At 41.8% G+C, this 57,671-nt stretch carries 53 protein-coding genes and 2 pseudogenes (2 of these 55 cut by a window edge); 35 read left to right on the top strand and 20 right to left on the bottom strand.

Features of this window, described 5'->3' with window-relative positions; translation table 11 throughout:
- The 4 genes from V7K35_RS09065 to hflX form a co-directional block, all read left to right on the top strand.
- The coding region annotated (locus tag V7K35_RS09065; RefSeq protein ID WP_335078161.1) for a tetratricopeptide repeat protein crosses the window boundary (this coding region is incomplete at its 5' end): on the top strand, positions 1 to 614 show 614 of its 764 nt. The annotated region extends 150 nt beyond the left edge of the window.
- 130 nt (positions 615 to 744) lie between these two features.
- Complete coding sequence (locus V7K35_RS09060) at positions 745 to 1,083, top strand: DUF2281 domain-containing protein (RefSeq protein ID WP_335078159.1); 339 nt, start codon at positions 745 to 747, stop codon at positions 1,081 to 1,083.
- Positions 1,076 to 1,441, top strand: coding sequence for a type II toxin-antitoxin system PemK/MazF family toxin (locus tag V7K35_RS09055; RefSeq protein WP_335078157.1), 366 nt, complete (start codon positions 1,076 to 1,078; stop codon positions 1,439 to 1,441). Before V7K35_RS09060 ends, V7K35_RS09055 begins: the two co-directional genes overlap by 8 nt.
- A gap of 236 nt (positions 1,442 to 1,677) precedes the next feature.
- Positions 1,678 to 3,423, top strand: a complete 1,746-nt coding sequence (gene hflX, locus V7K35_RS09050; RefSeq protein ID WP_335078171.1) for a GTPase HflX — start codon at positions 1,678 to 1,680, stop codon at positions 3,421 to 3,423.
- A 215-nt stretch (positions 3,424 to 3,638) separates the two neighbouring features.
- On the opposite strand, the gene V7K35_RS09045 is transcribed toward hflX, so the two are convergent.
- On the bottom strand, positions 3,639 to 3,779 hold the full coding sequence (locus V7K35_RS09045) for a hypothetical protein (protein WP_335078173.1): 141 nt from the start codon (positions 3,777 to 3,779) through the stop codon (positions 3,639 to 3,641).
- Positions 3,780 to 4,163: 384 nt separating this feature from the next.
- Between V7K35_RS09045 and V7K35_RS29645 the strand changes: the two genes are divergently transcribed.
- The 3 genes from V7K35_RS29645 to gshB all read left to right on the top strand — a co-directional run bounded on the left by V7K35_RS29645 (position 4,164) and on the right by gshB (position 6,505).
- Positions 4,164 to 4,400 carry a hypothetical protein gene (locus V7K35_RS29645; protein WP_442939707.1) on the top strand — a complete coding sequence of 79 codons (237 nt, stop codon included), beginning with the start codon at positions 4,164 to 4,166 and terminating at the stop codon, positions 4,398 to 4,400.
- Positions 4,401 to 5,014: 614 nt separating this feature from the next.
- Positions 5,015 to 5,287: a glutaredoxin 3 gene (gene grxC, locus V7K35_RS09035; RefSeq protein WP_298910682.1), complete on the top strand. Its 273-nt coding sequence runs from the start codon at positions 5,015 to 5,017 to the stop codon at positions 5,285 to 5,287.
- A gap of 243 nt (positions 5,288 to 5,530) precedes the next feature.
- A complete protein-coding gene (gene gshB, locus V7K35_RS09030) occupies positions 5,531 to 6,505 on the top strand; it encodes a glutathione synthase (RefSeq protein WP_335078155.1) in 975 nt (324 codons plus the stop codon).
- A gap of 535 nt (positions 6,506 to 7,040) precedes the next feature.
- On the opposite strand, the gene ftsZ is transcribed toward gshB, so the two are convergent.
- The 3 genes from ftsZ to V7K35_RS09015 form a co-directional block, all read right to left on the bottom strand.
- On the bottom strand, positions 7,041 to 8,357 hold the full coding sequence (gene ftsZ, locus V7K35_RS09025; RefSeq protein ID WP_335078153.1) for a cell division protein FtsZ: 1,317 nt from the start codon (positions 8,355 to 8,357) through the stop codon (positions 7,041 to 7,043).
- 54 nt (positions 8,358 to 8,411) lie between these two features.
- A complete protein-coding gene (locus V7K35_RS09020; RefSeq protein ID WP_335027039.1) occupies positions 8,412 to 8,702 on the bottom strand; it encodes a hypothetical protein in 291 nt (96 codons plus the stop codon).
- Positions 8,703 to 9,432: 730 nt separating this feature from the next.
- The gene (locus V7K35_RS09015; RefSeq protein ID WP_335078151.1) at positions 9,433 to 10,287 is read right to left on the bottom strand and encodes a cell division protein FtsQ/DivIB; all 855 of its coding nucleotides are present in this window, start codon (positions 10,285 to 10,287) and stop codon (positions 9,433 to 9,435) included.
- 701 nt (positions 10,288 to 10,988) lie between these two features.
- On the opposite strand from V7K35_RS09015, the gene V7K35_RS09010 reads away from it, so the two are divergent.
- Both V7K35_RS09010 and V7K35_RS09005 read left to right on the top strand, forming a co-directional pair.
- Positions 10,989 to 12,320: a P-loop NTPase fold protein gene (locus V7K35_RS09010; RefSeq protein WP_335078149.1), complete on the top strand. Its 1,332-nt coding sequence runs from the start codon at positions 10,989 to 10,991 to the stop codon at positions 12,318 to 12,320.
- A gap of 109 nt (positions 12,321 to 12,429) precedes the next feature.
- Entirely contained in the window at positions 12,430 to 17,457 is a 5,028-nt protein-coding gene (locus V7K35_RS09005; RefSeq protein ID WP_335078147.1) for an nSTAND1 domain-containing NTPase, read from the top strand.
- Between the two features lie 129 nt (positions 17,458 to 17,586).
- Here the strand turns inward: V7K35_RS09005 and V7K35_RS09000 are convergent, their stop codons facing one another.
- Positions 17,587 to 17,934: a hypothetical protein gene (locus tag V7K35_RS09000; RefSeq protein WP_335078145.1), complete on the bottom strand. Its 348-nt coding sequence runs from the start codon at positions 17,932 to 17,934 to the stop codon at positions 17,587 to 17,589.
- 1,140 nt (positions 17,935 to 19,074) lie between these two features.
- Between V7K35_RS09000 and V7K35_RS08995 the strand changes: the two genes are divergently transcribed.
- The 5 genes and pseudogenes from V7K35_RS08995 to V7K35_RS08975 form a co-directional block, all read left to right on the top strand.
- On the top strand, positions 19,075 to 19,908 hold the full coding sequence (locus V7K35_RS08995; RefSeq protein ID WP_334792904.1) for a photosystem II manganese-stabilizing polypeptide: 834 nt from the start codon (positions 19,075 to 19,077) through the stop codon (positions 19,906 to 19,908).
- An 894-nt stretch (positions 19,909 to 20,802) separates the two neighbouring features.
- Entirely contained in the window at positions 20,803 to 21,579 is a 777-nt protein-coding gene (locus V7K35_RS08990; RefSeq protein ID WP_335078143.1) for an RNA polymerase sigma factor SigF, read from the top strand.
- A 166-nt stretch (positions 21,580 to 21,745) separates the two neighbouring features.
- Positions 21,746 to 22,606, top strand: a complete 861-nt coding sequence (locus V7K35_RS08985) for a hypothetical protein (RefSeq protein ID WP_335078141.1) — start codon at positions 21,746 to 21,748, stop codon at positions 22,604 to 22,606.
- A 5-nt stretch (positions 22,607 to 22,611) separates the two neighbouring features.
- Positions 22,612 to 22,848, top strand: coding sequence for a hypothetical protein (locus tag V7K35_RS08980; RefSeq protein ID WP_298910653.1), 237 nt, complete (start codon positions 22,612 to 22,614; stop codon positions 22,846 to 22,848).
- Between the two features lie 406 nt (positions 22,849 to 23,254).
- Positions 23,255 to 23,464: pseudogene (locus tag V7K35_RS08975) on the top strand (ABC transporter ATP-binding protein); the annotation flags it as partial.
- 2 nt (positions 23,465 to 23,466) lie between these two features.
- Here V7K35_RS08975 and V7K35_RS08970 read toward each other — a convergent pair.
- Positions 23,467 to 24,147, bottom strand: coding sequence for a tetratricopeptide repeat protein (locus V7K35_RS08970; RefSeq protein ID WP_335078139.1), 681 nt, complete (start codon positions 24,145 to 24,147; stop codon positions 23,467 to 23,469).
- 693 nt (positions 24,148 to 24,840) lie between these two features.
- Between V7K35_RS08970 and V7K35_RS08965 the strand changes: the two genes are divergently transcribed.
- Both V7K35_RS08965 and V7K35_RS08960 read left to right on the top strand, forming a co-directional pair.
- Complete coding sequence (locus V7K35_RS08965; RefSeq protein ID WP_109009512.1) at positions 24,841 to 25,167, top strand: YbjQ family protein; 327 nt, start codon at positions 24,841 to 24,843, stop codon at positions 25,165 to 25,167.
- Between the two features lie 365 nt (positions 25,168 to 25,532).
- Positions 25,533 to 26,165 carry a hypothetical protein gene (locus V7K35_RS08960; protein ID WP_335078136.1) on the top strand — a complete coding sequence of 211 codons (633 nt, stop codon included), beginning with the start codon at positions 25,533 to 25,535 and terminating at the stop codon, positions 26,163 to 26,165.
- A gap of 379 nt (positions 26,166 to 26,544) precedes the next feature.
- Here V7K35_RS08960 and V7K35_RS08955 read toward each other — a convergent pair whose 3' ends face one another.
- Together V7K35_RS08955 and sufR are read right to left on the bottom strand one after the other, a co-directional pair.
- Positions 26,545 to 26,805, bottom strand: a complete 261-nt coding sequence (locus V7K35_RS08955) for a hypothetical protein (protein ID WP_334724529.1) — start codon at positions 26,803 to 26,805, stop codon at positions 26,545 to 26,547.
- Positions 26,806 to 26,962: 157 nt separating this feature from the next.
- Positions 26,963 to 27,646: an iron-sulfur cluster biosynthesis transcriptional regulator SufR gene (gene sufR, locus V7K35_RS08950; protein ID WP_335078134.1), complete on the bottom strand. Its 684-nt coding sequence runs from the start codon at positions 27,644 to 27,646 to the stop codon at positions 26,963 to 26,965.
- Between the two features lie 241 nt (positions 27,647 to 27,887).
- Between sufR and sufB the strand changes: the two genes are divergently transcribed.
- The 6 genes and pseudogenes from sufB to V7K35_RS08920 all read left to right on the top strand — a co-directional run bounded on the left by sufB (position 27,888) and on the right by V7K35_RS08920 (position 34,246).
- Positions 27,888 to 29,327, top strand: a complete 1,440-nt coding sequence (sufB, locus tag V7K35_RS08945) for a Fe-S cluster assembly protein SufB (RefSeq protein WP_335078132.1) — start codon at positions 27,888 to 27,890, stop codon at positions 29,325 to 29,327.
- 104 nt (positions 29,328 to 29,431) lie between these two features.
- Positions 29,432 to 30,223 carry a Fe-S cluster assembly ATPase SufC gene (gene sufC / locus V7K35_RS08940; protein WP_335078130.1) on the top strand — a complete coding sequence of 264 codons (792 nt, stop codon included), beginning with the start codon at positions 29,432 to 29,434 and terminating at the stop codon, positions 30,221 to 30,223.
- The gene (gene sufD / locus V7K35_RS08935) at positions 30,223 to 31,629 is read left to right on the top strand and encodes a Fe-S cluster assembly protein SufD (protein ID WP_335078128.1); all 1,407 of its coding nucleotides are present in this window, start codon (positions 30,223 to 30,225) and stop codon (positions 31,627 to 31,629) included. The genes sufC and sufD overlap by 1 nt, the downstream gene beginning before the upstream one ends.
- 8 nt (positions 31,630 to 31,637) lie before the next feature.
- Positions 31,638 to 32,900 carry a cysteine desulfurase gene (locus tag V7K35_RS08930; RefSeq protein ID WP_335078126.1) on the top strand — a complete coding sequence of 421 codons (1,263 nt, stop codon included), beginning with the start codon at positions 31,638 to 31,640 and terminating at the stop codon, positions 32,898 to 32,900.
- 103 nt (positions 32,901 to 33,003) lie between these two features.
- Positions 33,004 to 33,612: pseudogene (locus tag V7K35_RS08925) on the top strand (hypothetical protein).
- A 1-nt stretch (position 33,613) separates the two neighbouring features.
- Positions 33,614 to 34,246, top strand: coding sequence for a Uma2 family endonuclease (locus tag V7K35_RS08920; protein ID WP_335078124.1), 633 nt, complete (start codon positions 33,614 to 33,616; stop codon positions 34,244 to 34,246).
- Between the two features lie 107 nt (positions 34,247 to 34,353).
- Here the strand turns inward: V7K35_RS08920 and V7K35_RS08915 are convergent, their stop codons facing one another.
- The gene (locus V7K35_RS08915) at positions 34,354 to 35,307 is read right to left on the bottom strand and encodes a pentapeptide repeat-containing protein (protein ID WP_335078122.1); all 954 of its coding nucleotides are present in this window, start codon (positions 35,305 to 35,307) and stop codon (positions 34,354 to 34,356) included.
- 344 nt (positions 35,308 to 35,651) lie between these two features.
- Between V7K35_RS08915 and V7K35_RS08910 the strand changes: the two genes are divergently transcribed.
- Both V7K35_RS08910 and V7K35_RS08905 read left to right on the top strand, forming a co-directional pair.
- A complete protein-coding gene (locus V7K35_RS08910) occupies positions 35,652 to 35,873 on the top strand; it encodes an addiction module protein (protein WP_335078120.1) in 222 nt (73 codons plus the stop codon).
- Entirely contained in the window at positions 35,870 to 36,169 is a 300-nt protein-coding gene (locus V7K35_RS08905; protein WP_335078118.1) for a type II toxin-antitoxin system RelE/ParE family toxin, read from the top strand. Before V7K35_RS08910 ends, V7K35_RS08905 begins: the two co-directional genes overlap by 4 nt.
- 103 nt (positions 36,170 to 36,272) lie before the next feature.
- Here V7K35_RS08905 and V7K35_RS08900 read toward each other — a convergent pair whose 3' ends face one another.
- Positions 36,273 to 36,971, bottom strand: coding sequence for a Uma2 family endonuclease (locus V7K35_RS08900; RefSeq protein WP_335078116.1), 699 nt, complete (start codon positions 36,969 to 36,971; stop codon positions 36,273 to 36,275).
- A 112-nt stretch (positions 36,972 to 37,083) separates the two neighbouring features.
- Here V7K35_RS08900 and V7K35_RS08895 point away from each other — a divergent pair, with 112 nt between their 5' ends.
- The 5 genes from V7K35_RS08895 (at position 37,084) to V7K35_RS08875 (ending at position 43,323) form a co-directional block, all read left to right on the top strand.
- Positions 37,084 to 38,658, top strand: coding sequence for a CPBP family intramembrane glutamic endopeptidase (locus tag V7K35_RS08895; protein WP_335078114.1), 1,575 nt, complete (start codon positions 37,084 to 37,086; stop codon positions 38,656 to 38,658).
- A gap of 622 nt (positions 38,659 to 39,280) precedes the next feature.
- A complete protein-coding gene (locus tag V7K35_RS08890; protein WP_273768245.1) occupies positions 39,281 to 39,556 on the top strand; it encodes a TM2 domain-containing protein in 276 nt (91 codons plus the stop codon).
- A gap of 292 nt (positions 39,557 to 39,848) precedes the next feature.
- Positions 39,849 to 40,028: a hypothetical protein gene (locus V7K35_RS08885; protein ID WP_334961257.1), complete on the top strand. Its 180-nt coding sequence runs from the start codon at positions 39,849 to 39,851 to the stop codon at positions 40,026 to 40,028.
- Between the two features lie 135 nt (positions 40,029 to 40,163).
- On the top strand, positions 40,164 to 42,599 hold the full coding sequence (locus tag V7K35_RS08880; RefSeq protein ID WP_335078112.1) for a heavy metal translocating P-type ATPase: 2,436 nt from the start codon (positions 40,164 to 40,166) through the stop codon (positions 42,597 to 42,599).
- Between the two features lie 226 nt (positions 42,600 to 42,825).
- Complete coding sequence (locus V7K35_RS08875) at positions 42,826 to 43,323, top strand: FHA domain-containing protein (protein WP_335078169.1); 498 nt, start codon at positions 42,826 to 42,828, stop codon at positions 43,321 to 43,323.
- A gap of 77 nt (positions 43,324 to 43,400) precedes the next feature.
- On the opposite strand, the gene V7K35_RS08870 is transcribed toward V7K35_RS08875, so the two are convergent.
- Positions 43,401 to 43,748 carry a hypothetical protein gene (locus V7K35_RS08870; protein WP_335078110.1) on the bottom strand — a complete coding sequence of 116 codons (348 nt, stop codon included), beginning with the start codon at positions 43,746 to 43,748 and terminating at the stop codon, positions 43,401 to 43,403.
- A gap of 195 nt (positions 43,749 to 43,943) precedes the next feature.
- Between V7K35_RS08870 and thyD the strand changes: the two genes are divergently transcribed.
- Positions 43,944 to 44,864, top strand: a complete 921-nt coding sequence (gene thyD / locus V7K35_RS08865; protein WP_335078108.1) for a thylakoid membrane protein ThyD — start codon at positions 43,944 to 43,946, stop codon at positions 44,862 to 44,864.
- Between the two features lie 233 nt (positions 44,865 to 45,097).
- On the opposite strand, the gene V7K35_RS08860 is transcribed toward thyD, so the two are convergent.
- From V7K35_RS08860 to V7K35_RS08850, 3 genes are all read right to left on the bottom strand, one after another.
- Positions 45,098 to 45,343, bottom strand: a complete 246-nt coding sequence (locus V7K35_RS08860) for a hypothetical protein (protein ID WP_335078106.1) — start codon at positions 45,341 to 45,343, stop codon at positions 45,098 to 45,100.
- 145 nt (positions 45,344 to 45,488) lie between these two features.
- Positions 45,489 to 45,911, bottom strand: coding sequence for a tetratricopeptide repeat protein (locus V7K35_RS08855; RefSeq protein ID WP_298921319.1), 423 nt, complete (start codon positions 45,909 to 45,911; stop codon positions 45,489 to 45,491).
- A gap of 130 nt (positions 45,912 to 46,041) precedes the next feature.
- Positions 46,042 to 46,398, bottom strand: coding sequence for an iron-sulfur cluster assembly accessory protein (locus tag V7K35_RS08850; RefSeq protein WP_335078104.1), 357 nt, complete (start codon positions 46,396 to 46,398; stop codon positions 46,042 to 46,044).
- A 327-nt stretch (positions 46,399 to 46,725) separates the two neighbouring features.
- Here V7K35_RS08850 and V7K35_RS08845 point away from each other — a divergent pair, with 327 nt between their 5' ends.
- The 4 genes from V7K35_RS08845 (at position 46,726) to V7K35_RS08830 (ending at position 52,659) form a co-directional block, all read left to right on the top strand.
- Entirely contained in the window at positions 46,726 to 48,372 is a 1,647-nt protein-coding gene (locus tag V7K35_RS08845; protein WP_335078102.1) for a DUF6930 domain-containing protein, read from the top strand.
- Between the two features lie 1,888 nt (positions 48,373 to 50,260).
- Positions 50,261 to 50,437: a CopG family transcriptional regulator gene (locus V7K35_RS08840; RefSeq protein ID WP_334792926.1), complete on the top strand. Its 177-nt coding sequence runs from the start codon at positions 50,261 to 50,263 to the stop codon at positions 50,435 to 50,437.
- A gap of 275 nt (positions 50,438 to 50,712) precedes the next feature.
- On the top strand, positions 50,713 to 52,149 hold the full coding sequence (gene zds, locus V7K35_RS08835; protein WP_335078100.1) for a 9,9'-di-cis-zeta-carotene desaturase: 1,437 nt from the start codon (positions 50,713 to 50,715) through the stop codon (positions 52,147 to 52,149).
- 66 nt (positions 52,150 to 52,215) lie between these two features.
- On the top strand, positions 52,216 to 52,659 hold the full coding sequence (locus tag V7K35_RS08830) for an SRPBCC family protein (protein ID WP_334792928.1): 444 nt from the start codon (positions 52,216 to 52,218) through the stop codon (positions 52,657 to 52,659).
- A gap of 54 nt (positions 52,660 to 52,713) precedes the next feature.
- Here V7K35_RS08830 and V7K35_RS08825 read toward each other — a convergent pair whose 3' ends face one another.
- The 3 genes from V7K35_RS08825 to V7K35_RS08815 all read right to left on the bottom strand — a co-directional run bounded on the left by V7K35_RS08825 (position 52,714) and on the right by V7K35_RS08815 (position 55,371).
- On the bottom strand, positions 52,714 to 52,950 hold the full coding sequence (locus tag V7K35_RS08825; protein ID WP_190938970.1) for a 2Fe-2S iron-sulfur cluster-binding protein: 237 nt from the start codon (positions 52,948 to 52,950) through the stop codon (positions 52,714 to 52,716).
- A gap of 130 nt (positions 52,951 to 53,080) precedes the next feature.
- Positions 53,081 to 54,559: a cobyric acid synthase CobQ gene (gene cobQ, locus V7K35_RS08820; RefSeq protein WP_335078097.1), complete on the bottom strand. Its 1,479-nt coding sequence runs from the start codon at positions 54,557 to 54,559 to the stop codon at positions 53,081 to 53,083.
- 407 nt (positions 54,560 to 54,966) lie between these two features.
- The gene (locus V7K35_RS08815; protein WP_335078095.1) at positions 54,967 to 55,371 is read right to left on the bottom strand and encodes an Npun_F0494 family protein; all 405 of its coding nucleotides are present in this window, start codon (positions 55,369 to 55,371) and stop codon (positions 54,967 to 54,969) included.
- A 194-nt stretch (positions 55,372 to 55,565) separates the two neighbouring features.
- On the opposite strand from V7K35_RS08815, the gene V7K35_RS08810 reads away from it, so the two are divergent.
- Positions 55,566 to 56,003, top strand: a complete 438-nt coding sequence (locus V7K35_RS08810) for a peroxiredoxin (protein WP_334792932.1) — start codon at positions 55,566 to 55,568, stop codon at positions 56,001 to 56,003.
- A 77-nt stretch (positions 56,004 to 56,080) separates the two neighbouring features.
- Here the strand turns inward: V7K35_RS08810 and V7K35_RS08805 are convergent, their stop codons facing one another.
- The 3 genes from V7K35_RS08805 to V7K35_RS08795 form a co-directional block, all read right to left on the bottom strand.
- Complete coding sequence (locus tag V7K35_RS08805) at positions 56,081 to 56,479, bottom strand: hypothetical protein (RefSeq protein ID WP_334792933.1); 399 nt, start codon at positions 56,477 to 56,479, stop codon at positions 56,081 to 56,083.
- Positions 56,480 to 56,512: 33 nt separating this feature from the next.
- Positions 56,513 to 57,400 (bottom strand): ABC transporter permease, encoded by an 888-nt coding sequence (locus tag V7K35_RS08800; protein WP_335078093.1) that lies wholly within the window; start codon positions 57,398 to 57,400, stop codon positions 56,513 to 56,515.
- A 126-nt stretch (positions 57,401 to 57,526) separates the two neighbouring features.
- Positions 57,527 to 57,671: the 3' end of an ABC transporter ATP-binding protein gene (locus V7K35_RS08795; protein WP_335078091.1), read on the bottom strand. 875 nt of this gene lie beyond the right edge of the window; the window shows 145 of its 1,020 coding nt (coding positions 876-1,020); its start codon lies off the right edge, out of view; its stop codon occupies positions 57,527 to 57,529.

Here is a 57,671-nt window from a genome sequence, read left to right as displayed (position 1 = left end):
AATTTAAACCAGATGACCACGAAGCTTGGTACAATCGCGGCATTGCGCTAAGAAATTTAGGACGCACTGAAGAAGCGATCGCATCCTACGACCAAGCACTGAAATTTAAACCAGATTACCACCAAGCTTGGTACAATCGCGGCATTGCGCTAAGAAATTTAGGACGCACTGAAGAAGCGATCGCATCCTACGACCAAGCAGTGAAAATTAAACCAGATAAACACGAAGCTTGGTACAATCGCGGCTATGCGCTAGATGATTTAGGACGCACTGAAGAAGCGATCGCATCCTACGACCAAGCACTGAAATTTAAACCAGATGACCACGAAGCTTGGTACAATCGCGGCATTGCGCTAAGAAATTTAGGACGCACTGAAGAAGCGATCGCATCCTACGACCAAGCACTGAAATTTAAACCAGATTACCACGATGCTTGGTACAGCAAAGCTTGCTGTTATGCCGTTCAAGGTAATATTGAGCAGGCGCTAGAAAATCTACAACAAGCAATTAATCTGAATCCTGATACATATCGAGAGATGGCAAAAAGTGACTCAGATTTTGATAGTATCCGCGAAGATGAGCGCTTTCAAGCTTTAATTCAATTACCACTATAAACACTAAACTAATGTAGCGATTAATTTAGCGATCGCTTTCACACTTCTACTGAAAATACTAACTGAAATTAAAAGCGATACCTATGAATGAAAAATTAAAAATTTCAACTATATTAAAAAAGGCAAATCAATGTCAGAAATAATCAATATTGAACAAGCAGTATTAGACAATTTGCGAATTCTCTCAAATGACAAGCAACAAGAAGTCCTAGATTTTGTTGAGTTTCTTGTAAAAAAAACAGTCAATCACCAGCAGTTAAACACTGAAGATTCAGATTCTAGTATCTCATTAAATCTCCAACAGCAAAAACGGCTATCTCTCCGAGAAATTGCCCGACTACCTGTAGCAGAACGTCACAAAATACTAGAACCTTTTATCGCCGCCATAGCCGAAGATTTTTTGAATGACCCAGAATTAACAGAGTTTGCCGTTCTGGATGGTGAAGACTGGGAAACCGAGAATGACTAATCCTAAAAAAGGTAAGATTTGGTTAGTGCAACTTGATCCAACCAGAGGACAAGAAATTCAGAAGACTCGCCCTGCTGTTGTGATTAGTTCTGATATCTTTATTTCTATACCAATGCGAATTATTATTCCTGTGGCAACATGGCAAGCTAAATTCCAAAATCGCCTTTTCATGATTCCTATCCAGCAGACTAATGAAAATGGCTTAGACTCCAACTCAGCAGGTAATGTTTTGCAAGTTCGTAGTGTAACAACTGAGCGATTTGTCCGGTGTTTAGGAAAAGTTTCAACAGCCGTTATGCAAGAATTACTAGATGGTTTAATTATCTGTATTGATTATGATCCTGAAAACAACGACTGAAAAAGAGTATCTTTGAAAAAAATACAAGTCAGATGTAGCGAGTACAATCTCATTTCTACTGAAAATAAAGGCAATTGCCGAGTTACAGACAAGCATCACCAAAATAGCCTCAAATAAATACTCACGGTGAACTAATTCCTAACGCATCCCTCAAAGGAGAGAGATAGGAGCCGAAACCCTGTTGTAAAATAGACTTATAAGAATTCGGGGGGCCATTTAACTGGTCAAAAACGCCTATAGAAACTATTTTTGGAAATCTCCAAGGTTTGAAGTCCAGCCAGCTGAAACAACTACAGCGGCTGTATCACCAGCGCATACCAGGCGATCGCATCACCACGCCTGAGTTTTCCCAGCGTATGGCAGCAATTAGCACAGAAGTCAATCAGCCTGTGTGCGCCTACATCAATCGTCGCGGACAAGTGATCCGCGTCGGGGTAGGCACACCGCGTCAAACGCAAATACCACCGCTAGAATTGCCGCGTTACGGTGCAGAACGACTCAGTGGTATTCGTTGTATTGCCACCCATCTGAAGCCAGAACCGCCAAATGAGGCGGCGCTCACGGCTATGGCACTGCAACGCTTAGATGCCTTAGTTGTCCTAAATATTACCGGAACGGGATTTACACGGCGGGGAGGCGGTTCGACTGGGTACGTCAAAGAAGCTTATTTAGCTCATCTGACACCCCAAGAGTCTCGCACCTTGATTACTAGTCCTGCTGCTCCCAAGGCAGGGGAAAGCCAAATCCAATCTCCAAGTTGGAATATATCGCCACCTCTGGACTTGGACGATCTGGCAGACCAGGATTTAGTAGACTTGGTAGAAAATCTGGAAGCGGAATTCCAGCGCGAATTTATCGCCCAGGAAGTAGATGCTGACCACGATCGCGTGCTGATTGTGGGGCTGATGACCAGTGAGATGACTCCTCTACAATTCCAAGACACCCTACTGGAATTGGCACGTTTAGTTGATACTGCTGGGGGAGATGTATTACAGACAATACAACAAAAGCGATCGCGCGTTCATCCCCAAACAGTAGTTGGCGAAGGTAAAGTGCAAGAAATTGCCCTAACTGCCCAAACACTAGGAGTCAATCTCGTTGTCTTCGACCGCGACCTTTCACCCTCCCAAGTCCGCAACTTAGAAATGCAAATTGGTATCCGGGTGGTTGACCGTACCGAAGTAATTTTGGATATCTTTGCCCAACGCGCTCAATCTCGTGCGGGTAAATTGCAAGTAGAACTAGCACAGTTAGAATACATGCAACCGCGACTCGCTGGTAGAGGTCGCACTATGTCCCGATTAGGTGGTGGTATTGGGACTCGTGGCCCTGGTGAAACCAAACTGGAAACTGAACGCCGTGCCATTGGGCAGCGCATTTCTCGACTGCAAAAAGAAGTGGATCAGTTGCAAGCCCATCGTTCGCGGTTACGGCAGCGACGGCAGCATCAAGAAGTTCCTTCGGTGGCTTTGGTTGGGTATACCAACGCTGGTAAGTCCACTTTGCTGAATGCTCTCACAAATGCAGAAGTTTATACAGCCGACCAGCTATTTGCCACTCTCGATCCCACGACGCGCCGCCTAGTAATTCCTCATGGCGAAACAGATGAACATCAGGAAATTCTGATTACAGATACGGTAGGGTTTATACACGAACTACCTGCATCATTAATGGATGCCTTCCGCGCCACCTTGGAGGAAGTCACAGAAGCCGACGCTCTACTACATTTGGTGGATTTGTCTCACCCGGCTTGGTTGCGTCATATTCGCTCAGTTAGGGAAATCTTGGCGCAAATGCCAATAACTCCAGGCCCGGCGCTGGTTGTTTTTAACAAGATTGATGAAGCCGATAGTGAGACACTGGCTCTAGCTAGGGAAGAATTTCCCTTAGCAGTATTTATTTCCGCGAGTCAGCGCTTGGGATTAGAAACCCTACGTCAGCGCCTTGCCAAGCTGATTGAATATGCCGTTGACTGTGGGTAAATACTGAATATTCCATCATATTTAATGTTAAGAAAACCCAGTAGTAATACTGGGTTTTTTATTGTATGAAGCCAAAAATAAAGTCTTTTTGAACTAAAGCTTGTATTATAGACAACTTCTAATTCAATCTCTAAAGTAGTAAAAGACTTATCACTAGGTGCATCAAATTTTACATAGATAGCAAACGGCAGATTCCCATCATTAGCAACTGAGTCTTACCATTTTGTTTTCCAAGCATTGATTAATATGAAACATCTATTTTCGACTTCAGCAGTACCCTGCTTTTTGGCTGCTACTGCCGTTGTGATGTCATCTTCCGCTTTTGCCCCAGCTAATGCTGCTTCGATGAATTTCACTATCAATGACTTCACCGGCGCGGATACTCAGGTGAAGTTTACCTTAGATGACGCAATGGGTCTGGCAAAGTTCAGTTTAAAGTAGATTATTTATCCACTGGCAGCAACACAATTGCTGACATCCGCGGTGTTTTCTTCAACGTTTTGGATGACTCACTCCTTAGTGGTCTCTAAGTAGTAGGTACAGATGTAACAGCTAGCAAATTTGGCCCTGCTGGAACAGTTGACTCTGTTGGCAGCAGTAACAACAATCTTAACGGCAACGGTAACCAGCAGAACTTCTTTGATGCTGGGGTAGAAATTGGTCAAGAAGGTATAGGTGGAGGAAAAGGTGACATTCAATCTACCATCTTTACCCTATCCCATAGTTCCAAAGCTTTAACGTTGGCTCAGTTTTCTCAGCAAAACTTTGGAGTGCGGTTAATGAGTGTCGGTTCTGGAACCAAGCGTGAAGGAAGTAGTAAACTCAAAGGACAAGCCCCTTACTACACTCCCCCGCCACCACCACCTCAAAAGGTACCTGAGTCTACTACAGTAGCTGCCCTTGGTCTATTTGCTCTGGGTGCGCTGAGAATACTAAAGAAAAAGGCTCTAGTGCCAGCTTCAATGACAGTTTCGTAGATAGATAGCTGCATTGGGACACACCAGATGCACCCCTTAAGAGAATATACGGTTAGCTTATATGTTCTCTATTGACATCAGGTGTGTCTCCATTAATCCTATAAAATCTGCTTATAGCGATTATCATTTGAATGGATACTCGTAGGGACACGGCATTGCCGTGTCCCTACGAGTATCTGTGGTTAATTATTTTTTTCTGTACCTTACCCATGCGGGAACCGCTCTATCAACCAGAAATTAAAACATAATATAGCAATCCTATTTGAGTTGTAAAAATTATCGTAGACGCGTAGCGGCTTGCCGCAGGCTACCGCCAACTCTCGGAGAGGCTTTGCCAACGTGCAGCGTCTCCAAGAGTTGCCGCCAAGAGCGCTAAGAGAAGAAGGAAAGAAGTTTACAAATCATTTGGGATGGCTATACATAACTGATTTATTGAGAAACTTGGTGTAAAGATAATCTGAGTCAAAAGTTTAGATTTAATATTTTGTTACCTAACCTTTATTTATGCAAACCTAGTTATGCATTTCTGAAGATAAAGTCAAAACGGTATAAGGCGGTTAGAATCAGTGGCAAAGTTCTAAAATTAAGAAGTATTAAATCAATTTGAGGACGTTATGGCTGCAAACGTAGAAATTTACACTTGGAGGACTTGCCCTTTTTGCATCCGTGCCAAAAGTTTGCTAAACAACAAGGGGGTTGAATTTATCGAATATAGTATTGACGGAGATGAGGTAGCCAGAAATAAAATGGCTCAAAGAGCAAATGGACGCCGTTCTTTGCCGCAAATTTTCATCAATGATGAACATATTGGTGGTTGTGATGATATCCACGCTTTAGACCGTCAAGGCAAGCTCGATGAGCTACTAACTTCTAGCAATAGCGTGTAGATTCAGAAGGTTTTGCGATCGCTAGCGACAAGCCCCTGCAAATTACGCGGCAGTCGCAACAACTCTGGGAGGGAGAGCAATGCTGCCTTGTTTACAGACTTTTTTATTACAAAAGTCATATCTGTCCATAAGACTTTACCCTCCAGGTTCTACTCAGCAGTACACATGTACGTCAATTGGTGAGAGCATCAAGAGATAATAATTGAATAACCATTTAATTTCTTGGTGATTGAGGTATAAAGGGTGAAACTGGCTTTTATCATTGATCCCATCCATCAGCTTGACCCATGTCATGATACCAGTGTTGCCCTGATTGAAGCAGCGCAAATCTTGGGACACGAAGTCTGGGTAACTCAGGGAAACCTGCTGAGTGTGGTGGATAGCAAAGCTTGGGCTGTACTACAGCGAGTTGAAGTTGTACCAGTGCAGTTGGTAGAGGGACGCTGGATAGCGGCAAATCCTTGGTATAAGTTGAGCGACTCCTCCTTTACTTCTTTAGAGACAATGGACGCCGTATTTATACGGACAGATCCACCAGTCAATGATTCCTACCTTTATGCCACCTACATTCTGGATTACATTGACCAAAATAAAACCCTGGTGATTAACAGTCCCGGTGGCATCCGAGGGGCAAATGAAAAAATGTACGCCCTCCAGTTTATCAAAGCGATTCCAGAAACAATTGTCAGTGCTGATAAGCAGTTTATCCGGCAATTTGTGGAAGCAAAAGGAGCTGCGGTTCTCAAACCACTGGGTAACAAAGCTGGGGAAGGAATTTTATTTTTGCAATCAGGCGATCGCAATTTTAACTCCATTGTCGAACTTAGTACCTTCCAAGGTCGAGTGCCAGTAATGGTGCAAACCTATCTACCGGAGGCAAAAGAGGGAGATAAGCGAATTATCCTGCTCAATGGTGAACCAATTGGTGCGCTCAATCGCCTCTCTAGTGGAACTGATTTTCGCAATAATATGGCAACTGGTGGTACAGTCGCTCAAACCGAAATTACCCCAAGAGAGGATGAAATTTGTAACCAAGTAGCTGATCGCTTACGCCAAGACGGCTTAATTTTTGTGGGTATTGACGTTATCGGTGGCTATCTAACTGAAGTTAACGTCACTAGTCCTACCGGAATTCGTGAGATTGATCGCCTAGATGGTACTCACCTTGGTCATCAGGTTATTCAATGGATTGAACAGACAATAAAAAGCAAAAAATAATTTACATTTATTTTTTTGCTTCGTGTCTAATTTATCGAACCGCCATCTCTACGAGATGCTACGCAAACGTGTAGCCTCTCACAGAGCGTGCGTAAGTCCTAAAGTAAATATATTCACTTGTACCGAATATAAGTTTAATGGATCGCGGGGGTAGATGTAGCGATGTCTACACGGGCTGTTCAGCGTCGCATCTGTAGTATAGCAAGGGACTGGGGACTAGGGACTGGGGACTGGGTGAAAAGCCTTTTTGTGTCTAAGTTTTATCATCTGTTAATGTCCTAACCACCTTGGCTGTTGCTATAAGACCCTGCTTTTTTATTCCAAAAGTACATCTGGACATTTGAGCCAGCAGACTCCTGCCCAAGTTCATTCTATAAGTAGCGTTAACGAGTTTTTTACCAATTAACAAAATTGGGGATGGCAACGAATTGCTTACCCCTGCTTTTGGTAAAACCCTGGAACTAGCAGATTTAATACAGCACTCAGCCTAACCTGAGACTGTTAATTTAACCTAAAATCTCAAATCCAAAATCTTTTAATTCCGTGGTGTTCGTCGGTTTCTCAAGAAGTCAGGTATATCTAATCCAGGTTTTTCTTTTGGTTCTGGAGTTGGAGTTGGAGTTGGGGTTGGAGTTGGAGTTGAGGTTGGGGGATTAACTGGGGGTTGCTGTGTTGTTGGTCGCTTCGAGGTATTAGGTGCGACTCGAACGTTAGCCACGCTTTGTTGTGGTACAGCTTGCACTTCACCTGTAAATCCAGTAGCAATTACAGTAATTCTTACCTCACCTTGGAGTCTGTCATCAATTACGGCCCCAAAAATAATATTGGCGTTGGGATCAACTACTTCATAGATTGCTTCTGCGGCTGCATTCACTTCATGCAAAGTCAAGTCAGTACCACCTGTAATATTAAAGACAACTCCTCTAGCGCCTTCAATAGAACATTCTAGTAACGGCGAAGAAATAGCTGCGATCGCAGCTTCTCTGGCTCTAGATTTACCAGAGCTAACACCAATTCCCATCAATGCTGATCCCGCATCTGCCATCACAGCTCGGACATCAGCAAAGTCAACGTTTACCAAGCCGGGGATCGTAATGATATCAGAAATACCTTGCACCCCTTGACGCAGCACATCATCTGCATAGCGAAAAGCTTCTTGTACAGGCGTTTGTTCGGGGATCACTTCCAGCAGTTTGTTGTTGGGGATAATGATCAGTGTATCTACTCTACTTTTTAGTCCTTCGATACCTTGTTCCGCTTGGCTGGTGCGGCGGCGTCCCTCAAAGACAAATGGACGTGTGACTACACCAACGGTGAGAGCGCCCATTTCTTTTGCTACTTCTGCCACAATCGGGGCTGCACCTGTCCCAGTGCCACCCCCCATACCAGCGGTGATAAATACTAGGTCTGCTCCCTCTAAAGCTGTAGCAATTTCGTCTCGTGATTCCTCAGCTGCCTTTTGACCAATCGCAGGATTACCACCTGCTCCTAAACCCCGCGTTAGCTTCTGTCCAATTTGCAATCTACTGGGAGCGCCTGCCAAAGTTAATGCTTGGGCATCAGTATTAATTGACCAAAACTCTACCCCAGAGACATCAGATTCGATCATGCGGTTAACGGCATTACCACCGCCACCACCTACACCAATTACTTTGATGTTGGCAACCCGACCAGGAACAATCTCGCCAATTCGGCTATTTTCCGCAAAAATCTTCTTATTTTCGTGATTTGGTCCAAAGTTCACCCCAGAGTTATTAAAGGGATTGGTCGAGTTAACTGCCAGAGAGAACCCCTGCTGTCCCGTAGATTGGGAATTTTTATAGGTAAGTCCTTGGTTATTATCAAGTGTCATTGGATTTGTGAAAGGGTAGATAAACGACTTTTTCAGGTGTTATTCACTTAAGAGTCAACTATAGTTTGACACTGCCACAATACTATGGCACTGTTCTTTATTGTTTTCACTACTCCCAAGCCTAACAGAATTGGCTGTGCGAAAATTTGCTATGGGATAAGCTTTTAAGGCAGCCGATCGCACAGCCAATTCTAGAGAAGTATACTGACATTTATCTAAAAGTGTTCTGTATAACTTCAACCAGACATTAATCTCTTCATTTTTCTCAACAGAAGACATAGCTTGTAAAGACACGCCACAACGCATCTTATCTGCCTCAATAATATTGTTAATAGGTTTCACCATTGGGAATGATTGCAACTTTAAACACAAAATTTACCTTATACTTACTTATCTTTAAGATTAAAGTAAGTAAAAATTTACTTGTCAGACTATACCTGATTAATTTGTTGTTTGGGGGGTCTTAATGGACACTTTGTTGGAACCAGAGTCTATCTTAGAGAACCCCCACTAGTATGGTCAACAAATCAATATTTTCCTAGAGGTTTGGTAACACAATAAGAATTACGGTAGAGAATAGTCTAAACTGATTGCCCAGAAGCAATGCTTACGCAACTTTGGGTGGCATTTTCCGTTACAGATTGAAACTTCGGTAAACTGTCTTTGGAAGTGTCCTGAACAGACCAAAGCTAGAGCGTTTTTGGCTCTGCACTTGGATGGCGGCATAAACCGCTCTCATCAGTGCCCTCCCAAAAGTGAGTCTGAATCTTAATGAAAAACTCAAGCATTTTTCTCTTTTCCGCACTGGGTTTAGTCAAAGAATGTATGGGCAGAAGGCATTTTGCACGCCATAGACCATCATCAGATTGTCCGACATCTTGCACCCCACCATTAGATGTTAGGGTCACAATTGAGAGTGTTTTACTCGCAATGGAGACTTTATGATTGATCTTCTCATTTTAATTAGAAGTTAATGCCGATTTTCGTGCGGTTTGCTGGAAAACTGAAAGTAATAAATATATTTATCAGCATAAAGCTTCTTAATTTACTAAGAGCGTTCAATACATTAAACATGCTAGTTGTTTTTAGGGATTTTAGGAGTTAATTTTTGGTCTTTTTGGTTCATCTGTACTAATGGTAATTCCGGATTTTTCAGATCAATATACTCTATTTGACCAGAATTGAGTTTTGCTGTTAAATGCCGCATTTGGGCAAGTACTTTAATTTGTTCAGACAACTGGGGGCCTGGAACACCAAGATGCACATCTCCTAGTTCTGTTTTCAAAATTAAATTCGTTGGATTTTGGCAATCAATTTCCATCACTTTCACAGGACTTTGGCTGACAGCTTGATGAAGCTGAGTCCAGTAGAGACAGTATTGTTTTGGTAATCCAATTACTCTGAGATTGGGTAATTTCCGTGTGGGATTCAGTGATGTGTATTTTTCTAAAGGCATCCAGACCCCACTTGCATCTAGTAAGCCGATTATGACTTTTTTGTTGCTAGTACCCTGATTTTGCACATTTGGTGTTTGAGTCACCGCTACAGGGACTCGTTCTTGGATTTCGATAATTAATCCAGGAGGAAAGAGGCGGCGTCTAACGATCGCTTGGGCAATAATTGGTTGTTTTTTCAAAGAGTTAGCGATCGCTCCCGGTTCAATCCGCCACAAAGACTGGGGGTAAGATAGCACCAACAGTGACTGAGTTGTCTCATCCGACAATAATTGATTGCCTGATTTCATCACTATTTGTTTGGGAGTTTTTAGCACCCACACTGGTTGGACTGCTACCCACAGCAATCCACCCGCCAAACCGGTAATGGCAAAGGTTCGCCAAATAGCCTGAATAATTCTCATCTGCCGTTGCCGACGTAATTTCTGACGACGCTGGGCTAGATCCGTGCGGGAAAGTGATATTATGCCAGCCATTCAAACCCCTTTCTGGTTGCAGTCCAAATTCCTTTATGCGCTTGTATCATTATTAATTTCAGTAAACACTGTTGGCATCTATTAACCACTCTCCTCCAGACTTTTTTTATTTTTAGTAACACTTTACAGTAACAACACAAAGATCGTGGCGCTAGTCATCATTCCAATTAAAGTTTCCGGTGTCTAGTCTTAACCGACTGTTGTCTTTTTGACAAGTGATCATCAAATATTTTTTCTCTAAAGGTTACAAAATATTAATTTAGATATTTATAATTTTCTTACCTTGACAAATAGAATGTTAAATGATATACAAGTATTTCACGATCTCTGTATAGCTTGCTATAATTAATACCAGTTCTACTTGATCAGCTATACAAACTGAGAACTATCTAGTCTAGTAGCTTTTTTACTGATTTACTCAACCATAAAGGTTTGTGCCAGGTCAAACAAAAGCTAGAGATTGTCAAAACCTCAATAGCAGGTGTAAAAAGGACAGATATGCTTAAGGTTATTAGGGTCAATTAAATCTCTACCATACTACTGGCAGCTACCGACAGTGATCCAGCACTAAGTACTGTCACTTGCAAGACACTACCAACTTGCGAGCTAATCGTGTGCCTACATGCCGGCTAGAGATTTTTTGTATAAAAAATACGAATTAAACTGCATCTACACACACATCTACATACACATCTAGATACATGAAAACGACATTAAATTTGTCACGTTTTTATAAAGCATGTAATCCCAGCTACACGCTCAATATAAGTAACGTGCTAGATCGCCAGTATTACATAGATTTTGCTGATGTCCGTGGTTGCAAAATTGTCGAAGAATTGCAGCGGACTATCTGCCGGATTTCTCCTGATGAGCCAACCTGCCAGTTATTTACGGGTCACATTGGCTGTGGTAAGTCAACGGAATTGCAGCGCCTGAAGACAGAACTAGAATTGGCAGGATTTCATGTGGTTTATTTTGAGTCCAGTCAAGACTTAGATATGGCAGATATTGATGTCAGCGATATTTTGCTGAGTGTAGCTCGTCAAGTCAGTGCCAGTTTAGAAGGGATTAACATCAAATTCAAACCTGGTTATTTTACCAATTTGTTTAAAGAAGTAGGCGATTTTTTGCAAACCCCCATAGAGCTTTCTGGACAAGCAGAATTGTCCTTGGGTATTGCCAAAATTACCGCCAAAACCAAAGACAGCACCCAGATGCGGAATCAACTCAGGCAATATCTGGAACCACGTACCAGTAGTATTTTGCAAGCGATTAACGAAGAAATTTTAGAAAAGGCTATTGAACAGCTAAAGCTACGGGGTCAAAAAGGACTGGTAGTGATTGTAGATAATTTGGATCGAGTGGATATGCGTCCTTTAGCATCGGGGCGATCGCAACCCGAATATCTCTTCATCGACCGAGGTGAACAGTTACGCCGACTCAAATGCCACCTAGTTTACACCATTCCCTTGACATTAATTTTCTCCAATGAATACGAGACACTAAAAAATCGCCTGGGAGGAGGGATTGCGCCAAAAGTACTGCCGATGGTATTAGTGCGACAAAGAGATGGCAGTGATTACGAACCAGGGATGTCACTAGTGCGCCAGTTAGTCTTAGCAAGAGCTTTTCCAGAAGTTCCTTTAAATGCAAGGCTTTTATTAATTACAGAATTATTCGATCACTCTCAAACCTTAGATCGTCTATGTCGCGTTAGCGGTGGCCATATTCGTAATTTATTGGGTTTACTTTATAGCTGCCTGCAACGACAAGATCCACCTTTTTCTAGGGACTGCTTAGAAGCCGTCATTAAAGACTACCGCGACGATCTGCTATTAGCTATTGATGAATCCCAGTGGGAATTATTGTTTGAAGTAGTGCAGCAGCAGAGAGTTAAAGGTGAGTCTGACTACCAGAGCTTACTACGAAGCATGTATTTGTTTGAATATCGTGATCCTCTGGGGCGCTGGTTTGGCATCAGTCCAGCTTTAGCAGAAACACAAAAAGTCCTTGCTTGGCAACAAAATAAGTAATAGTGCTGGGTGAGTCAATTATCATTAGTCCTTTGTCGTTTGCCATTGGACTAATAACTAATAACTAATGCCCAATGCCGAATAACCAATGCCCAATGTCTAGTAACCAATGATTAATGATAAGCAGCTACACGTTTACACCAAAGAAAATCAGCATACTTTGCAGAGACTGATTAGAGCGATCGCGTTTTCCGAAGGTCAATTTGCCCTGATTTTAGTTCGGTGTAACTATGAGCAATTACGTGAGCAAATATTAGAAAATATTCGCTCCATCACTAAAGACATCAATATCAGAGAAATCGTTCTCAATCCACCAACTACTTCCTTACACAGCACAATAGTCTCAGAACTATTTCTAGATAATCCTGCCGTCGTTACAGACTCTTTGCCATCTGCTGTTATGGTTTTCGGTATTGAATCAGCTATTGACCTGGAAAACTTACTTACAGGTATCAACCAAGCACGAGATATCTATGCCGCAACTTTTCCATTTCCAGTGGTATTGTGGTTACAAGATGAAGTGGCATCATTACTGTCCAGATTAGCGCCTGATTTCAAAAGTTGGGCTGCAACCACTATTAAATTTGAAATGGCAAAAGCAGATTTAATTGATTTGATCCAGCAAGAGGAAGAATCTTTATTTGCCAAAGTTTTAGAAGCAGGTGCTGAAACATTTTTATCTAATGCCTCCCTAAATCTAGATCCTAAGTCCCAACACCGCCACGAAATAGAAGCAGCCCGTAATGATTTGCTACGCCTCTATAGCTTTCAATTAACACCAGGATTAGAAGCTAGTTTAGAATTTGTATTGGGGCGAGATAAATATGCCAACGATCAAATTAATGGTGCTTTAGGCAATTATCAAAGAAGCCTAGCATTATGGCAGCAGGAAATCAGGATAATAGCAGAGTGGGAGAGTAATTCTTCTTTACCCACCTCATCTTTACTCAAGCAAGCAATAGTATTATTCCATCTGGGGCTGTGTTATCACCGAATGGCAGACTTACACCAGAATAATAATAGTAGCTATTGCGAACATGCTCTCTTGTGGTTTAAACAATGCTTGGAAGTATTGGAGGAAGTACAAAGAGAAGACTTAGTGGCTAAATTTATTTTGCCTGCTTGTGAAATGCTGCAACGTTTACAAGCTTGGGATGACTTAAAAAAATTAGCTCAAAAGTCATTACTTTTACATAAAACTTATGGAAGTCCTGCACAAGTTGCTCAAAATTATGGCTTTTTGGCAAATGTGGCAGCTTCTGAGTCGAATTGGGTACTGGCTCATGAATTAGCGAATACAGCGCTTTCTATCTCCGAAGAAGCAACAGAAGTTTCTCTGCGAGATGCTTTGCAAACACGAGGACAAGAAAGTTGGTATCTTCTCTTACTAGCACGTACACAGCGGCATTTAGGTAAGTCGGAGGAAGCTATCAATAATTTGGAATGGGCGAAAGTAGTTTGTGAGTTACAACATCAACCATCACTTTATCTAGAGATTTTAGAGGAATTGCGATCGCTTTACTTTTTTGAGCGTCATGACTATACAGAAGCCTTTAAGCTGAAGCAAGAAAAAATTCAAATAGAACATCAGTATGGCTTTCGTGCCTTCATTGGGGCAAGTCAGTTGCAGCCGCAACGCTCTAAAATTAACCCAGCATTAGATCCTCAAAAAATACCGTTTATTCCTGAGGGGGTTGCCCAAGAAATATCTGCTTCTGGACGACAGCAAGATATCAATCGTTTGATTGAAAGAATTACTCGTGCTGACTACAAACTCACAGTAATTTATGGACCATCGGGTGTAGGTAAAAGTTCAATTCTCAAAGCTGGTTTAGTACCAGCTTTGAAAGGAAAAGTTATCGGTGAACGCATTCCTATACCTATTGTTTTGTCTGTTTACACTGATTGGATTACAGTCTTAGCAAGCAGTATAAACCAAGCCTTGGCACATACAGAAATATCGGTTAATCTGAACTCTACACCTACTATACTGCTTGAGAAAATTCGGTTAGCAGTTGAGCGCAATTATACGATAATTCTTGTATTAGACCAGTTTGAAGAATTTTTCTTTGTTAGTAATCCTCGCACACAAAGAATAGAATTTTACAAATTTTTTAGTGAATGTTTAAATGTCTCATTTGTAAAAATTATTCTTTCCTTAAGAGAAGATTATTTACATCATTTATTAGAATTGGAACGGTTGAGCCAAAAAAATAGTATTGGACTATATGATTTAGGCATAATTAATAAAAATATTCTCGATAAGGACATTCGCTACTATTTAGGGAAATTCTCTAGCCAAGATGCTAAAGCCATAATTCACAGTCTTACTCAACGTTCCCATTATGAACTGAGTGATGAATTAATTAACCGATTAGTCCAGGATTTGACAGGAGAACTAGACGAAGTACATCCGATTGAATTACAAATAGTAGGTGCTCAACTACAAATAGAAAACATTACCACACTCGGAGAATACAAGCTTTGCGGTGGCTCGGCAAAATTGGTGGAACGCTGGCTTGGGGAAGTTATCAAAGACTGCGGTCAAGAGAACGAAGAATTAAGCTGGAAATTATTATTTGAATTAACTGATGAAAAGGGGACGCGACCGTTAAAAACTAAAGCTGATTTAGCGGCTGCATTACTTAATAATCAGGATATAGATACAATATCAAGCTTTGACACAGTTGGGGAACTGATTTTAGAAATATTGGTGGGTTCTGGGTTGGTGTTGCTAATCAGAGATGAATTAGGCGATCGCTACCAGCTAGTTCACGATTATTTAGTTGAACCAATTCGCCAAAAAAACAACTATGGTATGGTCGCCGAATTAGAAAAAGTCAAATTAGAAAAAACTAGAGCTGAAGTAGCCCAAAAACTTAGTCAAAAGCAACTCAATTTGGTATTGCAACGGCGACTGCGGGAAGCACGGATAGCAGGCGCAGTGCTGGCAATTATGGGGGGAATAATAGCAGCATTATGGTGGCAAGCCGACTTGCAAAAAAGAGTAGCAATCCGCCAAACTGTACGAGCTGAACGCAGTGAAACCAACTTGAGGATTAGTGGAATTACTGCTGCTAGCGAAGCTCTTTTTGCCTCTAATAAAGAGTTTGATGCTTTATTAGAAAGTTTGCGGGCTTGGAGAGGACTTAAACAAGCAGATGGAGTGCAGCCAGATACCCGAATGCGGGTGGTGACAGCCCTGCAACAGGCAGTTTATGGGGTAACGGAGGCTAATCGCCTGGAAGGGCACACTGATATTGTCTGGGGAGTAACTTTTAGCCCCGATGGTCAAACCCTAGCGTCAGGTAGCCGAGATCAGACGGTGAAAATTTGGCGTCCTAACGGTGCCTTACTCCAAACCCTCAAAGGGCACACTGATGCTGTCACCTGTGTAAGTTTCAGCCCAGATGGTCAAACCCTAGCCTCCGCCAGCCTTGACAAAACAGTGCAAATCTGGCACAAAAACCCGATTACGGGTGAATTTGACCCCAAGCCATATAAAACCCTGAAAGGACACAAAAATTGGGTTTACAGCGTTAATTTCAGTCCTGATGGTGAGTTGTTAGCTACTGGCAGTAAGGATACAACCGTAAAACTCTGGCGCAAAAACGGTAGCTTAGTAAAAATACTGAGAGGACATCAAGGGTGGGTTAACTGGGTAAACTTCAGTCCTGATAGTCAATTCATCGCCTCAGCCAGCGACGACAAGACAGTGAAAATCTGGCGACGGGACGGTAGCCTCGTCACAACTTTACAGGGACATCAGCAGGGTGTGACTGTAGCTGTTTTCAGCCCCGACGGCAAACTGTTGGCGTCAACAGGTCGAGATAAGACAGTGAAACTTTGGCTGCGGAAGAATAACAGCACTAAAGACGGTTTTGATTTTATTCTTTACAAAACTTTACGGCAGCATAGCAGTACAGTGTGGAGTTTAAGCTTTAGTTCCGATAGTAAAAAGTTAGCTTCCGCAGGTGAAGACAATACCATAAACCTCTGGAGTATCACTGGCAGCTTACTCAAAACCTTCAAAGGACACAGTGATGCTGTTGTCAGTTTAGCTTTCAGTCCAAATAACAAATTACTGGCTTCAGGAAGTTATGACAAAAGCATAAAACTATGGAGTTTAGATGCTCCAACACCATCTATTCTTCAAGGGCATCAGAAGCGAGTTTTGAGCGTTGCTTGGAGTCCTGATGGTCAGATGCTAGCTTCTGGTAGTAGCGATCGCACTGTCAAACTTTGGCGACGATACACCAGTAGTGGCGAGGTCAAAACCCGACTTTACAAAACTTTGGTGGGGCACACAGATAAAGTTCCTAGTGTCAGTTTTGACCCCAAAGGTGAAATGCTGGCTTCAGGAAGTTATGACAAAACTGTGAAACTTTGGCGGCTTGACGGTACTTTAATTATGACTCTCCACGGGCATAGCGATAGTGTGATGAGCGTGAATTTCAGCCCTGATGGTCAGTTTTTGGCATCAGCTAGCAAAGATAAAACGGTGAAACTTTGGAACCGTGAGGGCAAGTTGCTCAAAACCTTAGTGGGGCATCAGGGTTGGGTAAATAGCGTGAATTTTAGTCCTGATAGTCAGGTTCTAGCCTCTGCCAGTGATGACCAAACTGTGAAACTCTGGGGGCGAGATGGTACTTTGCTCAAAACTTTCTCGCCCCATGACAGCTGGGTGTTAAGTGTCAGCTTTAGTCCCACTGACGAGTTGCTGGCTTCTGCCAGTTGGGACAACACCGTGAAACTATGGCGACGGGATGGTACGTTGTTAAAAACCTTATTAAAAGGGTACAGCGATAGCGTCAATGCTGTAACTTTCAGTCCCAATGGTGAATTCCTCGCCGCCGCCAGTTGGGACAGTACAGTGAAGCTCTGGAGTCGTGAAGGCAAATTAATTAAAAGTCTCAATGGGCATCGCGCCCCAGTGTTAAGTGTCAGTTTTAGTCCAGATGGTCAAACACTAGCATCAGCTAGTGATGACAACACGATAATTCTGTGGAATTTACATCTTGATGATCTGCTTGTTCGTGGTTGCGATTGGGTGGGTGATTACCTCAAGCACAACCGCAATCTTGAAGAGCGCGATCGCCTTCTTTGTGATGGCATAACCAGTACAAACCCTTTTTAATTTATGAATAATTATTAATTTATAATTCTGAATTAAGTTGAAGCCTCAATCAGCAACCGCTCTTGGTTTAGCGGTTGATGAGGCGATCAGAGTTGTTAATTCAAAGCAAGAAAATAATTTTCGAGATGATCAGCCAAAGGAGCGATCGCTCTCCAAAACTTCATGGCTATTTTCTGCGGGAGCTTCTTGGGGCAAATTTGCCAAAAAGGCTTGTAGTCTCATGCGCTCAATATAAGGCCAACCTCCCTCAGACTCAATATCTTTCAGCAGTGAGTAGAGTTGCTGACGGTTAACAGGCAAACTCTCTTGAAAAACCCCATCCCGGATCTCTCTATGTAACTGCTCCAATTGCCTAAGCATTGCCAAAAGAGCTACAGTATTCTCTTCACAACCCTGAACTGCATCATACACCACAGTTGCGATCGCTTGCAGTTTACAGGACAACTCCCCTGATTCAAGATTTTTCTGCTCGTTCATTCCACCCTTTCCGTATAAATGAGGTCAACTCAAATTTACCGGAGATTTTTAATTTTCCCTAGTTTGCCACTGTTGATTAACTGTTACTCTACACCAGAAACTCTGCGGCAGGGTAGCTACTACCCATTTTGAGTAGCTGTAATAGCCTCAGAATCAGAAAAAGAAAATAATCTTAATATTCTGCTAAAATTTTTAGAGATTAAAGCCGCCGTCAATCGGATGGTAAGCAGTACTTTATCTATTTGCTAGCCAAGACAACTTCCACAAGTTGAATTACTGAGCGAAGCCGAAGTGTTAAGAAGTAATTCCCAATGTTTTTAAGGGAATAGCGGAGCCAGCGCTGTGCAAGGGTTCCAAGAGTTAAGGTGACTGGCATGGATTGCCGTTTATCCCCGTAGTTTTAGGCATTTGGACTAAAATTACCAACGTGGAAGTCTCAGCAATGGGTACTTTTAGCTAGCTTTGTGCAGATTTCTCCGAGCGGTGAATATAACTAGATTTGTATCTTTATTAAAGACAATTGCGATCGCTCCTAAAAGGGAGCGGTAAAGTTTAACATAGCCTCCACGGCAGCTAGATGTGATCAGGACGAGACTTTCTTGGATTTTGAGTACTTTGATTTTGAGTTAAAAAAAATCGTATGATCTGGCTGATTTCCCCATCAAACAATGGGTTGTATGTAGTAGCGTCACATACATAATACAAAAAGACTTGGGCGACGCCGCTTTTGCCACAGGCAAGGGCAAAGTGCGAAGTAGACTCCTCTCTTCGTGCTATTTTAGGCAAGCACTTATACCACTCTGTGTAGGGCTTACTCATCCACGCGTCCAACCCTAACAAATGCCACCAACAGTCAAACTGCTGGTTTTTTGCTTCCCTAGTTACACACATCCAAAATGGATGCAGTGTGCTACTTAGTCTGGGGCTTCTTACACCCCAAGCTCAAGAGAGTGAAACGTTTAAGTACGTTTAGCAGAGAAAAGTTTGAGTGGCGACTTCCAACCTATACGCCCGGACACTTGTTTCAACTCTTGCAATCAGAGCAACGCAGTGTCCGAACGAGGATGGCTTCTCGTCAGAGATCAAAGCTTCGATGCAGTTTTACAACTTAGATATTAATTTTTGAGATTGAGGTTAACCATGAGGTATCGCGCTTTAATTGTTGCATTCTTGGCTTTGTGCCTGGGGCTAATAACTGCTTGTAGTGATGCTCCTGCTACTAGTAGTAGAGATGTACTCACTTACGATCAAATTCGTGGCACTGGCTTGGCGAACAAATGCCCCCAACTAGCAGAAACAAGGCGTGGCTCCATTCCCATTGATTCTAGCCAGTCTTATGCCATCAAAGAACTTTGCTTAGAACCAACAAGCTTCTTCATCAAAGAAGAACCTGCTAATAAACGGCAAGAAGCAGAATTTGTTGCTGGCAAATTGTTGACCAGATACACTTCTACCATTGACCAGGTGCAAGGCAACCTAAAAATCAACTCAGATAAGAGCCTGACCTTTGTGGAAACTGATGGTCTTGACTTCCAAGCCATCACTGTGCAACTTCCTGGTGGTGAGCGAGTACCTTTCCTCTTCACCATCAAAAACTTGGTTGCTCAAACCCAACCTGGTTTGACTACTATTAACACCTCCACGGACTTTGAAGGCACCTTCAAAGTTCCTTCCTATCGTGGTGCTGCCTTCCTAGATCCCAAGGGTCGCGGTGTCGTCAGTGGCTACGATAATGCCGTGGCTCTCCCCGCCCAAGCCGATGATGAAGAACTTACCCGCACTAACGTTAAGCGTGCTGAAAATCTGAATGGCAAGATTTCTTTGCAAATCGCTAAAATAGATGGCTCTAGTGGTGAAATTGCTGGTACTTTCGAGAGCGAACAGCCATCTGATACAGATTTAGGTGCTGGCGAACCGAAAGAAGTCAAGATTCGCGGTCTATTTTTTGGACGGATTGAACCGACTCGTGGCTAAATTCTTTGGAGTTAGGTAACTGAGTAGCATTCAGAACTACAATTCTGTAAGCATCAGGTTTGATCATCAAAGTTAACTTCTTTGCCCCCATTTTCAGGGCTGTTTCATTTCTATAGAAGCCTTACAGAGACGAAAAGAGACAAAGTTTCAAGGGGAGACAAGAGAAAAATTTTTCCTTCCCTTGTCCCAACTTTTCAAGAGGCTTTGAAAGAATGAAACAGCCCTGCCTTTTTTGAAGGGAAAAGGTTAAAGCCGAACAAAATTGTGAATGAAATAATCATTGCAATTGGGAAAAGGTTGATACCTCGTTCTTATGGGTGACTCGATTCATCCCTTTACCCCGTACCCTTTCATTAAAAGACTATAAACTTAAATGAAACAAAGGGCATGTTGCCCTTTGTTTCATTTAATTCCGTAAATATACATACTATTTCTAAATATTATTAGTAATTTTAAATTATTGGATGAGTTTCAGTTGAAAAGACACGTAATTATACTGTGAAAAAAATTATTGCTTATCCACAAACATCGTGACCAATGTTGTTTTGTTTCTATAAACTTAGCTTGAGCATTAATTAATTAAAGTTAAGTAAAATCTCGGTTTGATATCTAGTAATTAATTTTATATTTTATTTCTATGTAGTTCTAAAAACAGCTACAGAGCGGATCAAAGATAAATAACGATTTCGCCCATTTAAATTTTGCTCGATTGTCAAGCAACTATATGGAATTTTTTCTAGGAAAACTTTGTTGTTTTCCATAGAATTTTGCGATGACATATAGTCCGATATTCTCTTTGATATCGTGCGATCGCCTACGGCGGGCGGCTACGCCATCGCAGCTAAGTTTAAAAGTGAGTAATTGGTTGTTAATTTACTTAATAAACACGGTGCTATGCCTACCACAGTCACCAATGAACTAAAACATGAAATTTGGCAGTTGTTGCGAGAATATCAGCAATCTCGGTCAGAAAATGTTCGCAATCAACTGGTAAAACTCAACTTTGGACTTGTGAGAAAAGAAGCTCACTACTGGACGAATCAATGTCATGAAACCTACGATGATTTGCTTCAGGTTGGGTGTTTGGGTTTAATCAGAGCTATTGAAAAATTTGAACTTTCCAAAGGACATGCCTTTAGTTCCTACGCTCTTCCCTATATTCGGGGTGAAATTCAACACTATCTCCGAGATAAAGGTGTCACGGTGCGAATTCCTCGGAAGTGGTTAGCACTACAACAGCAAGCAATAGGAGTGTCACGTTCTTGGCGTGAAAAGCATAATCGCCAACCAACAGACTCCGAACTAGCAACTGCACTGGAAATTTCTCCAAACGAATGGCAAGAAATTAAATTAGCATGGGTAAATCGTGCTCCCTTGAGCCTTGATGTGCCAATCCAAGATGGAGAAGAAGGCTCTACCTGTTTGGGAGAATTGGTTCCAGATCCTCACTATCGCAGCTTTCAATTGGCACAAGAAGACCAACTTCGCTTGCAACAAGCATTAGTTCAGCTCGAACAACGCACCCGCGATGTGTTGGAATGTGTGTTTTTACAAGATTTGACACAAAAACAAGTTGCAGAACATCTGGGAATCAGTGTCGTAACGGTTTCCCGTAGAGTCAAGAAAGGTCTGGATTTGATGAAAGAGCTTATGGGTGTAGGAGACGATTAACTGCAAATCAAAACCAAGCCGCAGTTATGCTGAGTAGGCAGTGCTAAAAAGAACCCTTGAAATGTCAAAAATTAGGTTATAAAGAGAACAGACTTTGCCTTTGATCCAAATTTCAGGCATGTTGATTTGCACTTTTCAATTTTCCAATGGCTTTTGAGAACAGCTCATGGGCAGAAATTCAAAAATTACAATTGTAGCTATTTTAACTTTGGCGATCGCTGGATGTGCTTCTGAAGATACACAACAAGCCATCAATCCTGCGCCGATTCCCAAAATAGCAGCAAAGTCGCCCCCAGCGGCTCAATCCTTTAACAATCCAGTGATACCTGCCAAACAGGTTTCACTAGTTACTCCTACATCTGTTAACTTGATTCAATCTACTAATGCTACAGAGCGGACACGGCTAGTTGTGCTATCAAAAGACCGAAGTGACCCGTTTGCACAAATTTTTGGGCAGGCGGTTGCCGGAATGCCTAAAACATCTGGAAGACCTGTTCCTGTGTTGCCTAAGCTACCTACTGCATCACTAGCAAGACGAAAACTTCCAACACCCACCGTAGTACGTAGCATACCTTTAAATACAAAGAAAAATAACATTGCTTTTGTACCAAAAAAAGTCAATCATACCTTGACTTCAGTCTTGCCTAAAGTTTTACCTCAAGTTATCCCCAATCCCACTTTAGTATCTGTATTGCCACCACCAGCACAACCTGACTTAGCAAGGGCAGTTCTTGTGACTGGTGTAGTTCTAATTAGTAAGGAACCGCAAGCAATTATCAAAGTACCGGATGAGCCGACAAGTCGCTACGTGCAGGCGGGACAGCGATTAGCAAATGGCGTACTGGTTAAACGGATTGAAATGAATCAGGGCTACAACCCCATTGTGATTTTGGAACAATATGGTATTGAAGTTGCCAAAATGGTAGGGGAAGGGGCTGTCAATTCAACACCGTCAGCTGCATCTGCTACCGGCAATCCTACTTCAGTGACAACGCCCCCCTTAAATTCTTTTAATGTTGGAGCTTAATAAAGATGGAGATTAAGGAAAAAATTGAGTTTCCTGGTTTGCCTTTAGCTGTCTATAGAGAGATAGCAGCTCATTTACGTCAAGTCGAAGGGGTAGAAGTGGATTTAATTCCCCAGTCATCCCAACAGTTTGATTACAATCAAAGTCAAATTGGTGGCTTGTCCATCTCGTGGACAGCAAACTCTGGTTTAGAAAGTCGGCAACGAGTTAACCAAATTTTGGCTTACTATCAAAATCGCTAGATGAATCCTATTTGATTTCGTTCAAATCGAAGCCTCAGATTCCCAATTTTTTACAGAAGTTGGGAATCTTGTTGTTCACGAATAATTAAGTACGTCTATAGTGGATGACGACTTTATACCAATTTTTTGTAAAACTGCATAAAATCAACCTTCGTTAGACTTGGGGCTTAAGCCCCAAGTTTTGGAACAACCTCACAGGTAATCGGTATCAATTAATATCAAATTATTGAATTTAGCTGAAAACTTGCGTACTTAAAAACTTAAAAACTAAATACCTGAGTATCCGTACTGCAAAATCTTAATTTCGTCAGGGATTAGACTGACAACGACATCATCTGAGTTGAAAATATGGAACTGTACGGGAGGCTACATCATATTAGCAACCCGCAGGACAACTACTGATTAATCAATTCACAGTGAAGGTTTGATGATGAAGGAATTGGGTGTGTCTGAAGTGAAAAGTCATGGCGCTCGTCGCTGGAAATATTTGTTTTTCCCATCCCTGAAAGCAGCAAATGTCTATTTGAATGAACAGCCCGATAAAACCAAAATGATCGTGCGTCCCTCTAACCTGGAATATATTTTTGTGGAATTAAGGAGACGCCAGTTAGATTAACCTCATCCTCCTAACTGTCGCAGCATGGCTTCTACCCTGTTGACGCCTTCTGAATCATTGCGCCGCTTGTACAAGTCACGGGCTTTCTGAAGCAAGCTGTTCGCTTGTTTGGTTTGTCGTCGCTGTTTATACATCGAACCCATCAACTCATAAGTCTGGGCATTGTTCTTATCCAAGCCGATTGCTTGCTCGTATGCCCAGGTAGCAGCACTATAGTCTCCCATACGAGATTGCGTCACAGCCAATCCTAAATAGGCGTTAACATTGTTACGGTTCAGCTGTATGGCCCGACGGTAGCCTTCCTTTGCCCCAGGCGTATCGCCCAAATTCGCTTTGATGTAACCCACAGCGTAGTAAAAATCACTATTGTTAGGGTTGATGGCGATCGCCCGACGATAAGCTGTTAATGCCGCCTGATAATTTCCCTGTTGAGCGTACAAGTAGCCAATACCTGAATGAATTTTAGCATTCTTGGGATCTAGGCTAGCTGCTTGCTGATAAACAGCGATCGCCCCACCATAATCGCCGGCATCCACTAACCTCCGTCCGTCTTCTAGTAGTTGCTTTAATTGTGGGTTTTTGCCTTGTGCCACTAATACCTGAGCCTGAGCCACTGAAGGTATGCTGAAAGCAAAACATCCTAATAACACCACACTAAACACAAATGATGTTGGCTTGTACACAGTAAAATTCCTGAAATTTTAGATGACTTTTTTTCTTGTACATTAAAACAAAAATATGGACTTTTGAAAACTGTATTTATTCGTATGAATTAAGATATTCATAGTTCATTCATTATAATCAGTGCTATATCACAGAGTCTTTAGTTAAAGATGAAATGCGAAGTATAAATGCTGAAATGATGTTACTTTACATATAAATTCAGAACAGCACCAAAATTACACTCTTTCTTATCAGTAGTTATACGTGTAAATCCTCAAAAACGAATAGGTGATACGCCAATCCGATAAATTATTGAATATTAATTCCTCTTAAGGATTTTACTTAATAACTTGCTAACTGTGTATCCAATTTTTCTTTCTTTATACTACCTTTAGCAAAACCACACACTTTGCGAGCAGTCGTTCTCTATCGATTGTCTACATCCTTTTTTGATCATTACACGATAAGATAAATTCAAAAAGCAAAATGGTCCTTCAAATCCTGATTCATTTTTAGGACAATACTACAAGTGAAAGCGCAGTTGCAATGGTACTTCGTACCTGATGAAAGCGATCGCAGTCTAAAATTGTGTGAGAGTATATTTATTAAACCTATCTCAACGCAGGCTAATTAGGGATGTGTAAATAAATTTACACTGATTAGAGGATTTTAATAATAAATATTAACCTATATGCTATCTGGGAGGCTAATTTATGATTATAACTACCACTGATGTGATTCAAGGAGCCGTTATTGAGTCATATTTAGGCATTGTGACAGCAGAAGTAGTTTACGGCAGCAATTTCTTGCGGGATTTTTTGGCTGGAATTCGAGATATTATTGGTGGACGCACTGGTAGCTATGAGCGTTTATTTGAGCAGGGTCAACGCAAGGCATTAGAAGAATTAGAACAACGAGCACAACGTTTAGGAGCAAATGCTGTGATTGGGATTGAAATTGATACTGGCACAATTAATATTGACCAGTCAGGAGTTCTATTACTGATTACTGCTACAGGCACCGCAGTCAAGATGCGTTAATATTTTAATGGTTGTCTAATTAGTTTTTTTAGTATCTTTTGATCATGTTTATAAACTTTTGTATGAAGTTGAATTTCATATAGAATAAAAGCTGGGTGACGATAGCAGCTAATAACTGTATTGTAAATTAAAATTTTTTATTTATTTTATGTGGGGAATCTTTAAAAAACTATTAATATAAAAAATAAATCCTAAATTTTATTAAAGTTTATTAAGAAAGTCTATTTTTTATCACCAAAGATAGATTTATTAAATATTTCTATTGATAGATATAAAAACAGATCATTTAGCTATTTAATTTTAAGCATAAACATGAATATACCTGAGCAGCAATTTTGCTGAAACAGGATTGGAGAACATAAGCTATGTCATACGTAAATCGGACAGGTGATGACACAATTCCTACTGGGTCTGTGGTAACAGGCCGAGTAAGTGAATATCATGATCTTGTTCGCTGGGGGCCGATTATTTCTGGTTTGTTGGTTTCCTTAGCTACCCAATTAATTTTGAGCGCTATAATTGGTGCGTTTGCGGCAGGCACAGTTGAAGATTCAGGTGCACCGAGATCAATTGCCTCTAACGCTGCGGGTAATGCGGGGCTTTGGTCAACTATCGCTTTACTAATTTCTTTATTTACTGGTGGTTGGGTTACAGCCCGTGCTTGTGGACCGATGAACCGCAATACAGCTCTTCTTAACGGCGCAATTCTTTGGGCAACGACTTTGGCTGTTAGCTCATGGCTGTTAGCAAGTGGAGTATCTGGTGCTTTTGGTGTTGCTGCTTCCAACGCTGGCGCAGTCATAAACCAGGTACAACAGCAAGGTGGTGTTAATGTACCACAAGCAAACATAAGTGCCCAACAAGCTCGTGAAGCGGCAGGTAATTTACGTTCAGGATTGTGGTGGTTTGTATTTGGTTCTTTGTTGGGTTTAATAGCCTCAATGATTGGAGCCGTAACTGGATCTCGTAGTCCTCGGGCTAACAATTACAATCCTTAAAGAATTGTTTGACAAACAAAATGTTATCAACTTTAAAAGCACCTTTTTCAAGGTGCTTTTTGTTTATTATTTAAGGCTGACATTTGTAGTGTCCAATTAATTCTGCCGTTGCTAAAACATGACTATCAATTGCTGCCAAAATATCTATTTATAAGACTGCGGGCTTTAATTCATATATTTTTTATACATAATGCATGAACTTCATCATTTTTTAGATAGCGAAATTAGTAGTACATAGTAACTAAAAATAAGCAAAATTACCAATACATCTTATCTGTTAATATCCCGCTTATAAGCAACAGAAATGCTTTTTATAAGCGGGATATTTTGCATGATTATTTTTTCAAAGTAAATGAAACGAAAACTTCACTACTACAGTTCACCATTTCAAATATGAAGCTTCAATTCCCTGTTCACGTCGAATTTTGCCATCTTTTTCAAACCAGGAAATTAGTTGCTGTGCTGTCAAATCTTCAATAGCAACGCCGTACTCTTGAGCGATATACTTCAAAAGCTTAAGTGATGAAATGGTCAATCTTGTTAAAAACTTTTCTGGGGAAGACAACAAAGCTGCGTCTACTTTTGCTGACTCTTCCAGGGTTAAAAATTGTGCTGATGGTTGCTGCGGTAATACGTCCATAAACGCTATCTCAAACTTACTTGATTATTGGGGAGTGGGGAGTAGTTTTCACTATAGGACTTACGCAAAAATTGCCAACTTCGCTTAATTTATCGAACCGCCAAGACGCCAAGAGCGCCGAGAATTCGTAGAGTGTGCGTAAGTCCTACACTAATGACTAATGACGAATTTGTACCAAATAGCCACAACGATGTTCGCCGTTGATAATCCAGTGGGTGCGTTCTACGGTACAATCAGGTAAGACGGCTGCAAACATTTCTAATTCGTGACCGCAGATGCTGGGGAAAGACTCGGCAACGTTAGAAATAGCGCAGTTATGCTCCATTAAGATAAAGCGATCGCTCTCAAAGCAGTCATTCACATCAACAGGGTGATACTCCGCCATGAAGCCTTCCGCTTTTCTGAACTCTACTAAGTTAGCTACCCGTTCGCGCAGTGAACCGCTACCCACGCGATCGCGGTATTCTAGTGCTTTGCGCTCCCACTGTTTCTGTAAAATCGATTTAAATTGGTCGTGTCCTACCGTTTCGGCTAAGGTGTCTAGCAGCGAAACCGCAAAATGACCGTGGCCATCACCAAAGCGATCGCTCATTGTTCGATGCAAGCGATCGCGTCCTTGACGACTCAGTTGATAAAGGTGCTGCGGCCGCCCCATCCCCGCCGCCTGCACTGATGTCGAATACAAAACTAGCTCCTCCGTCTCCAAATCTTTGAGATGCCGACGAATCGCTTGAGGGGTAACGTCTAAAACTTCAGCTAGCTCCAAAGCCGTTGCTTTTTCATGTTTGTGCAGATACTCAAGGATATCTTGCTTGGTTGAGGACTGGTGGATAGTCGCCATCTTATAGTTGGTGCGAGACGTTTAGCGAACGTCCCAAAAATTTCTTTGAAAATTTGACTTTGACAACAATGTTGTTGTTAATTTAGCGTAAAATGAAGATACATTAAACAACATAGCTGTTGTCTTAGTCTCTACAACTATTCTAGCAGCCGTGTAACCATTCCGTAACGTGATATGGGCGACTAAAGATAAAGTCCGTCTCCCATCTTAAAAGAGTTCTGAACACGAGAGATTATTACTGATGAGTGCCACTGTCAAAACCTTAGTCAACCAACCCTACAAGTACGGCTTTGTCACCGATATTGAAGCCGACACAATTGAGCGTGGACTAGACGAGGACGTTATCCGCTTGATTTCTTCTAAGAAGAACGAGCCGCAGTTCATGCTGGACTTTCGCCTCCGGGCTTATCGCCAGTGGCAAAAAATGACGGAACCAACTTGGCCGAATGTCAAGTATCCGCCAATCAATTATCAGGATATCATTTATTACTCAGCGCCAAAACGCAAGAAAGAAAAACTAAATAGTTTGGATGAAGTTGATCCAACCCTTTTAGAAACCTTTGAAAAGTTAGGTATTTCTCTATCCGAACAGAAGCGACTGGCAAATGTCGCCGTCGATGCAATTTTTGATAGCGTTTCTGTCGCCACCACATTTAAAGAAAAGCTAGCGGAAGACGGCGTTATTTTCTGCTCGTTTTCGGAAGCATTGCAAGAACATCCAGAATTAATCAAAAAATACCTGGGTAGTGTTGTTCCTATCGCTGACAACTATTTTGCTGCCTTGAACGCCGCCGTATTTAGCGATGGTTCTTTTGTCTATATTCCTAAAGGGGTGAAATGCCCAATGGAACTGTCTACCTACTTCCGCATCAACTCTGGTGATACGGGACAATTTGAGCGGACTTTGATTGTCGCAGAAGTTGGTAGTTATGTTTCTTACCTCGAAGGTTGCACTGCACCGATGTATGACAGCAACCAATTACACGCCGCCGTTGTGGAACTTGTCGCCCTCGACAATGCCGAAATTAAATACTCCACTGTGCAAAACTGGTACGCTGGAGATGCCAACGGTAAAGGCGGTATTTACAACTTTGTCACCAAGCGCGGTTTGTGTCAGGGCGTAAATTCCAAGATTTCCTGGACTCAAGTAGAAACAGGTTCGGCAATTACTTGGAAATATCCTAGCTGTGTGTTGGTGGGTGATAACTCTGTGGGTGAATTCTACTCGGTAGCGCTGACAAATAATATGCAGCAAGCTGATACTGGCAGTAAGATGATTCACGTAGGTAAGAATACCCGCAGTACAATTATTTCTAAAGGAATCTCCGCAGGTAATTCTAGTAATAGCTATCGGGGTTTGGTGAAAGTTAATCCGACGGCAAAAGGGGCGAGAAATTATTCCCAGTGTGACTCGATGCTGATTGGGGATAATGCTCATGCGAACACTTTCCCTTATATTCAGGTACAAAATAACACTGGGAAGGTGGAGCATGAAGCTTCTACTTCTAAGATTGGGGAAGATCAGTTATTTTACTTTGCTCAACGGGGTATTTCTTCAGAAGATGCAATTTCGATGATGATTAGCGGCTTCTGTAAGGATGTTTTCAATCAGCTACCAATGGAGTTTGCTGTGGAAGCTGATAAGTTGTTGAGTTTGAAGTTGGAAGGCAGTGTTGGATAAATGGAAGCAAGGATAAACACAGAGACATCGGTGTTCTGTGTTTATCTGGAAGAACGACGAACCGCCAAGACGCCAAGAGCGCAGAGAAGGAGAAGGGAGAAAAGATGATTTTTGAAAATAGTGAAGTTGTGCTGTCGGTACGGAATCTGACGGCTAATGTTGATGGGACACCGATTTTGAAGGGTGTGAATTTGGAGGTGCGATCGGGTGAAATCCATGCGATTATGGGGCCGAATGGTTCTGGTAAGAGTACCTTTTCTAAGGTGTTGGCTGGACATCCGGCGTATGAGGTGACTGGCGGTGAGGTAATTTTTCAGGGGCAAAATTTACTGGAGTTGGAACCGGAGGAACGGGCCAGAAGTGGTGTGTTTTTGGCGTTTCAGTATCCGTTAGAAATTCCGGGTGTGAGCAATTTAGATTTTTTGCGGGTGGCGTACAACTCCCGTCGCAAGGCGCAAGGTTTAGAGGAAATAGACGCTTTTGATTTTGACGATTTGATTGAGGAAAAGCTGGATGTGGTGAAGATGAATTCCAGTTTTCTCAGTCGGAGTTTGAATGAAGGGTTTTCTGGTGGTGAGAAGAAGCGGAATGAAATTCTGCAAATGGCGTTGCTAGAACCAAAGTTGGGAATTTTGGATGAGACTGATTCCGGTTTGGATATTGACGCGCTCAGAATTGTGGCTAATGGGGTAAATCAACTGGCAAGTCCAGAAAATGCCACAATTTTGATTACTCACTATCAGCGATTACTTGATTATATTGTGCCTGATTTTGTGCATGTGATGGCACAGGGGCAGATTATCACCAGTGGTGGTAAGGAACTGGCATTAAAATTAGAGTCTGGCGGTTATGATTGGGTGTTAGCAGAATTTGCAACTGCTGAGGTGGGTGTGTAATGAGTATTCAAGTATCTCAAAGTCAGGCTTCCAACACCTTGGTAAATGGAGATCCTTACCTGAGTGAGTTGTTAAATCAATTTCAGGGATTGATTTTCGAGGAAGTTCCTCAGCCGGAAACATTTGCTTGGTTACAACAAGTGCGCGATCGCGCTGCTAATTTTGTCCGTCACTCAACTATCCCCACTACCCGTGAGGAAGAATGGCGATTTACTGATCTGTCGTCTCTACAGCAAGTAAAATTCAATGTAGAGACACGAGAATTTTGGTCTATAAAATTTGATATCACACAACTGACTTTACCCGAAGCTGTTGATAGTAGGTTGGTGTTTGTCAACGGAATTTTTTCGCCGGATCTGTCATCTGTTGCAGATTTGCCAGAAGGTATATGGGTGGAAGATTTAGCTGGATTTCCTTTAGAATATCGCTCTCGCCTACAGAATTATTTAGCCCAAGAACAGGGTACGCAAGAAGTCTTTACTGCGTTGAATACTGCTACTTTCACAAATGCATCTGTAGTATGGGTGGGAAAAAATGTTGTCGTAGAAACGCCAATTCATTTACTATTCTTGTCTATTCCTGGTAATTCACCGATACTATCACAACCTCGTTCTTTAGTAGTAGCTGAATCTGGTAGTAGTGTTACGCTCATTGAAGATTATCTGTATCAACCAACAAACATAGAAGATCCAGATCAAATAGAACTTGGGGAAGTAGTTCACTTTACTAACGCAGTTACACAAATCTGGATTGAGGAAAATGCCCAGGTTAACCATACTCGAATCCAACGTGATAGTGCAGAGGCTTTTCATATTGGTAAAACATCTGTCTGGCAAGCTCGTGATAGTCGATATATAAGTCATGCCATAAATTTAGGCGCGAAGTTGTCACGGCACAATTTAGAAATTTTGCAAACTGGTGAGCAGACAGAAACTACTCTCAATGGGTTGACGATGATTTCTGGTAAGCAGTTAGGGGATACTCACAGTGCGCTCGCACTAAATTATCCTCACGGTACAAGCGATCAATTGCATAAATGTATTGTAGGCGATCGCGCTCATGCGGTATTCAATGGTAAAGTTTTTGTACCCAAACCAGCACAGTTGACAAATGCAGCCCAGTTGAATCGGAATTTGCTGCTATCATCGAAAGCCAGGGTTGATACTAAACCCCAATTGGAAATTACTGCTGATAATGTCAAATGCGCTCACGGTGCTACCGTTAGCCAATTAGAAGATGACGAAATATTCTATCTGCAAAGTCGGGGAATTGATGAAAACGATGCTCGGAAGTTATTAGTTAACGCCTTCGCTGCTGAAGTCATCAATAAAATACCGATTCCCTCTCTGCGAGAAATCCTTTTAAACATAGTTAATAATCTAAAGTCCATATCGCCTGATTCTTGAATCTACCAATGACTTTCACTCCTACCAAAACCCTAGCTGATCAAGTTCGTGCTGACTTTCCAATATTGCATCAGGAAGTCAACGAGAAACCTTTAATTTATCTCGATAATGCTGCGACATCGCAAAAGCCTTTGTTCGTATTAAATACCCTACGGGATTATTACGAGCAATATAATGCTAACGTGCATCGTGGTGCCCATTCCCTGAGTGCTAAAGCTACCGATGCTTATGAAGGGGCGCGAGACAAAGTTGCTAAATTCATTAATGCTGCATCACGTCAAGAAATCGTTTATACCCGCAATGCAAGTGAGGCGATTAACTTAGTAGCCTACAGCTGGGGAATGAACAATTTGCAGCCGGGAGATGAGATTATTCTCTCGGTGATGGAACACCATAGTAATATTGTGCCTTGGCAATTGGTGGCGCAAAAAACGGGTGCAATACTTAAATTTGTAGAACTAACACCAGAAGAAACCTTTGATTTGGAACAGTTTAAAAAGCTGATTTCTGAAAAAACAAAATTGGTGTCGGTTGTACATATTTCCAATGCTTTGGGTTGTATTAACCCAATAAAAGAAATTGGTGCGATCGCTCACAAATCTGGTACTAAATTCTTAGTTGATGCTTGCCAAAGTGTCCCTCACTTCCCCGTTGATGTGCAGCAGATAGATTGTGATTGGTTGGTAGCATCCGGTCATAAAATGTGCGCCCCAACTGGGATAGGATTTCTGTATGGGAAGTTGGAATTGTTAGAATCAATGCCACCATTTTTTGGTGGTGGTGAGATGATTGCAGAGGTATATTTAGACCATTCCACCTATGCAGAATTACCGCATAAATTTGAAGCCGGTACACCTGCAATTGGCGAAGCGATCGCACTTGGGGCTGCGATAGATTATCTTAGCAATATCGGCATGGATAAAATTCACGCCTACGAAGCAGAATTAACAGCTTATTTGTTCCAACAATTAGAGCAATTTCCCCAAATTAGAATTTACGGCCCCAAACCAAATGCAAAAGGAGAAGGTAGAGCCGCTCTTGCGTCATTCACTGCTGGGGAAGTCCACGCTAACGACTTATCTACATTATTAGATCAAGAAGGCGTTGCCATTCGTTCTGGACACCACTGCACTCAACCATTACACCGTTACTTAGGTCTTGCTGCAACTGCACGAGCAAGTTTATCTTTCTACAACACCCGCGAGGAAATTGATGTTTTCATCAAAGCACTGAAAGAAACTCTCGACTTTTTTGCGGGTTTCCTTGCTTAAAGTTACAAAATATTCAGACACTAATTGTGCCAAATATCAGCAACATATCTTGCTAATAATTGGCACAATTTAATTATCTGGATTCTTTACAGGAGCAACTAAAGTGTCATACAGTGACTTTACTTTAGACAGAGTTATAAAAATCTTTGGCTTAACTATTTCTGATAAAATTGATATATTTGCATCTGTACATGAAGTAGAGTGTCCACCATTACTTGCAGAAGTATTGCGAGAAAATGTACCTTTGGCTCTTGCTAGTAATACTGAAAAATCCCGTTAAGAGATGATTATAGCGCCTATTTTAATTGCTGTAAGGAAATATTTAAATAATCAAATAAGTTTATTTTCTGGTATCGATTTTACCGTTGATTCAGCGCAAGGTTTAAATGGAAATTGCGATTTTATTATTAGCCGTTCACCAGAGTTACTAATTCTGAACGCACCAGTTGTCACAATTGTAGAAGCTAAGAAAGAAAATATCAATGCCGGATTAGGTCAGTGTGTAGCAGAGATGTTAGCAGCTAAATTGTTTAATGAACGTGAGGGTAATAACATTCAGGCAATTTATGGAACTGTCACCACTGGAACTAACTGGAAGTTTTTAAAGCTCATTGGGCAAGTGATTGAAATCGACTTGAGCGAGTATTATATTAATGACATAGGTAAAATTATTGGGATTTTATCTAATATCGTGACAGAAGAAGTATTGTAATATGCTTGTCAAGTCAACGCCTGCGGAACAAAGAACAGTGCTACAGAACATTAGCTGGGAAACCTTTGAAGCCTTGCTGAGAGATACAGGTGAGGACAGAGGCTCAAGATTTGCTTATGACTGCGGTGTTTTAGAAATCATGACTCCACTTTTTGAACATGAAAACCCCAAAATTCAGTTTGACCGATTTATTCTAGTCTTAGCTGAAGAATTAGGAATTGAAATTAGAAGCGCTGGTTCTACAACATTGAAGCGGAAAATATCAAATCGGGGAATAGAACCAGATACTTGCTACTATATCCAGAATGAAGTAGCTATTAGGGGTAAGCAAACTTTAGATTTAGAAAATGATCCGCCGCCTGACTTAGCAATTGAGATTGACATTACCAGCAGTTCAGTTAACAAATTGGGGATTTATTCAGCGTTGGGTGTAACTGAACTTTGGAGATATGATGGGCAAAATTTAAAATTTTATCAGTTGATAAAGGGGCAATATGTCGAGTGTAAGTTTAGTATTGCCTTTCCTATAGTTTCAGTGAGTGATATAAGTAGATTTATTGAGCAAAGTAAAACAAGCGGGGAAATTGCTTTGCTCAAATCATTTCGCGCTTGGGTGCGGGATAAGTTAGGGTAGTTTACAAGAGCTACTATAAACTAATAAAATTAACGCTATCTTTGATAAAATATTGTCAAATCCTACAAAATTAGGATATTTTTATAGTAGCTGTTTACTCTACATTACTAATCAATATCAATATCAATCCAACGCATTCCAGCCCTTTGAGGGTCAAACCCTTGAGGAAATTTAGTAAGTCTGTTGTAGCAAGCATCTTGAAATTTGGTATCGAAAATTATTGCTTCTTTAAGCCTTGCAAAACTTAAATCCGCTCCTGTTAGGTCTGCACCAGATAAGTTTGTCTGTAATAGTTCTGCACTATTAAAGGATGCTCCCTTTAATGTTGCTCCTTGTAGGTTAGCTTTCTCCAAATGTGCTTCAGTTAAGTCTACCCCTGTTAAATCTGCCTCACTTAAATCGACTTCAAATAGCAATGCTTCGACCAGGTTCGCCCCTTGCAGTGACACTTTAGGAGCAATTAAATACATTCCAGCACTCACTGGATCAAAATCTTCAGGAAAACGAGTTTTTTCGTTATAAAAAGCGCTTTGAAAAACTGCATCTTTAAGTTCGGCGCTACTCAGGTCAGCTTCAAATAAACGTGCTGTTTTCAGGTTAGCTTTTCTCAGGTTAACTCCTTGCAGGTTTACCTTCTCTAGGTTTGTCGTCTCTAAGTTAGCGCCTTGCATATCTGCTGCAAGCAAGTCTGCCATACTTAAGTTTCTAACATCTCCTAAATCTGCTTGTCTCAGATTTACCCCTTGTAGGTTTGCTGTACGTACTTCTGTCCCTATCAACTTTGCCCCTTGCAAGTTAGCTTTTCGCAGATTAGCCCCTTCTAAATTTGCTTCTGATAAGTTGGCTTTTTTCAGATTAGCTCCCTCCAGGTTTGCTCCTCTCAGGTCTACTTCCTCTAAAAATGATAATTGTAGATTTGCTCCTCTCAGATTCACCTCTGACAAATTTACGGCTATGAGATCCGCTTGTTTTAAGTTTATATTTTGAAAATCTCTTTTTCCATCTGCATAGAGTCTCAGTAACTTATCTACATTCGTCTCTGGAGTAAACCCTTGTCCCATAGGTGTGTCTTCAAGTCTTTTGTAATGGTATTAAATATATTTAACCAGAAAAATTACCAAAATCTACGCTTGTATTTGTTTGTCCGAACTTACTCAACTCAAAGTATTGTATTCTTGTATCTCTAGATTCAGATGTTGACTACTATAGAGACATAATATAAATACAGTATGTGGGCGCAACAAACCTTGCCCCACGAAAAGATGGCTATGTGTTAAAATTTTCAAGACACAACGCCGCAGCCTTCATCAAAAGATACGAATTAATGCTTTATTTGATTAGGAATAAGATAAGTCATTTATAATCTAAAATAAGATTTATCTAAGTAACTAGATTAACAACAACTATGCACCCCATATTAAAAGTCGATATTTCTGAACTAAGTGTATCTGAACGTATACAGCTTGCCGAGGACTTATGGGACAGCATTCTTACCATACCTCACGAAGTTCCTCTCAACGATGAGCAAAAACAAGAATTAGATAGACGCTTGGAGATGCATCGCCAAAACCCAAACCAAGGTTCAACCTGGCAATCCGTCAAGGAAAGACTAGGTTTAACTGAATGAGCTATCAGTTAATAATTAGTCCAGAAGCAGAACTGGATATTCAAGATGCTTTTGAATGGTATGAACAACGTGATTCTGGAGTAGGTTCGGAGTTTGTACGTGCAGTTGATAGCTGTTTAGCATTAATTCGACGCAACCCTTCAGCTTATCCAGTGGTGTATCGACAAGCGCGGCGATTATTAATACGTAGGTTTCCCTATGGTGTTATTTATGTTACAGAAGAAAATGTCATCACTGTAATTGCTTGTTATCACGTCAAACGTAATCCTAAACAGTGGCAGAGCAGGAAGATTTGAACGTTTTTATGACCTCGCTTACAATCACTTGAACCATCTACAACTCCTATTCTCAAATAAGTTATTAGTAATAGTATAATCAAAGCGATCGCACCCCACAAAATCAACTCAAAGAATCTGGATCTATCCCCAACCTTCGTAATTTTTGTGCCAGCCTTTGAGCGCGTTCTTCAGCAGTGGTAGCGCGTTGTTCCGCAGCGATCGCTCGTTCTTCTGGTGTTAAATATCTGACTCCTTGTTTGTCATACCAATACAACCAATCCCGCGTAATTCCCTGATAGGTTCCCCGTTCATAACCAATTGCTAAACCTATCTCTGATAACCAAACAAGATTTCCTGGCTGCAATACATATTCACCATTTACAAAGCGATAAACCTCTAAAGGTGGTTTTCTTCGGCGTTGAGGATTGTAGACAACATAATACAAAATCTCCATATCCGCATAAAGTTTCTTTTTGCTGGTGTATTCCCCACGCCGTCTGTGAGAAACAACTTCTAATGCCATAATCGGCATCACCTTTTCTTCCCACAACACATAACTTAAACGCAAGTTCTCATCAAAAACTCGCTCGACTCCTAAACTTAAAAACCCATCAGGTACAATCGGCGGTAATTCGGGATCGTAATATATCCCCATATCAACGCCAAAAAACCAATCCATCCGGCTTCTCCACAGCCAAGCTAAAATGGCTTCTAGCAAGCCCGGAATCAAATGTTGTAGTTGATTATCCACAGGTTCATCGTCAGAATCGGGCAAATCCTCGGCGGAGGGTAAGCAGTGCAGTGGGTTGTAATTTAACATGGTGGGTGTGACGCAAACTTATAATATTGATGATATCTATCCACCTCTGACTTTTTCTTGCGATAATTCCCAAGGGGGACGCGCTCTCCACTGGCTAGTAAAAGAGGGATAGATGACACTCAAGCGATTAGTTTTAATTTTTGTACTAACGCCGATAGCAGTTCTGTTGGCAGTTTCGGCTTTATTTGGTAGTTGGCAAGAACCTCAGTTCCAAAGTCGCCTAGAACTATACCAAACCAATATTGCTCTACAAGCCCAAGCTTGGCAATCAGAAGATAGCAACGATGACAATCTCAAAGCGATTCGGGAAGCGATACTTGGTGAGCAACCCCTGGAGGGCGCCACAAACCAGTATGAGGAGGCGCGTCAATCAGTTCAAGTTAATTTGGACAAAGTTAGTAACAAACTTGCACAATTACGCTCTCAGCCTGAAATAACTCCCATACCTCCGAAACCTCTACCTGAGGTTCCTCCCACTACTAAAACCTCTAAACAGGGACAGCAACAGTTACAGCAGTCCCTCAAGCAATTACAAAAATTACTGGCCGAATTAGACCTGCGCCTGGGAATTTTACAAGCACAGCAAGGACAGACGGATACAGCCCTTAAGACTTGGAGCAAATTAGAACAACGCTCAAATATCAATCCAGAATTTGGAGAAACCGCCACTGTATTGAGTGGACTGTGGAGCAATCCTTCCCGTCTGCTCCCAAATGCTGAACAACCAATTCAAAAGAATTTAGAAGGTTGGTTTCGCTCTACTGCTTTGGTTCAGCTATACCAACTTCAGCAACGACAAGACGCTTTATCAGCAGTTAAAGCTGCACAACAAGAATCTGCAACTCAAGCAGTAGTTAAATTAGCGGTTATTGGCACTATTCCCACCTTGGCAGCTTTAATTGGTCTAATACTACTGATTTTATTATTTGCTCAACGCTTGTTGAAAGGAAAAGCCTCGTTACTAGCTCAAAATGCTGATGTCCTTTGGTCAACACCTTGGGATGGTGAAACGGTTTTGCAGGTTTTTATTGTAGGCTTTTTCTTCATGGGGCAAATTTTTGTACCTTTAGTGCTATCGCTGCTCCCTATCCCGCGTCCCATCATTGATGTGCGACTTCAGGCTTTTTCTGTTTTAATTAGTTACTTACTGGTAGCATCAGGTGCGCTGTTAGTAATGTATTTCTCTCTCAAGCGCTTTTTTCCACTACCTGAATTTTGGTTTCGCTTTCGTTTTCAAGATAACTGGTTTTTGTGGGGACTGGGAGGCTATTGCGCGGCTTTACCTATAGTTGTGGTAGTATCTTTGATTAATCAACAGCTATGGCAAGGACAGGGTGGTAGTAATCCCCTGTTGCAACTAGCGTTGGAAAGCCGAGATGGTGTAGCACTTGGTATATTTTTTTTCACAGCAGCGATCGCAGCTCCATTTTTTGAAGAAATCCTATTTCGCGGCTTTTTGTTACCCTCTCTAACTCGTTACTTACCCGTGTGGGGATCGATTCTGATCAGCAGTTTGTTGTTTGCGATCGCTCACCTCAGCTTGTCAGAAATTCTGCCGCTGACCGCATTGGGAATTGTGTTGGGGGTAGTCTACACGCGATCGCGTAACCTCTTCGCTCCTATGCTCCTCCACAGCCTCTGGAATAGTGGTACATTATTAAGTTTATTTGTTTTAGGTAGCAATTAATACTTCTTTATTACTGTTGTTTAAAACAGAAATATCTGCTTTTATCTCCATAGGTAAGAACAATTTACTAGTTATAATTGGTTATAAGCATAAATACTGGCTGAAAACCCAATTAATATAATGGCAAAAGTAAATCACAGAATGCTGTTAACATAAACAACAAACTATCTAGTTAAATTTATTATCATCCGGCTGATTTTAGCCAATAACTGGTCTAGTGATTGGTGTGATGGTCTTTCACGCCCACTGGAAGCTATCGGAAAAAAATCCGGAAATAATACTGATGGACTTGTAAAAAGTGGTGTAGCAGTTTTTGTTAATTCTTGAGGTTCATTCTTCTCAAGAGCAATGTTTTACCTGAAAATCTGCAAAACTGCCGCACTAGGGTTTGTGCTCATCAAATCCACCAAAAATTATTAAGGAGCGCCAGATTTTCCGGCTATGCCGCAAGACGTTTTAGCGTCTTCTCTAAAATAGAAGCACGCTAATTTTGGTTATTTGTCTTGAGGCTTACTTATACTGAAAAAATTAAAAATTTATTTATTCAGCAAATACAGTTACTTGCTTTTATTACAATAAAGACTTTATTTTTATATCTGACTTATCAAGGAGCAGTACTTATATGGCAAATATTAACCCCAGTCACCCTACCAAACAACTTCTAGCTGGTTACTGTGGCATTATTCTTGGAGCATTTGGGGTTCATAAATTTATTCTAGGATACGCTCCACAAGGCTTTATCATGTTAGTGATTTCAGTAGTCGGGGGTTCTTTCAGCTACGGGGTTGCCTTTTTAATTATGTTACTTGTAGGTTTAATTGAAGGCATGATCTATTTGAATAAGTCCCCTGAAGAATTTGTAAATACCTACTTTGTAAATAAGCAGGGCTGGTTCTGAAAACTTATATCTCACACTTGGGTTACTCTGTAAAGTTATATATCTTGAGTGGATATTTGAAAAAAATTTGTCATTTGTAATGACAACTAATTAGTCGGACATTACATCATGACCTACTATATTCTCCGTTTGTATAACCTATTACAAACTGGAGAAATATATCTTTATTTTATTAACTCTCCTTGGGTAAACTTCTTTCTTGAGTAACTATTAATTAAAGTTATTGTGTATTCTGTACAGACTTATAGGTATAAATAGATATTTTGGCTAAAAAATTCTGAATTCTACTGGTATGCTAACTATCAAACGTAAACAGCTGATCTGGATACTCTTCTTTTTGTTGGGCTTTGGCTATTTCAGCGCCATGTCTAATTTGGAAATTCACAATTTTTGGAAAAGCCTGATTGTCCTCATGCCAATGCAAGTGGTAGCTATTATCTATGTGACTTATCTCCGCTGGAGCCGTCATTGACCCTCAGCGAGATCCGATAAATTAATAAATTTAATAGGGTTGACATACAGTCGTAGTTCCATATTTCGCCTACGCTCAAATTAGAGACGCTTTTAGTCAGGCGTTGAATTTCTGTAGCGAATCTAAACACAAGCCATGCAACTTGTTCCGAAAACTAAGCTAGCCCCAGAATTTGACCCAATCCTAGAGAAAATTATTCTCGATGTTGGGGGCATGAAGTGTGCTGGGTGTGTGAATGCAGTAGAGCGACAGCTAACCCAACATCCAGGAGTTAAGAGTGCCTGTGTGAACCTGGCCACAGAGGTAGCAGTTGTAGAGTCAGAAACTGGTGCGGTAGATGCAGATGCACTAGCACAACGATTAACAGCCGTTGGATTCCCGACTCAACCCCGAAAAGCTAAGGGCACAGTCGCAGGCGAGATATCTACCTTACCAGACCCAGCACAACGACAACGCCGAGAAATGCGCTCTTCTGTTAGGCAGTTGGCGATCGCTGCAATGTTGCTGTTATTGTCGGGAAGTGGCCATTTTGGTAATCTTGGTAGCTCAGTGCTGCCACTGCTAAATAACATCTGGTTTCATTGTGGACTGGCGACAGTGGCGCTATTAATTCCTGGTCGGCCGATTTTAGTAGATGGCTGGCTGGGCTGGCGGCGAAATGCGCCTAACATGAACACCCTGGTGGGATTAGGAACGCTGACAGCCTACATTGCTAGTTTAATAGCCCTGCTCTTTCCCCAAATGGGTTGGGAATGCTTCTTTGACGAACCAGTAATGATGCTGGGCTTTATTCTTTTGGGAAGGACATTAGAGCAACAAGCTAGAGGTCGCGCCGCTGCTGCATTTAGAAAATTGCTAGCACTCCAGCCACTCTTAGCGCGATTGATTGCCAACCCAGAGAAAGTCGGAGTGGGATCTTCTAGTGTAGAGATTCCTGCTGAACAGGTGCGGGTTGGTGAATGGTTACAAGTGCTGCCAGGTGATAAAATCCCTGTCGATGGTGAAGTGGTAGTTGGTCAAACAACGGTGGATGAATCCATGCTGACTGGGGAAGCCGTGCCAGTAATCAAGCAACCGGGAGATACTGTGACCGGAGGGACACTAAACCAGTCAGGAGCGATCGCTATTCAGGCAACCCGGACTGGAAGTGATACAACTCTAGCTCAAATTGTCGCTTTAGTAGAAACCGCCCAAACTCGGAAAGCTCCAGTACAGAAATTAGCAGATACAGTAGCTGGTTACTTTACCTACGGTGTGCTGACAGCATCTGTATTAACATTTGTCTTTTGGTACTTTTTCGGTACTCACATCTGGACTGATGTCAGTATGTCTGGTGGTATGGAAATGATCAGCCACGCTGACCATTCCCCACTCCCAACTCCCCACTCCCCCCTATTAATCAGCTTAAAACTAGCGATCGCAGTTATGGTAGTTGCCTGTCCCTGTGCTTTGGGACTTGCCACACCAACAGCCATTCTTGTTGGGACTGCTATGGGCGCAGAACGCGGTCTGTTAATCAAAGGCGGCGATGTTTTGGAAAGAGTACACCAGTTAAATACCGTAGTCTTTGATAAAACTGGCACTCTGACCACGGGCAATCCCATCGTCACAGATTGTCTGTTAATTTCAGAAATGGGTAGTGAGAATCCCTACTCCCTGATCCAAATAGCAGCAGCCGTAGAAAGCGGTACTCACCATCCTCTAGCAAAAGCGATTCAGCAAGAAGCACAGCGGCAACAGTTATCTATTCCAGAGGCTGTGGACTTTCACACGGAACCGGGACTAGGGGTGTCTGCTGTGGTAGAGGGCACAGTTGTACTATTGGGTAACTGGGACTGGTTGAGTTGGCACGGCATTGCGATTAGCGAAACTGCACAACAGGTAGCACAGGATTTGGCAACAGATGGTAAAACAGTCGTTTGCGTAGCAGTTGGGGGAACTTTAGCCGGGTTAATTGCTGTTTCTGATACCCTCAGACCAGATGCCCAATCTACTGTAGACAAGTTGCGTCAGATGGGCTTACGGGTAATGCTGCTCAGTGGCGATCGCCAAGAAGCAGCTAGCGCCATAGCCAAACAACTAGGATTAGCTAGTGCTGATGTAATAGCGGGTGTCCCCCCAGCTAAAAAAGCAGCTGCAATCCAGTCTCTACAACAAGCGGGGACAAAAGCAACTCCTAATTCCTCACTCCTAACTCAGCACTCAGTAGTCGCAATGGTAGGAGATGGAATTAACGATGCTCCAGCTTTATCCCAAGCAGATGTAGGAATTGCTTTACACTCTGGGACAGATGTGGCAATGGAAACTGCTGAAATTGTCCTAATGCGCGATCGCTTAAACGATGTCGTCGAATCTATTCAGCTTAGTCGCGCCACTTTCAACAAAATCCGCCAAAATTTATTCTGGGCTTTTGCATATAATACAGTTGGCATTCCTTTAGCAGCCGGTGTTTTGTTCCCTAGTTTGGGTTTTGTCCTTAACCCATCTGGTGCTGCTGCATTAATGGCTTTTAGCTCTGTTAGTGTCGTCACAAACTCAATATTATTACGGCGATTAGCTTATCAGCCGTAGAATACTCTTTTGCACGTAAAATTTCCCAGCACAAATCTAGGTTATTCCCATCTCAAGTTAAACTGAGTCGCCCTGTCAAAATTTTACGCAGCCCACAAAGCTTCTTGAGACACTTATCAAAGCTATCATAGCTACTGGAGTAGAACGGCCATGTTCTACTCTTTCAAGGTATTATGCAATTTTAAAGCTTATTTAGATCAGCACCACAAACTTATGGTGCGCGAGAATCGCAGGATACGATACTAAACAAATCTTGATTAATTACAGTTCCACCGATTTGTCAATGGCAGCAGAAACTAATGAAAACCATCTACTGATTATTGAAGACGATCAAGGTCGCAAAGAATTTTCTCTGGAGCAACCCGTCTACTCTATCGGTAGAGACCGCGAATGTAATATCCGTTTGATGTCGCAGTTTGTCTCCCGCCGCCATGCCACATTAGTGAGATTGCCACGAGAGCATAATAGTCATAGCTACTATTACCGGATTGTAGATGGCGATGCCAAAGGTAAGCCTAGTTCCAATGGTTTGATGATTAATGGACGTAAGATACCAGCCCACGATCTTAGAAATGAAGACGAGATCGTTTTTGGTCCTCAAGTCCGTGCCATTTATTACCTTTTAAAAAACACTCAGCGTTTGGGACAAACCGATTCGAGCGAGTACGACATTACACTCATAAATCCCGGTATGGCCGAGGATTTAGAGGATGTGCTAGATTGAATTCTAAACTACCAATCACAGTCTGACACTCTCAAGGCTTCAAGTCGTGGGAGTGTCAATTCAATTACTCACTAAAGCTATCCTGCAAGACTTTCAATCAAATGCCAATGGCGGCTACTTTCAATAGCCTGCTTGATGAATTCAAACATTTGTCGGCAGTAATTATCTAGTTGGAGTGGTAGTTCTTCATTTTTAATCACAATACTCATCCGGGTTTCTGTTTCAGTAGATTTTGATTTATCAATCAGTACTTCTACTGTGACCAATTTAGGAAAAGGAACATTGCCGGGAACTTCACGAGCGATAATGTAATCGCCCATGTGGTATTGAATATCCAACTGACAGTCCTGTAGAAGTTCTACAAGTAACGTCTGAAGATGGTCATTAGGAACAGAAACAATAAATGAACAGGTATAGCGAGCCATAATAGCCCCACGCCTTGCAACACTCCGTCCATCCTATAATACCGAAGCATCTAAACGGAAAGTGATTCAAAAGCAAAGTTTTTGAGATCAGGCGTTACCAGATATACAGTTATATCTCTTCTATCGAGAAGAAAAGTGCCATAAGCTGAAAGTTTGATCAAAAACTTTACAATAAAGGTTTGGCTGAGGTAGAAAATGAAAGTCGCAATTACTGGAGCAACAGGATTTGTTGGTAGTCGTTTAATACAACGACTCCACGAAAAAGGTCATAAAGTAGTAGTATTAGCTCGGAACACCGCCTTTGCTCAAAAGGTTTTTCCATCCGAGGCTTTCCCCAATCTAGAAATCGTTGCCTATACACCAAATGCATCTGGTTCTTGGCAAAGTGTCATTGCTAGTTGTGATGGCGTAGTTAATTTGGCAGGAGAACCTATTGCTGAAGGACGCTGGACACCAGAACGCAAACAAGAAATCCTCAATAGCCGGAAGTTAGGTACACAAAAAATAGTTGAAACAATAGCCAACGCTAACCCCAAACCAACAGTGTTAGTTAACGCTTCGGCTATTGGCTACTACGGCACTAGTCAAAGCGCAACCTTTGATGAAACAAGTCTATCTGGTAACGATTTTCTCGCCCAAGTCTGCCAAGCCTGGGAAACAGAAGCCAGAAAGGTAAAAGATGCTGGTGTACGGTTGGTAATTTTGCGTCTTGGGATTGTTCTGGGCAATGGTGGTGCTTTAGGTAAAATGATTCCGCCTTTCAAACTCTTCGCTGGTGGCCCCATTGGCAGCGGTCGGCAGTGGTTCTCTTGGATTCACGTAGACGATTTAGTTAACCTGATTCTGCAAGCTTTAACCAAACCGGAAATAGAAGGTGTATATAATGCTACTGCCCCTAACCCAGTCCAAATGGCAGATTTAAGCCAAACTTTGGGACGAGTGATGAATCGCCCTTCTTGGTTGCCTGTTCCTGCTTTTGCGATCGAAGCTCTTTTAGGAGACGGGGCTATAGTAGTTTTGGAAGGTCAGCAAGTTCTACCCAAGCGCACCGTGCAAACAGGCTTTGAGTACAAATACCCGAATTTGCAATCAGCATTAACGCAAATTCTTACATAGAGTCAAAAGTCACATTTCAAGAGACTGGGTATCAGGTATTAGGTACTGGGGACTGGGAAGAAGCAAGGAAGTTACGGATCTAACAATGCCCAACACAGCTTTTGGAGAGGCTGCGCCAACGGCTTACCTCGACTTCTCTACGAGACGCTACGCGTAGCTTGCTTCCCTGTAGGGGTACGCTCGGCACAAGCCGCTTAGTACAAGCGCCTCATGCCCCATACCCAATCTCTGAACTATTGACTAGAGAGAAATCTTCTTGAAACCCAACTGATAATACCGCTGAGAATCGCACCGCCCATAAGAATGCCAATCGCTGGGTTAAATACGGGTTGCCACAGTTTATGCCATAAATCCAAACCCAGGTTAACTCCTACAGAATCACCGATCGCAGCGATCGCTAACCAGACAAAGCCAAATAAAACCAAAAAAACATCTGCGACTAAAACCATGTTTAGCCAATTCAACAATTTATCTTTCATCTATCCTTTTGTCTAATTGCCCCAAATTTTACGACTACTAACTAAGTGACACGTAAGTTAGAAGTGAGGATTACCGACTTGAATTTAACTCCTAACTCCTGTACAGACGCGATTAATCGCGTCTATACTCCTAACTCTTAACTTCTCACTCCTCCAACAGCCAATTTTTGACTTTTATCAAACTCTGCCAATCTGGTTTTCTACTTAAACCGTCTTCAATACTGCTTTTTATTTCATCGCGCCATTCTGGGTTGACAAAAATTAGCTGTTGTGCTATATCAATATGTTCTCGTAAACCTTTTTGACCTGTTTCCAGCATTGCTAAGGCGATATTTACTCTAGCTTGTGGGTCTTGTGGATTTAACTTGACTCCCTTCTGTGCAGCTTTGTAAGCCAAATTGGGTTTGTTATCGAGTAGATATAACCACGCTAAACAAATCCAAGCAGAACTATTTTTAGGAGCGCGATCGCACACTTCTTTAAATACAGGGATTAAAGAATCTACTGCAACTCCAGCTTTATAGCGCTCTAAACCTGTATCAAACAGGGATTCAACTGTTTGAGTCATAGTAAATTAATCAATAGTCATTAGTTAATAGTCATTAGTCATGGGTCAATAGTCAATAGTTAAAAAACCTTTACTCTTGACTATGGACTTATTGACCGGAGCTTTCGGAGTCTCCGGCTTTGGTCTTAAGCTAAACCCCAAATGACTTGCCGCAACCACAAGTTTGGTTGGCATTGGGGTTAGTAAATTGGAAGCCACCGCCAATCATAGCATTGCTGTAATCGAGCATTAAGCCGTAGAGATATAACAGACTCTTGCGATCGCTGATAATTTTGAAGCCATCATAGTCAAAGACTTCATCCTGAGGGGTGATCTTGCTAGTGTCTTCAAAGTCCATCATGTAAGACATCCCAGAACAACCACCCTGACGGACTCCTACCCGTAAGCATAAGTCTGTGCCTTGCTTGTCCCGGAGGGATTTTACCTGGTGCAATGCGGCTTCGCTCAACAGAATTCCGCGTTGTTGAGCCTGAATTGCTTGTGTCATCTGCTTTTTTAACTCCTTAATTAATCTAAGCGTTACCCTGTATCGGCTTGTTAATGCCTGTGGGTTGCCCAAGGTGTTTTTGTTTTCATTCTAGCGGCTTAGATGTCGTTAGATGCCAAATTGTAAACACTCCGTCAAAAGCAGCCAAAGATTTCTATTCTAGAATTGAGAGATTCAGTGTATTTATACATTCGGTATTTCTGAAGTTCAAGTTTTGCGGCAGCCTGAGAAGCAACTATCTTTCAGGTGCAGCCATAAAAATTTAATTCGAGGCTAGCTATCTCCCAAAGTTTACTTCCAAATTGCTTCTTTTGATTAACTTATTCTATGACCAGCTTTAATCGCTCTACCAGTCGTCGCTTGAAGAAATTAACTCAAATTCCTTCTGTATGGGAGGGCGATCGCCGTCCGTTGTCATCACCAAACCAGCACTCAGACTCAGAAGAAAAGGGAGAATGCATTCTTTGGGTAGATTACTCCCAAGGTGTGGTTCGAGGAATGGACGTGGTAGCTTCAGATGTCGGACCAGAAGCAATAGTTCGTACCTTAATGCGAGCAATGGAGCATCCCCACAGTCCGGCAAGACCTGCTAGACCCCAAAGAATTGTAGTCAAAGATCGTGAGATCCAATTTTACCTGCGGGGAGTGCTGCAAGATTTAAATATTGCCATTGACTACGCACCAGAACTGCCTTTAATTGACGAACTGTTTCGCGGGTTCGCCGACATCCTCGATAGTCAAACCCCCGACTTACCCCCACAGTATGCCCAAATCTTGCGCGAGAAAGCATTTGCAATTTGGCAAGCAGCACCTTGGGAATTTTTGGAAGAACAGCAAATTTTATCAATTGAGATTAATAAGTGGGATATTGGTACACTCTACGCCTCAGTCATGGGAATGCTGGGAATGGAGTATGGGATTTTGTTTTATCGCTCAGAAGAGTCTTTAAAACAGTTTCGCGCCGCAGTTTTAAAAGATGAAGAATCAACCGATCATCTAGAAGAAGCCTTCCTCAAGCAAGATTGCCTGTTTCTCACCTTTGAGAGTACTGACGAAACCGATGAAGATGAAGACGAAGACGAAGAAAGTGATTTGGCGGATCTGCCATTATCAGAAATTGACCCCACTTTTGGTAATATCCACCCCTTAGAAGGACTACGGTCTGTTTTGTATGAGGAAGAAGCACTTGTAATTTTCGTTGCGATCGAAAGCCTAAGCCGCTTTATTCGCGATCACCGTCGCCAACTTCATGGAGAAACCTTCCCCACCCTCAGCCGTCGCTATCGCATTTCTCTGCCGCAGTCGGAAGAATCAACTAAATCAGTGGCTGTTACAGTCTCTACCATGCCGCAGTTAGCAGCAGAATTAGAGGAAATGGCTGGCTTTGATGTCGAAGAACAGGAAATTGAGAACCAAGGTTCCTCGACTTTCCAATCATTGCAAGATGACTTGATACCGGAAGATTCTTTCCTCAGCTTAGGTGTAGTGTCTTGGGAAATGTTGGAGTACCTGCGAAAGGGGGTCAGCTACCATAAGGCTGGTGAAATCAAACAAGTGGGTGATGGTTTACCAGTGATTTTAATTCAAACTTCTCGGCCCAAAGCTAAAATTGTAATTGAAAGGATTGAAGCAACAGGTGGACTAACAGCAATTTGCTTTAATCCAGGTGCCGACCCCTTCGATGGCGATCGCTACGACCTCGGTTTATTGCAAACTCAAAATGGCGAATTATTCCTATTTGGTGAATTTTTAGATGAAGATCCTATTCATGTAGAAGCCCGAAAAAAATGGAATCAGCGGTGTAAAAATACTTTGGGCTACTGTGGCTTAATCATTGCCAAAGGACTAACAGGAGCTTCCCGTGGCAATCCTCAATTACGAGATATGATGGCTTTGTTTGAAGCGCGATCGCTTTCACCTAAAGATTTAGGTATTGGCACTCTCCAACTTATGCCCCAACTTAAATTTGAATAGTTGCACGAATTGCCGTAATCCTCAATCTCAAATTGTGGCTATGAGAAATTAAGTTGATATGCATTTCATTTGCATATTGAGCAAACTCAGTACTGAGGAGCAAGTGGCATTACTGTGTCGTCAGTAAAAGAAATACTTAGTACTCTTGCATTTAGAGGATAGATTTAGTAATCAAAAACCTAACCCCCCAGCCCCTTGTAGGGTTTGGCTCACCCAACTCCCCTCTTTGCTTGCCTAACGGCAGGCTGACGCCAAGATCAAGGGGTTGGGGGAGAGTTTCTTCTAGGATTACTGAATTGGTGTTTTAGTAGATGCTCTGCACGGCATTTTAACTGGAGCTAATGGAAAGGTTTCCGGCTTGACTCACAACTCAGAACTTTTCATCCTTATTTATCCGCGTACCTCTTAAAGCGCGGCACTTTGCTATCCACATTCATGCATAGCAACCGCCAATAGGTGACCAATGATTAAAAGTTAACTTTATTTAAATTTCATGAAGTATCTATATTCTCAGAGTTTTCCAGTAATTTAATTTGAGATTTACCAGTATAAATCAGTACAAATTACCAGAAAATTATTTACAAAGTCCGGTTTAATAAAAACTAGCTAATACAATTCAATATCAAAATCTTTTTTTCAACAAGTTTTTGAGCTTATGATCTTGTTATGTATCAATATCATTAAGCAAAAGCTCACGTAATAGATTTTTTTTGTAATTTTTTTATAAAGCGTAGAATTGAGATCATTTAGTATCTAAATAAAGTTTATTTAAAGCGCAGAAATCATGGCTATAATAAATAGACTACCCAAAAACCTTGAAATATACCATTGTTTTATAAGGATAATTACTAAGAAGTAATGGTAGACTTTTAAACCTTTTTTGGTAAGAGTTTTTTCTTAGTTTTAGATAGGAAAAAACTGTTCAATATAGAATGTTTAGCACAGTAATCGGAGAAAAATGATTTGTATAACCTGCTAATAGATAAATACTATGAATCACAAAAATATCGTTGAATTTAACATAAAGTATATAGCTTAAGGGAGGAGAAAACACATCTAAAATTTCATCGTCTCTCTACGATGAGTTAGTGTAAGACCATGAAATAAAAATAAAATATTCTTATCAGCAACACTCAAATAACATCATATTTATTTTGAGATTATTTGTCTGTGTAAAATTACAGATAATGCTGTTAAATTTTATAATAAAATTTGGCTATTTACACCCAGATAATTGAGTCTTGTCCCCTCTTTTGTGCCTACTATATTGGCACGGAAAAGTAATCAGCTTGATCGAGGGGAGCCAAAATTCATAACAGTTCACGTGGCTCTGAACTTCTTGGTTACATTAATGGGTGCAGATGGGTGTTTGTTCTAAAGCGATCGCTTATCTGCCTACTTTTAAGTGATTATTTGCGACCTCTATAGACCATTAAAACCTGCCTGTAAGCCAGCATTTCAGCATGATCCTGATTCTACAGCTTTATTTTCTGGTGTCATACCAGATGTTCTCTCAAAGCAGGTTTGGCAAACTTGGTTAACAAAGAAGGTTAAATGCTTTCGATGAAGAATAATTTTGTAAATCTTGATTGAGTCAAAAGTAGATGTCTCAAATTCATTTATAAAATTTCTTTGTCAGGCTTTACTCGTGCTGTTAGTGGGGTTATTATCTTCAAAAGCAGCTATTTGCTGTTTATCTTGTCAAAATAGTAACAAATAAAGTGTAGTTTTTTGATTTTTTTAGAAAATAATGAATACTTTGACAAAAAGAACATTTTTAATATTAATGGTATTACTTGATTTCCTGAGACAAACTCTGATAACCTTATCGGTTCCCTCATTACTTGGACTCTTTCAAAAATACTAAATAGATACAGCAGATAGCAGCATGATAATGACAAATAAAAAATGGGCCGTAAAACGCATAACAGTCAATCTCGCAACACAGGAAGCCGAAAAACTAGATAAATATTGTCAACAAACAGGTAGACCTGCAACGGATGTGATTCGCGAACTGATTAGAAGTTTGCCAATCTCCGACGATAGCAAAGATGTAAACAAGTAAGAAGATGCTTTTACGACTTACCAGATAACTGCTTTACCACAAAAAAATAGCTATGATACTTTTTTGAGTTTGCCATGATGGACAAGGTTTGTCTAGCCGATACAGACGCGATTTTTCTCGCGTCTGGTCATTTACGGGGATTAAGCAGGAGTGATCAAAGAGGTTTTAGTATCGATGTTGCCATGCCTTGATATACTGGTGGAGTTGATATTAAGTAGCAAATTCCGACACCAACCCAGTTACAATCTGTAAAGAAACTGAAAAGGAACGACGGAATGCGCGTTGCAATCGTAGGTGCGGGACTGGCTGGGCTAGCAACCGCAGTAGATTTAGCTGATGCTGGTTGTGAAATAGAGATTTTTGAGTCTCGTCCGTTTGTGGGTGGTAAAGTTGGCAGTTGGGTTGATGGAGAAGGCAACCATCTAGAAATGGGGTTGCATGTATTTTTCGGCTGCTACTACCAACTATTTGACTTGATGAATAAAGTGGGGGTGTTAGAAAACTTACGCCTCAAGGAACATACCCACACTTTTATTAATAAAGGGGGGCGGACTGGTGCTTTGGATTTTCGTTTCCTTACAGGTGCGCCCTTCAATGGCTTAAAGGCATTTTTCACTACTTCTCAACTATCGTTGCAGGATAAATTGCAAAATGCGATCGCTTTGGGTACTAGTCCCATAGTTCGCGGATTGGTAGACTTTAACGGGGCGATGAAAACCATCCGCAAATTAGATAAAATCAGCTTTGCCGATTGGTTCCGCAGTCACGGTGGGAGTAATGGCAGTATCAAACGCATGTGGAACCCCATCGCCTATGCATTGGGATTTATTGATTGCGAAAATATGTCTGCCCGTTGTATGTTAACCATATTCCAGTTATTTGCAGCCAGAACTGAAGCCTCAGTTTTGCGAATGCTGGAAGGTTCTCCCCATGAGTATTTGCACAAGCCCATTCTGGAATATCTGGAAGTCAGAGGCACCAAAGTTTACACGCGTCGGCAAGTGCGGGAAATTCAGTTTACATCAGACGAACAAACCCGCGTCACTGGTATAGTAGTTGCCCAAGGTGATACAGTAGAAACTATCACTGCTGATGCTTACGTTTTTGCCTGTGATGTTCCAGGAATTCAACGCATCCTACCCCACGAGTGGCGTAAGTGGTCAGAATTTGACAATATTTACAAACTGAATGCAGTGCCAGTGGCTACAGTGCAGTTACGCTTCGATGGTTGGGTAACAGAACTGAATGATCGAGAGCAACGTAAACAGCTAAATCATGCGGCTGGAATTGATAATTTACTGTATACAGCCGATGCTGACTTTTCTTGTTTTGCCGATTTGGCGTTGACTAGCCCTGCTGATTATTATCGCCCAGGACAGGGTTCATTGTTACAGCTAGTGCTGACACCGGGAGATCCGTTTATTGCCCAAAGTAATGAAGCGATCGCACACCATGTCCTTAAGCAAGTGCATGAACTGTTTCCCTCGTCGCAAGAGTTAAATATGACTTGGTACAGTGTGGTAAAACTTGCTCAGTCTCTTTATCGAGAAGCGCCAGGGATGGATGCGTACCGTCCAAACCAAAAGACACCAGTAGATAATTTCTTCCTAGCAGGGAGTTATACTCAGCAAGATTACATCGACAGTATGGAAGGTGCTACTATTTCTGGACGGCGGGCGGCAAAAGTGATTTTGGAGACTTTGAAGAGATAACTAACCGCGTACTCCTGTAAAGAAGCAAGCTACGCAAAGCCTCTCGTAGAGAAGGAAGAAGAGAGAATGTCAGATTGGTTAGAGCATACTGTACAGGTAGAAGTAGAAGCTCCCATAGATTTAGTATGGAGCCTCTGGTCTGATTTAGAGCAAATGCCCCGGTGGATGAAGTGGATTGATTCGGTGAAAATTCCGCCAGATAATCCAGATATATCTCTTTGGAAATTAAAAACTGGCAGTCTAGAATTTAATTGGCAATCCCGAATTCTCAAAGTTATTCCCAACCAAATTATCCAATGGGAATCGATTGATGGTTTGCCGAATCAGGGAGCGATTCGCTTTTACGATCGCCAGAATAGTAGCATTGTCAAAATGACCATTTCCTACGCTATCCCCGGCATTATTGGCAAAATTATGGATAACTTGTTTTTGGGACGGATAGTTGAATCGACGATTCAAGCTGATTTGGAAAGGTTTAAAGAATACGCGCTCAATATTAAAGCTAATTGATATAGATAGCAAAAACAGGCAAGGATGATAGTCTGTAATTTCTATGAGGCGACATTACCAAGTTGGGTCGCTAAACAAATTAATCGTCAATTCTTCGCGTGGCGGTACTCCGGTAATACAAGCGCGGATGATCTCTCCATCTTCCAATTCGACGGTGCAAGCGTGACAAGACCCCATGAGACAACCGGTGGGAATAAATACCCCAGCCCGATCTGCTACATCTAAGAGGGCTTCTCCCACCTCAGCATCTACTGTGACATCATCTGGTAAAAAGTGGACACGAACAATCATCAATGTTACGCATTTAATTTAGTATTGACTCGTAAAAGTTGTTCTTTGTCATTAGTCCTTTGTAAAGACAAATGACTAATGACCAATGACAGTTTTAACGCAAAAATGTGCGATTTTTATGCACTTTAGCTTAAGACAAAAACTGACTTAAGTCTAAATGGCTTTCTACTTCAGTAGCTAAGGAATCCAAAATCTGCTCTCGCTGTTCCCGATAATTAGCAACACCGGTGGGCAAAGATTTTAAACCCCGTTGTTGACGGAGGCGATTTAACCAAGCCCGTCGCCAAGGGCCATTGTCAAATAGCCCGTGGAGGTAACTTCCCCACACCGATTGACAACTATCCACTAACCCTAAATTAATATCGTCAAATAGGGCATGGTACGATTGAGGGTCTATACCTTGCTGTTCGATGCGCGATCGCCCTTGGTGAATTTCAAAGCCATTGACTGGCAAGCCCTGCTGCGGATAATTCGAGCTAACTTGGCGCTGGCGGGCGATTTTTTGTCCTGTAATTACTGTTCTGATTGGTAAAAGATTTAACCCTTGATACCTGCCAGCTTGCCCCTCTATCCCTTCTGGATCAGCGATAATTTGACCAAGCATTTGATAGCCGCCACAGATACCTAAAACCGTTCCCCCAGAGGCAGCATAGTGTTGAATAGCCTCTGCCATACCGCTTTTTTGCAGCAGTAGCAAATCAGCAATTGTGGTCTTTGTACCTGGAAGAATCACGGCATCAGGATGTCCTAAATCTTGCTTAGGACTGAGGTATTTTACTGAAACTGTGCTTTCTGATTCCAGAGGGTCAAAGTCGGTGAAGTTGGCGATTCTGGGTAAGCGAATGACGGCAATATTGAGGTCAGTTTGGCCTTTATGGGATTCACGTTCTAGCAAATCAAGAGAGTCTTCTGCTGGAAACACTTCTTGTAAATAGGGTATAACACCGATAACAGGGATACCTGTACGTTCTTCTAACCATTTTATCCCTGAATCTAAAAGCGATCGCTGTCCTCGAAACTTGTTAATTACTACACCCTTAATTAAGGCGCGTTCATCCGGTTCTAATAACTCTAGGGTTCCTATTACATGGGCAAAAGCACCACCCCGATCAATGTCAACTACTAACATCGTTGGCGCATTTAAATGTTTTGCCACCCGCATATTAGTTAAGTCGCGGTGCTTGAGGTTAATCTCTGCTGGACTACCGGCACCTTCACAAACCACCAAGTCAAATTCTGTTCCTAAATGCTGTAGCGATTCTTCAATTGTCCGCCACCCCAGGTCAAAATATTGCTCGTAGTAATCTGAGGCACTCACTTTACCTACAGACCTACCTTTGATAATTACTTGGGAAGTCATATCCCCTTGAGGTTTAAGTAAAATTGGGTTCATTTCTACCCAAGGCACAACTCCTGCCGCCCAAGCTTGTACTGCTTGAGCATAGCCAATTTCTCCACCACTAGCAGTAACATAAGCATTTAAAGCCATATTTTGACCTTTAAAAGGAGTCACCCGCCAGCCACGCCGCGACAGAATGCGACAAATAGCTGTAGTTAAAAGTGATTTCCCTGCATGGGATGTTGTCCCCACCACCATAATTGATTTCATAATTGCTATCACTTAGTTTTTAAAGATATAGGGCTAACTTTTAGGAGGGAAGAAGACACAAGGAAACGCGAACACGGAGAGAATTTGATAATTTCTTGGCGTCAGAGCGTCTCTTCCTCTCCCTGTCTCGCTTTTTTACTCCCTACCAGCCCGATCACAAATTTCAATTAGATGATTATGGTAAAGACTTCATGAATCGGTGTGATGTTTCCGTATATATTGTTCCCTTTGATTCCCTAATCCTAACTCTTTGGTTTTTTATTCTAGGACTTACGCAAAAATTGCCAACTTCGCTTAATTTATCGAACCGCCAAGACGAGGCAGTGCGTTGGGCGGCTCTGCCGACTTGAAGCAACTGCCGTGCCAAGAGCGCCGAGAATTCGTAGAGTGTGCGTAAGTCCTATATTCTAAAAGGGTATCCGTAACCAACGAATCACAGCATCGGATAAACGATCGCCCCATGAAGGAGTCCGCCAATTTTTTCCCTGGTATTGTTCTACTAACTGGCGACCCAAGGGAGTGAGGCGAAAACTATCTGTAATCCCCTGACCATCGACTTCTCGCCGCAATACACCCACTTGGATCAGCCAGCCCAAGGCGTTGTCACAGGCTAATTCTGACAAAGAGCGTTTAGTGTAACCCTGCTTGAGTCCATTTTCTAGAGCGATCGCAGTTACTGACACGCTCTGGTGTGCCATCACTTCAAATAAAGATAGATTAAAAGGTGAACACACTAGCGATCGCTCGGCTCTTTCTACTGTGCTTCGAGGATAGACAAAAATATTTGGGTTTTGGGAATTAACAGCAGGCATTGTGTATGAGGAGAAATTTTTATTCTAAGAAAGATTAATTTCAGAATATATTTTTTCTTGTATCAGATACCTGATTTAACCAAAATTAGTTACCTCAAGCTTAGTTATGCTATTTTTCAGTAATTATATCTAATCATTATAAATTAATGTAAAATTTCAAGTGCATCAACAATCTGAAACAGGAAAGGTTAATTATGCCTCTAGCAGTTGGTACGGATGCACCTGCATTTACCGCCAAAGATACAAACGGCAACACAGTCTCGTCATCTGATTTCGCCGGCAAGACGGTCGTTTTATATTTTTACCCCAAAGATGACACGCCAGGCTGCACCAAACAAGCCTGTAGTTTTCGGGATGCCCAGTCTCAATATCAAGGTAAAGATGTTGTAATCTTGGGAGTCAGTGCAGATGATGAAGTCTCACATCAGGCATTCACCCAAAAATATAATTTGAATTTTCCCCTACTGGCTGACAGCGACAAATCCCTCATCAAAGCTTTTGATGTGGATGGCGGCGGTTATGCCAAACGCGTCACTTACGTAATTGACCCCAGCGGCAAAATTACCCATGTTGACGCTAATGTAAATACAACCACCCATGCTAGCGATATTTTAGCTGCACTTGGGCTGTAGTTTTTTACCTGATAACCAAAGATTTTTTAAATAGTCTTAGCCCCAAGCTTTAAAAGCTTGGGGTTCTTTATTTGAATTCAGTTACCTGATGGTGGTGTAATTGTTCGTGGTGTAATCACTGGTTGTGTAACCGCTGGCAAACCGGGAGTTGCTTGCTGTTGTTGACCTCGAATTAGTCTTTGTTGCCTTGCTTTAAAAGCTGCTGCGGCTGAGTTTAATTGTTCGTTCTGTTGGTTAGAATCCCAGTTGAGAGTCCCGAAATTTGCCCGATGAATCAGGTCAAACATGTTGAAATTGTCTGAATTTGAACGGGAGAACGGATCAGTATTTTGGTCTGTTGTAGTAGTACTGGGAAAAGCATCCGTTGGGCTGCTGATTTGAGCCGAACTTGGTTGAGCCATCAGCAAGGAAGCAAAGCTAATTCCTGCCACAGTAGCCACAAACAGTCTAGGAATTTGTAAAAATGGTTTTTTCATGGGGTTTTTACCCTAAAATTTCTCTATTTTATCTTAAGCAAGAGTCCGCCGCAGTTGGGGTTGAATACTCACTAAAGCGACAAGGGCAAAGCCAAACAACACCAGCAACGCTCCCCCGAAGGTAACATCGCCCCAAGGAGCCTGCATTACTACACTACCTAGTCCCCAATTACTGTGGAGATATAGATAGCGAATTGGTTCGATCGCATAACTCAGAGGATTGAGAGTAGCCACAACCTGCAACCACTGAGGCATGAAGGATAGAGGAGCCAAAGCAGTACTAGCAAACAATAATGGTAGGTTAGTGACAAAAATCACTGCAATCAGTTCAATGTGTCCGGGTAGGGCAAAAGCTAAACCGAGGGAGATGGCTGTCACACCCAAAGCTAAGAGGAAGACAATTAGAGCGATCGCACTTAAACCAGTTATATCTGGTAGTCCAGCGCCCAAAAACGCTGCTGCTGCTACAATCACCGCTGCTTGCAGCAAACTTTGGCTGATGATAAAGATTGCCGAAGCAAAGACAATGGAAAACCGCGATGCTAATGGTGCTACTAACAAACGATTCAAAAAGCCGAACTCGCGGTCAAACATTACGGGTAAACCAGCATTCAGCGCCCCAGCAAAGGCTGTAAACACAATTATGCCGGCAGCCAAAAATTGACCATAATTTGTTGTATTGCCAAATATACCTTTGGGAGCATTTTGGAATAAAGCACCAAATAGCAATAACCACATTACTGGCTGAATAATTCCGGCAACCAATGTGGAGGGACGGCGTTGCAACTGAATAAACAAGCGACGAGTTAAAGCCAACGTCTCTTGTACCAATTCACCGAAAAAGTTAGGTGCAGCATTCGCCTCAACTTGCGGCGATGCTAGCCGCTGCCAATTTAGATCAGATTTAGGAGTAACGCTCATAGCAATTTTGGATTGGGGATTGGGGATTGGGGATTTTGGATTGGGGATTTTGGACTGGAGATTGGGGATTGGGGATTAGCAAAACTCTTTCCCAGTACCCAGTCCCCAGTCCCTAGTCCCCAGCCCCTATCTCATATTCTGCTTTTTCTCAGCCTTAGGATCGCGGGTGGCAACGGCTGCCAGTTCTGCATCCATCAGTGTACGTCCTGTAGCGGCGAGGTAAACGTCATCGAGGCTGGGGCGAGATTGGGCTATGCCAAAAATTGGCAAG

This window comes from Nostoc sp., assembly GCF_036917275.1.
Lineage (GTDB): Bacteria > Cyanobacteriota > Cyanobacteriia > Cyanobacteriales > Nostocaceae > Nostoc.
The sequence above is the reverse complement of the archived record's forward strand: the minus strand, read 5'-3'. Positions and strand labels throughout refer to the sequence as shown.

Coding starts and splice junctions, on each gene's coding strand:
- V7K35_RS09060 (WP_335078159.1), top strand. CDS start 745: ATGTCAGAAATAATCAATATTGAACAAGCAGTATTAGACAATTTGCGA.
- V7K35_RS09055 (WP_335078157.1), top strand. CDS start 1,076: ATGACTAATCCTAAAAAAGGTAAGATTTGGTTAGTGCAACTTGATCCA.
- grxC (WP_298910682.1), top strand. CDS start 5,015: ATGGCTGCAAACGTAGAAATTTACACTTGGAGGACTTGCCCTTTTTGC.
- ftsZ (WP_335078153.1), bottom strand. CDS start 8,357: ATGACACTTGATAATAACCAAGGACTTACCTATAAAAATTCCCAATCT.
- V7K35_RS09020 (WP_335027039.1), bottom strand. CDS start 8,702: ATGGTGAAACCTATTAACAATATTATTGAGGCAGATAAGATGCGTTGT.
- V7K35_RS09015 (WP_335078151.1), bottom strand. CDS start 10,287: ATGGCTGGCATAATATCACTTTCCCGCACGGATCTAGCCCAGCGTCGT.
- V7K35_RS09010 (WP_335078149.1), top strand. CDS start 10,989: ATGAAAACGACATTAAATTTGTCACGTTTTTATAAAGCATGTAATCCC.
- V7K35_RS09005 (WP_335078147.1), top strand. CDS start 12,430: ATGATTAATGATAAGCAGCTACACGTTTACACCAAAGAAAATCAGCAT.
- V7K35_RS09000 (WP_335078145.1), bottom strand. CDS start 17,934: ATGAACGAGCAGAAAAATCTTGAATCAGGGGAGTTGTCCTGTAAACTG.
- V7K35_RS08995 (WP_334792904.1), top strand. CDS start 19,075: ATGAGGTATCGCGCTTTAATTGTTGCATTCTTGGCTTTGTGCCTGGGG.
- V7K35_RS08990 (WP_335078143.1), top strand. CDS start 20,803: ATGCCTACCACAGTCACCAATGAACTAAAACATGAAATTTGGCAGTTG.
- V7K35_RS08985 (WP_335078141.1), top strand. CDS start 21,746: ATGGGCAGAAATTCAAAAATTACAATTGTAGCTATTTTAACTTTGGCG.
- V7K35_RS08980 (WP_298910653.1), top strand. CDS start 22,612: ATGGAGATTAAGGAAAAAATTGAGTTTCCTGGTTTGCCTTTAGCTGTC.
- V7K35_RS08965 (WP_109009512.1), top strand. CDS start 24,841: ATGATTATAACTACCACTGATGTGATTCAAGGAGCCGTTATTGAGTCA.
- V7K35_RS08960 (WP_335078136.1), top strand. CDS start 25,533: ATGTCATACGTAAATCGGACAGGTGATGACACAATTCCTACTGGGTCT.
- V7K35_RS08955 (WP_334724529.1), bottom strand. CDS start 26,805: ATGGACGTATTACCGCAGCAACCATCAGCACAATTTTTAACCCTGGAA.
- sufR (WP_335078134.1), bottom strand. CDS start 27,646: ATGGCGACTATCCACCAGTCCTCAACCAAGCAAGATATCCTTGAGTAT.
- sufB (WP_335078132.1), top strand. CDS start 27,888: ATGAGTGCCACTGTCAAAACCTTAGTCAACCAACCCTACAAGTACGGC.
- sufC (WP_335078130.1), top strand. CDS start 29,432: ATGATTTTTGAAAATAGTGAAGTTGTGCTGTCGGTACGGAATCTGACG.
- sufD (WP_335078128.1), top strand. CDS start 30,223: ATGAGTATTCAAGTATCTCAAAGTCAGGCTTCCAACACCTTGGTAAAT.
- V7K35_RS08930 (WP_335078126.1), top strand. CDS start 31,638: ATGACTTTCACTCCTACCAAAACCCTAGCTGATCAAGTTCGTGCTGAC.
- V7K35_RS08920 (WP_335078124.1), top strand. CDS start 33,614: ATGCTTGTCAAGTCAACGCCTGCGGAACAAAGAACAGTGCTACAGAAC.
- V7K35_RS08915 (WP_335078122.1), bottom strand. CDS start 35,307: ATGGGACAAGGGTTTACTCCAGAGACGAATGTAGATAAGTTACTGAGA.
- V7K35_RS08910 (WP_335078120.1), top strand. CDS start 35,652: ATGCACCCCATATTAAAAGTCGATATTTCTGAACTAAGTGTATCTGAA.
- V7K35_RS08905 (WP_335078118.1), top strand. CDS start 35,870: ATGAGCTATCAGTTAATAATTAGTCCAGAAGCAGAACTGGATATTCAA.
- V7K35_RS08900 (WP_335078116.1), bottom strand. CDS start 36,971: ATGTTAAATTACAACCCACTGCACTGCTTACCCTCCGCCGAGGATTTG.
- V7K35_RS08895 (WP_335078114.1), top strand. CDS start 37,084: ATGACACTCAAGCGATTAGTTTTAATTTTTGTACTAACGCCGATAGCA.
- V7K35_RS08890 (WP_273768245.1), top strand. CDS start 39,281: ATGGCAAATATTAACCCCAGTCACCCTACCAAACAACTTCTAGCTGGT.
- V7K35_RS08885 (WP_334961257.1), top strand. CDS start 39,849: ATGCTAACTATCAAACGTAAACAGCTGATCTGGATACTCTTCTTTTTG.
- V7K35_RS08880 (WP_335078112.1), top strand. CDS start 40,164: ATGCAACTTGTTCCGAAAACTAAGCTAGCCCCAGAATTTGACCCAATC.
- V7K35_RS08870 (WP_335078110.1), bottom strand. CDS start 43,748: ATGGCTCGCTATACCTGTTCATTTATTGTTTCTGTTCCTAATGACCAT.
- thyD (WP_335078108.1), top strand. CDS start 43,944: ATGAAAGTCGCAATTACTGGAGCAACAGGATTTGTTGGTAGTCGTTTA.
- V7K35_RS08860 (WP_335078106.1), bottom strand. CDS start 45,343: ATGAAAGATAAATTGTTGAATTGGCTAAACATGGTTTTAGTCGCAGAT.
- V7K35_RS08855 (WP_298921319.1), bottom strand. CDS start 45,911: ATGACTCAAACAGTTGAATCCCTGTTTGATACAGGTTTAGAGCGCTAT.
- V7K35_RS08850 (WP_335078104.1), bottom strand. CDS start 46,398: ATGACACAAGCAATTCAGGCTCAACAACGCGGAATTCTGTTGAGCGAA.
- V7K35_RS08845 (WP_335078102.1), top strand. CDS start 46,726: ATGACCAGCTTTAATCGCTCTACCAGTCGTCGCTTGAAGAAATTAACT.
- V7K35_RS08840 (WP_334792926.1), top strand. CDS start 50,261: ATGATAATGACAAATAAAAAATGGGCCGTAAAACGCATAACAGTCAAT.
- zds (WP_335078100.1), top strand. CDS start 50,713: ATGCGCGTTGCAATCGTAGGTGCGGGACTGGCTGGGCTAGCAACCGCA.
- V7K35_RS08830 (WP_334792928.1), top strand. CDS start 52,216: ATGTCAGATTGGTTAGAGCATACTGTACAGGTAGAAGTAGAAGCTCCC.
- V7K35_RS08825 (WP_190938970.1), bottom strand. CDS start 52,950: ATGATTGTTCGTGTCCACTTTTTACCAGATGATGTCACAGTAGATGCT.
- cobQ (WP_335078097.1), bottom strand. CDS start 54,559: ATGAAATCAATTATGGTGGTGGGGACAACATCCCATGCAGGGAAATCA.
- V7K35_RS08815 (WP_335078095.1), bottom strand. CDS start 55,371: ATGCCTGCTGTTAATTCCCAAAACCCAAATATTTTTGTCTATCCTCGA.
- V7K35_RS08810 (WP_334792932.1), top strand. CDS start 55,566: ATGCCTCTAGCAGTTGGTACGGATGCACCTGCATTTACCGCCAAAGAT.
- V7K35_RS08805 (WP_334792933.1), bottom strand. CDS start 56,479: ATGAAAAAACCATTTTTACAAATTCCTAGACTGTTTGTGGCTACTGTG.
- V7K35_RS08800 (WP_335078093.1), bottom strand. CDS start 57,400: ATGAGCGTTACTCCTAAATCTGATCTAAATTGGCAGCGGCTAGCATCG.